Source organism: Bacillus sp. PPSBB_2 (assembly GCF_045291115.1).
GTDB lineage: Bacteria > Bacillota > Bacilli > Bacillales > Bacillaceae_G > Bacillus_A > Bacillus_A cereus.
On the sequence record NZ_CP147983.1, the window covers coordinates 196,921 to 252,827 of the forward strand.

Genomic DNA, 55,907 nt, shown 5'->3' on the forward strand with positions numbered 1-55,907 from the left:
GAGGGTGTTGCAAAACTCATAAATATCCAAAAATGAATGCATAAAGAAACCCGTTTTCCTGGAAGAATGATAGTATCCTAAAACTATCTCCAGAAAGGACGGATTTACTAGTATGATAACCAATTTTGATCAAAATCAATCCATTTTACAAATTTTATTTGCCTACGTAGACAGTTTAACCATTGGAGGCGTTCCGCCTATGACAGGCCGCCCACCCATCTGTAGAAAAGCTTTACTCAAATGTTTTTTTATAAAAACGGTATTCCAGATCAATTCATTACGTAAGTTAACTCGTTTTTTACATCAATATCCTTCATTTCGTGTATCTTGTGGCCTTTCGCTTGTTCCTCATATATCTACTTTTTCACGTGTAGGCACTTGGTTTCGCAACGAAGAAATTCCGTTGCTTCATAAACAAATTCTTCAAGAAAAGAATTTAGGGTTAATTCCGTGCGTTTTAATTGATAGTACAGCCTTACGGAGTAGTTTATATGATTCTCAAGCGAAATGGGGAAAATCTACTCGCTATGGTTGGTATAAGGGATATAAAACTCATGTCTGTTCTACACCAGAAGGTGTTATATTGTCGTATGCATTTACAACCGCAAATGTACATGATAGTAAAATAGCTCCTGCATTGCTTCGGGATATACAAAACCAAAATGTGTTATTTTCCGTTGCAGATGCCGCTTATGATAGTCAGCACATTCATGAAATTGCCGGAGCATGTGATATCTTTGCGATCAATCCAATTAACCCGCGTAATAGCGGACCAATCAAAAGTACACATCGTCGTGTAGTGTCTCATTTTCTACAAACTACCTTTGGCAAACAGTTGATGAAAGAGCGTGGAAAAATTGAACAACAGTTTAGTCATCTCAAAGATAAAGGGCTGGAACAGCCACGTTGGTATGGTCAAAATCGCTATCTATTGCATGTTCAGCTAGTTTTTCTGATTCATAACATTGCATATTTATTTTAGTTTTGCAACACCCTCTCTAATGTTATCTTTTCAGAACCAAGCTCTTGTTTAGCTTTTTTCCATAACTCTTGTGCAGATTTTGTATCAACTTTTGTTAAATCGCCGTTTGCAGTACGGAAGTCTTTTCCTTCAGGTCCTTTTGCAAAGTTTTTTGGAACGAGACCAAATGTTGGTGTAGAGCCATCATTTAATAACGTATTTACAAAGGATTTTCTATCAATTGTTTGATCAATTGCTTGGCGTGCAGAAACGTTTTGAAGTACTTTGTTTTGTTGATTCATACGTAAAAATTGTACGCCTACGTTTGGACGTTCTTTAAAGTTAGCATCCTTTTTATATTTATCGACGAAGTCAGATGTTAGTTTTATACGATCTAATTGTTTTGACTCGAATAAATTTACTTCTGTTGATTTTTCTTTTACGACATTAAAATTGATTTCTTCTAGTTTGACAGTATCTTTATCCCAATAGGTAGGGTTCTTCTTAAATTTAAAGCTTTGTTCGTGCTTCCAATCGCTTAGTGTAAAAGCTCCATTGTACAAGATTGTATTATCTTCTAAAGCGTACTTATCACCTTGTACTTTCAAGAATTCCTCATTAATTGGTAGAAATGTTGGGAACGCTGTTAAGCTAATAAAATAAGGAACAGGACGCTCTAATTCTACCTCAAACGTATGGTCATCAACTGCTTTTACACCAAGTTGGTCGGCTGGAAGTTCTTTGTTGTTAATTTTTGTTGCGTTTTTAATATCAAAGAATAAAAATGCATATTCAGAGGCTGTTGCTGGATCTACGGCACGTTGCCAAGCGAACACAAAATCTTTAGCTGTAACAGGAGTGCCGTTTGACCATTTTGAATCTCGCAAATGGAATGTGTATTTCGTTTTATCGCCACTTACTTCATGAGATTTTGCAACACCAGGAACAGGTTTGTTACCTTCACCAAGATTATACAAACCTTCAAATACGTTTCTCATTACTTGACCAGAATCAGTATCTGTAGCACGAGCCGTATCCATTGTTCGTATTTCAGTAGGTGAAGATAAGTTTAAAACCTGTTTACTAGGTGCCTCGTCTTTTGCATTTGCTCCGCTTGCTTCGTTTTTATAACTACCGCAACCAGTTAATAAAATACTTACTCCTACAACTGATGCAATACCGGGTACAAACTTCTTTTTCATTTGATTTTCCTCCTAAATAATTAAGTTTGGATGATGATGAGGGAAATGAAAAATAAAAAATCCCTCTTTTCATATTGAGAAAGAGGGATTTTTACGTACAAGTTATGCACCCGTATATAAACGAAGTCCCTCATTCTATCTTTCAAGCATAAAGCTTGCAGGAAGTGGCACAGTATTCAAAATGAACCTGTTGCCGAGGTTTCAAAGGGCCAGTCCCTCCACCTCTCTTGATACAATGAGTAAACGAATAAATTTTATTAATTTTTGTGTTTCTTTGATAATTCAAAATCTTACACCTTGAATAATGAAGTGTCAACTAAATGAAATATAGTTTAAATTTTCAGTTTTCTACTAGAAGTTAAAGTTATCTGGATCTGGACCAACGCGACGATCTTCATTTAAAGCTTGAATTGCTTTCATATCATCAGCACTTAATTCAAAGTCGAAGATGTTTGCATTTTCAATAATGCGATGTTCTTTAATTGATTTGGGAATTGTTACAACTTCGTTTTGTAAATCCCAACGTAAAATAATTTGCGCAGTTGATTTATTATATTTTGTCGCAATTTCTTGTAACGTTGGATTATCTAGTAGTTGTCCTTGCATTAATGGTGGCCAAGCTTCAAGCTGGATATTATGTTCTTTACAGAATGCATGTAACTCTTCTTGTGCTAAACGTGGGTGGTATTCCACTTGGCTGACCATTGGCTTAATTTCAGCAATTTCAAATACGTCTTGTAAGTGGTGAATGTGGAAATTACTCACACCGATAGCGCGAACACGGCCATCTTTATAAAGTGTTTCTAATGCTTTCCATGATTCAGTATATTTCCCTTTTACAGGCCAATGTACTAAATATAAATCTAAATATTCTAGACCTAATTTCTCTAATGTAGTTTCAAATGCTTGAAGTGTTGTTTCATATCCTTGATCGCTATTCCATACTTTTGAGGTAATAAATAATTCTTCACGTGAAACACCGGATTCACGAATCGCTTGCCCAACGCCTTCTTCATTTTGATAGATTGCTGCAGTATCGATGCTGCGGTAGCCATTTTTAATTGCTGCTTTTACAGAATCAATTACTTCTGAACCATCTTCTACTTTAAAAACACCTAAACCAAACCAAGGCATTTTTACACCGTTATGTAATGTTGTATAGTCTTTTAAACTTGTTAAAATCATATTATTTCCCCCTAGCTTTTTTGTTTGTTGCTTCTACTGCTTTTTGAATTGCCTCTGAAAAATTATATTCGTATAAAGTTTTGAGACCCTCAGCTGTGGAACCACCTGGCGTTGTTACTTGTTCGCGAAGGTTAGCTGGATTTTGCGTTTGTTCAAGCATAGAAGCAGAGCCAGAAATCATTTGAATGACAAGATGTTTTGCGGTTTCTTCATCAACTCCATAACTTTTTGTTGCTTCAATTAAGCTTTCAGCAAAGTAATAAAGGAAGGCTGGTGCACTTCCAGTAACTGCAGTAAGCTGATGAACTTCTTCCTCAGTACAAAGTTGCGAAGTACCAATACCTTTTAAAAGTAGTTGCAGGGTTTCTTGATGTATCTCGTTTACTGATTGTCCCATTGTATATAAGGAGATAGACTTTCCAATTTCAGCAGCTGTATTAGGCATAATCCAAGCAACAGGCGTGCCTTTTGGGAGTCTAGCTTCTAAATAAGATGGTCCAATGCCAGCTGCTACTGTTACGACTAGTTGATTTGATATTAACGGAGATAGCTCAGCTAATAACTCTTCATGAGCAGAAGGTGGCATTGCTAAAACAACCGTATCAACAGATGTAACATGCTGTTTCCAATCTGTTGTAGTGGACACATTATATCGATGTTGTAACTGTTTTAGCTTTTCTATGTTGCTTCGGTTAGAGACGATAATTTCTTCGATGTACTCTTTGCTTGTTTTAAGTAATCCGGAAAATATAGCTTCTGCCATACGACCGGCACCAATAAATAAAATTCGATGTTTAGTTAGCATATCCTTTATTCCTTTCCAGTAGAGATATGTTATAAAAAACGATAACATCTTTAAGAGAATTTTGTAAAAAGAAAAGACTTATCGTAGATGGAATGGATAATGAGAAGGCGGAAATTCATGCTAATATTAGCTGTTATTAATCTCTTTATATGTGTAGCTGGTTTGCTAGAGTGGAAGAGCAATTATAAGGGACAAGAACATACAAATAACTATATCTAGAAAATAATTAGAATTGAAAAACCCCTGAAGCACATATGCTCCAGGGGTTTACTAATAGAATATAAGATTATGCTTTTGTCATACCAAGTAATACAGCGCCGCCAATAATTAAAACACTACCTAGTGCAATAAAGATCAATTGACGTTTTGTTTTCTTTTCACCTAAGAATACAATCGCACCGAATGTTGAGATAACGATTCCAGTTTGAGATAATGGGAAGCTTGTTGCTACTCCGACACGTGGTAGTGAAAGAAGTAAGAATAAGTTTCCAGTTCCCCATAGTAAACCAGATAAAGCATTACGGATTGCATATTTGTTAAATGGTTTATGTTTAGATGTCAGTACAACCGCCCCAACAAACATACCAACTGCTTGTGGTAAAATAGCAGACCAACCATCGATATTATACCAACGAATAATAATTACATATACAAGATAGCCGAAAGTAGAAACAATTAAAGTAAGAAGTCCTTTTTTCAATTGTCCAGGTGGCTGAGCATTTTCTTTATCATCTAATGATGTGAATACAACACCAACTACGATTAATAGGATTGCAATCGTTCCCAGAATAATCGTTGTAGTAGTAGTCCACTCACGGAAAGCGATAACCCCAAAGATAGAAGTTGCAACAAGTTGCATACCAGTAGAAATCGTTACAGTAGTTGAAACACCTAGTTTTTCAACTGTTTTTAATTGGTTTACTTGTCCTAAAGCCCAGAATAAACCTGAAATAAAACCAACAATTAAGATTGTCATTGTTAAAGCTGGTTGAGTAAATACATACATAATTGTTGCGAAGAATAGAGCACCGATTGTCATACCTACCGTTTGGCTATATGCACCACCGCCCATTTTTACGCTTACTAATAAGATGTTTCCCCATGCAATTGCAGGAAGAAGCGCTAATAAAATGTCCATTACAAGACTCCCTTCGGTTTGCTATACCAATATAGTTACATATCGTTCTAACGATCGGTAATGCCCCACTAATAGAGTAGAAGATTACCGATCGCTAAAACAGGATGAAGAATTCACGATATAAATGCGTTTTCATTTCTTCATTTTTTGAAACACCTCCATATAATAACAGGAAATTGCCTATTTTAGAAAGTGAATTCAAATAAAATGTATATTTTAATAAGAGATAAAATTCAGTTATTTCCCGGTGGTATATTTTATTTCCTAAGAAATAAAGAAGCAGCTTTGAAAAAAGCTGCTTTAAGAGTTAGTAATTCTTTTATTAATAAGTTGAATACATAGTAGAAATACGAGTGACATACCGATAGTAATAACTACAAGTGTCCATGCGAGTTGCATATTACTTGCATCAATAGCCATGTAAATTGCAGTTGGGATTGTCTGTGTTTTACCAGGAATGTTCCCGGCAAACATAAGTGTAGCACCAAACTCACCGAGCGCGCGGACAAAGCTCAAAATCATCCCGCTTAGTAAGGCAGGAAATGCGAGCGGAAGTGTAACGTGCAGAAAAACTTGATATTCACTTGCGCCAAGGTCACGAGCACTTTCTTCAATTTGTACATTTGCGATAGAAAATCCCGTTTTCGCTGATTGGTACATAAGCGGAAATGCAACAACTGTAGAAGCAATAATCGCAGCAGTAGATGTGAACATAATAGACTGCTGAAATAATGATTCAACCCACTTTCCGATCGGGCTGTTGTTTCCAAAGATGATAATGAGAAAGAAGCCGATAACAGTTGGTGGAAGTACCATTGGTAATAAAAATATGGTTTCTAATAGTACTTTATATCGCCATGAGGAGCGAGCTAGTGCTCGCCCGACAATTGTCCCTAAAATTGTAACGAGAATAGTGGCGCATGCAGCTACTCTTAAAGATAGAAAGACAGGCGATAAAATAGCATCAATGCTCATAGTAATTACGACAGGACTGTAAATCCATATTTTTTAAAGATAGATTGTGCATCTTTTGACTGCAAATACTCATAAAATGAAGTCGCCTCTTTCTTATGTTTAGATTCCTTTATAACACCTAAAGGATAGTGGATTGGCTCATGAGAAGTAGCTGCTGCTGTCTCACCAATCTTTACTTTATCCGAAATGAGAGCATCTGTTTTGTATACGATACCAGCATCGACATTCCCTGTTTCTACATATGTTAACACTTGGCGAACATCTTTTGTAAATACGACTTTATTTTGAACATCATTCCAAAGGTTTTCGTGTGTTAGAGAAGCCTTTGCATATTTGCCAGCAGGTACAGATTCAGGTGTACCAAGTGCAATTTTTTTGATTTTCTCATCTTTTAAATCTTGAAATTTTGTAAGAGAACTATCTTTAGGGATGACTAGAACTAGTTCATTTCCAAGAAGATTTTTCCCTTCTTTTTCATTAATGAATCCTTTTTTTACAAGGGTTTGGAATTTATCTTCTGCTGCTGAGAAGAATAAATCAGCAGGTGCACCTTGTTCAATTTGTTGTTGAAGTGCTCCAGAAGCACCGAAGTTAAAAGAAAGTTTGATATTTGGCTCTTTTTCTTTATATTGTTTTTCGATTTCTTTTAATGCATCTTGTAAGCTTGCAGCAGCTGAGATAGTTAGTTCAACTGTTTTATCCTCTTTAGCAGCTGACTTTGTATGCTTTTCCCCATTTGTACAAGCAGCGCTAAATATAAGAAGGAAAGAAAGTATAAGTGCCCCGATGGAACGTAATATAAATTTATTCATAAAAAAATCCCCTTTCATTTTGATACATCTAATTATAACTAAATATAACTAATTATAACTGGTTATAATTGAATATAATTTGAACATATATCTATTTTTAAAAAATAGGAGAAATATTCTTTTCTTTGTTACAATGAAAGGAGAAAGTGAGGAATCGTCTATGGATCATCATTCCTACACAACGGAAGAAGTAGCAAAGCGATTAAAAGTATCAAAATTAACTGTATACGACTTAATTAAAAAAGGAGAACTTCCTTCTTATAGAGTTGGTAGACAGATGCGCATTGATGCAGCAGATTTAGATCAATATATAAAGCAAATGAAAACAGGAAAAGTACAAGTTAATCCTGTAAAAAACGATGGTAGTAGTATCTTGAACACGTGTATTATTAGTGGTCAAGAACTAACGTTAGATATGTTAGCTAAACGTATAGAAAATCGTTTGCCAAGTTCTAATGTTTTAAGAGCGTATCAAGGTAGCTTAACGAGTTTAGTGAAAATGTATCAAGGAGAAGGAAGTATCGTTAGTTTGCATTTGTTTGATGGTGAAACGGGTACATATAATATTCCTTACGTAAAACGTATTTTAGTAGGACAGCCATGTCTTATGATTAATTTATTGTCCAGAAATGTAGGGTTTTATGTTCAAAAAGGAAATCCGAAGAAAATAAAGACATGGGCTGACATATCCGGGTCCACTATAAAGTTTGTGAATCGAGAAAAGGGTTCTGGTATTAGAGTGTTAGTGGATGAACAATTACGAATCCAAAAATTAAATAAAGCTGATATTAGTGGATATGAATGGGAAGAATCGAATCATCTTGGTGTTGCCACGCAAGTTGCAAATGGAAAAGCTGATGTAGGAGTAGGTTCAGAAAAGTTTTCGCAAATTGTAAATGTGGACTTTATTCCAATCATGAAAGAACAGTATGATTTAGTAATTTTGAAGAATAAAGAAAATGAAGAGCTGATTGAAGTTGTGAAAGACATTCTGCAATCGGAAGAATTTCATAATGAATTAAATGCGATTGGCGGATATGATATTACGAAAACAGGTCAAATTGTATATGAAATAAAGTGAAACTTTAATCAGTGGGGGGTTCTTCATCCCCCACTGATTATTAGTTGAACCAATCGGACTTTAATGGGCAGCCCGACCCCTACCTAACTTCTTTGCTTTCGCTGAATTTTGAGGTGGGGGTCTTACTGCCCATTAAAGCGGGACAAACTAAAAAGCTGCTTGTCTATAAGACGAGCAGCTTTTTCTATATATAAAGGGGTTTGGGGAAACAAAGTGTTAAATAAGACCTTGAGCAAGTGTATAAATGAAAGCCGTAAGAAGAGTAGCTCCACTTGCAAGTCCGATAAAGTCTGATTTGTTGAAAGTAATGTTGTTCATTATAATCTCTCCTTATTTGTTTAATGTAGTTGCAACAGCTTTTGCATCGACAAGTGCGGATAGCACCATGCCCATTGTATTTAAAAATTTATTTGATTTCATATTGTTCATCATGCGTATCCGCTCCTTTTCGAGTTGTTGTTGCCCTGCTTATGTCTTAATTATAGGGAATATGGATACTTGCAACTATCGAATTAGCTTACGAAAGACTTACACTTTTGTAAGAAAAAAAGACATTCATGTAAGAATGTCTTTCACAGCATATTGATATGATGATGGTCTTCAATTGTTTTTAAAAAACTACGCATTGAATTCGTCATATAGCTATCTTTACGGCGTATGAAAACCGTTGAAATACTGCCGTATTTTTCAGGGATTGCATGACAATGTACCTTACCTGCTTTAGAAAGATGATGGACAGCAGACTGTGGTACGAGTGTAATTCCGAGACCGAGTGCAACACTGTTTAATATTGTCTCTAATATATTGAATTCCATAATTCTTTTTGGTAGCAAACCTTCATCTTTAAGCCAACGTTCTAGTTTGGAGCGGTATCCACATCCTTGGTTAAAAACGAGTAGAGGCGTTGTTGTAAATTCTTCTATATGAAAGGCTTTATTTTGTGTTATAAGCATTAATTTCTCTGTACTAACATCGTATTGTTCGATTAGTGGATGTTTAATAGGACCTGATATAAAGGCGCCATCTAATTGATGATCAAGTACTTCTCTAATTAATTCTTCTGTTAGACCTGCTTGTAATGATAAATCGACATTCGGATAACTTTTATAGTAAGAAGATAAAATGGTAGGCAGTGTACTTACTGTTTCGACTGTACCGATTTTTAATATACCAGAAGGTGTTTCGCTATCTAAAAATACTTGTTTTAGTTCGTCGACATCTTGCAAAATTTTACTAACATAAACGAGCATTTTTCTTCCTTCAGCTGTTAAAGTCATTCCTCGTTTATGGCGGTAAAAGAGTGGGGTTTTTAATTCGTTTTCTAGTTGTTTAATACGTGCAGTTACATTTGATTGTACATAATTTAATTCCTTTGCTGCGCTACTTACACTACCCTGATCGGCAACGCTTTTAAAGATTTGTAAGTCTCGTAATTCCATTTTGTAATCCCCCTTGATGTTAACTATCATTATAAATGATAGTTAACATCATTTTGAATCATTTTACGTGATATATTTTTTCTTTTACAATTCTCTTTGTGCAAATAGAAAGAAACGGGGGATTGCGGTGAGAAGAGGTCAAATGATAATAGGGGCTTTGGCGTGTTTAATTGCGAGTATGTCATGGGGAGCGATGTTTCCAGTTGCTGATCATGCACTAGAATACATAGATCCATTTTATTTTTCGCTTATTCGCTATGGAGCAGTGGCGATAATGCTGATTGTATTGTTGTTAGTGAAAGAAGGAAAACAGGCATTTTGTTTAGAGGGAAGAGGAAAGTTACTCGTCTTTTTTGGAACGATGGCATTTACAGTATATAATGTCCTCATATTTTTAGGGCAAATGTTAATGGGTAAGTCGGGTGTAATGGTAGCTTCCATTATGGAAGCACTTATGCCGATGATTTCTATTTGTATTTTATGGGGATATAAGCATATAAAACCGAAGAAGTATATGATAACGAGTATGGTTATTGCTTTTGTAGGAGCTGTGTTTGTTATTACAAAAGGTGACATGAGTTTCTTTGTAACATTGAAAGATAATATGTTCCCATTAGCGTTTATATTTATTGGTGTTGTAGGGTGGGTTATTTATACGATGGGTGGTCAAACTTGTAGTGATTGGTCAACATTACGTTATTCTACGTTGACGTGTGTATTCGGTACGACTGTTACAGCGATTATAACGGTAATTATTACGTCGCTTGGATATATTTCAGTTCCGAGTATGGGAACGATTTCTATTGTGAAATATGATTTGTTATTTATGATGACATTGCCAGGTATTGTAGCGCTACTTGCTTGGAACTATGGTGTGAAAATTTTATCATCCATTAATGGGATTTTATTTATTAATTTTGTACCAATTACGACTTTAGCTATTATGATGATGCAAGGGTATCAAATCACAATGTTTGATATTATAGGGACTGTACTTGTTATTGCAGCGCTTATTCGCAATAACGTTTGTCAGAGAAAAGAAGAAAATATAAATAAGAGAGTTTTACAAGAAGAACAATTACGTCAAGCTGTTTAATAGGCAAATGGAGGATTTCACATGTTAGAAAGTTTATTGTTTTTCTTCGCCGTCGGAGTTGCCTGTGAGCTTGCAGCAATTAATCGAAATGGTCGTAAAAAGATAAAACAACAAGCTGAGCTAATACAGCTTTTAAAAGAATTGAAAGAAAGAAAAAATTAAAAAGACGACCGGGCATAGACGGTCGTCTTTTTCTATATAAAGGGGAAAGGGGACACAAGGTTATACAAGCATAGCAGCATAAATAAAAGCAGTAAGAAGAGAGCCGCTAGCTAATCCTAAAAAGTCTAATTTGTTAAAAGTGATGTTATTCATAATGAGTTCTCCTTACTTGTTTAATGTAGAAGCAACAGCTTTTGCGTCGAAAAGAGCTGATAATATCATGCCCATTGTATGTAAGAAATTGTTCATTTTCATATTGTTCATCATATCAATCGACTCCTTTTCGAATAGTTGTTGCCCTGTTTCTGACTTAATTGTATGAAATATAGTGAGAAGTAACTATCGAATTAGCTTACAAGAAAATTACACTTTTGTAAGAATTGAAATTTAACAATTCATACTTAATTTTATTACCAACTCCTAAAACTTAGTGTTATAATCGTTATAAGAATATGATTATACTTCGGATGTTTAGAAAGGAACGAAACCAATGTATAAACCAATTACATTTTTGTTGAAATATATATTTAAAACAGCTGGGAAAGTAGAAGTGCAAGGAAGAGAAAAGTTACCGGAAGGTGGTCCGTATGTTGTTGCGTGTACACATACAAGTTTTATGGATGTATTAATGTTAGCTACAGGGATGTACCCAACTCAAATTCATTACATGGCAAAAAAAGAATTATTTGAAGGGAAATTCAAAAATTGGTTCTTTAAAAATGTAAATGCATTCCCTGTAGATCGCGCGAATCCGGGACCAAGTACACTTAAAATTCCATCACGTTTATTAAAAGAAGGAAAGGTAGTAGGGATTTTTCCGAGTGGAACGAGATCAGCGGAAGATGTTTCATTAAAAGCGGGTGCTGTGACAATTGCGATGCGTTCTAATGTACCTTTAGTGCCGGCAGCTTATGTTGGTCCATCAAGTGTAAAAGAATTAATAAAGGGGAAAAAGGCACAATTGATTTTTGGAGATCCGATTCAAATTGAGGCTGGAGAACAAATAGATCGAAAAACTGCTATGAAAATGATGACAGATCAATTAAATGAGAAGTTTGAGGAGTTAAAAGAAGCTTTGCAATCAAATCAAAAATAAGAAAAGACGACCGGGCATAGACGGTCGTCTTTTTCTATATAAAGGGGAAAGGGGACACAAAGTTATACAAGCGTAGCGGCGTAAATAAAAGCAGTAAGAAGAATCGAGCCACTAGCTAGTCCTAAAAAATCTAATTTGTTAAAAGTGATGTTATTCATAATACATTCTCCTTACTTGTTTAATGTAGAAGCAACAGCTTTTGCGTCGATAAGAGCGGAAAATACCATGCCCATTGTATGTAAGAAATTGTTCGTTTTTATTTTGTTCATCATATTAATCCGCTCCTTTTCGAATAGTTGTTACCTTGTTTCTGACTTAATTGTATGAAATGTTGCGGAAAGTCACTATCGAATTAGCTTACAGAAAAATTACACTTTTGTAAGAGAAACGAATGAAGGTGTAATGATAAGAAGATTTGACATATGTTCATGGGATTCATTAAGTTAAAGATAGAGGTGAGTGTATGACTAATATTAAAGATATCGCAAAGATGGCGGGAGTTTCAGTTACGACTGTTTCGAGAGTGTTGAATGATCACCCATATGTAAGTGAAGAAAAAAGAAAAGCGGTTATAGAGATAGTTGAGAAATTGAATTACTCGCAAAACGCAAATGCTGTTCATTTATCAAAAGGGAAGACGAATATTGTTGGTGTAATTCTACCTTACATTAATCACCCGAGCTTTGATGCAATGGTAGGGGGAATGATGGAGGGAGCGTTAACTCATAATTACAGGGTGCTACTTTGCCAAACGAATTATAATAAAAAAGAAGAAATGAAAAGTTTACATATGTTAAAAACAAAACAATTGGATGGTCTTATTATTTGTTCACGTGCAAATGATTGGGAAACGATAGAACCGTATGCTTCTTACGGCACAATAATTGCTTGTGAAGATAATAATGATATTTCAAACATCTCAAGTGTATATACGAATCATTCAGCGGCCTTTCAATTAGGAATGGATTATTTGATTGAGAAAGGTTATAAAAAAAATTGGTTATTGTACGGGAAGAAAATTAGGGCCGAGTAGTCAAAAGCGTTTTGATGTTTATAAACAGCAATTGCAATCTATAGACGAAGAGGTTAATGAAGAATGGATTTTTACAGAATGTTTTACACTAGAAGATGGTGTGAAAGTGGCTCATAAGTTAAAAGAGATGCAGGATCTTCCTGAAGCATTAATAGTAGCAGGCGATGAAGTTGCGATTGGGGTTATGACAGAGGTTGAAAAATTAGGGATTCAAGTTCCTGAGGATTTAGCGATTATTGGCTTTGATAATCAACCTATCTCGCAAGTGTTACAATTGACAACTATTGATCAAAATTTAAAGGAGATAGGGAAAACTGCTTTTGAAATGTTGCATAGAAAAGTGAATGAAGAGAGTTCTGAACAAGAAAAGCTGGAAATTCCATACGAACTTGTGGAACGCTCTACAGTTTAATTTTAACCCGTTATGTGTATAATCGCATAACGGATTATTTTTTTGAAATACCTTTGACAGGAAACGCGTTTCATACTTTATAAAGGAGTTAAACCGGTTTGTAACAATCCATGGATTCTTTTCAAGAATAGTATTTGGAGGGATATGCATGAATGAACTTTTATTAAGTGTGAACAAGTATATAGAGGATAACGAAAAAAATGTTAGCCTTTGTAGTAGGGATCTTTGAGAAGGATAATTTTATGTTATGTTACCAACATGGAATTTTTGTTGCCACTACTAGACGTCTCCTTTTTTACGGGAAATTTCCGTACTATCCTTCAACATTTAAAGAGTACCCATATTTGCATATAGATAGCATAGATTTTCATTCGTACTTTGAGTTTACTTATAATCATGAAACGGTTAGAGCTAAGCATATTCAGAAAGGGAATGTGGAGCGATTTGTCCATGTAGTTAGAGCAAATATGAATAATTAATCAACCCTCTGTTTAAACATAATATTTCAATTTTTAAGAGGGAAAATGCGGAATAAAAACCACTTCTAAACCTCTAGGAGATAGTGATACAATGTCAAATGGGGGGAGGGTATGAACTATGGTTAATCAACGTATAAAGGAAATAACACTAATTACAATTGGTTCATTATTATTCGCAATTGGTATTAATTACTTTGCAATTCCAAACCGTTTATCGGAAGGTGGAATTATTGGTTTAACGGTTGTTACGTACTACTTATTTGATTGGTCACCAGGGATTGTGAATTTTGCTATAAATGCAATTTTACTAGCTATTGGTTATAAATTTTTTGATAAGAAAACAATGATTTATACAATTTTAGGGATTGTAGAAACATCTTTGTTTTTATACGTTACAGAACATATTGAGTATCATGTAAATAGTGATACATTATTAGCAGCTTTATTTGCTGGTTTATTTGTGGGTATTGGATTAGGCTGTATGTTCAAAGCCGGAGGTACATCGGGAGGATCAGCAATCTTAGCTCAGTTAGCAAATCAATATTTAGGTTGGAGTGTGGGTAAAGGTGTACTAATTATTGATATTGTTGTAATTGCTGGTTCTGTATTTATAATAGGGCAAGAAAAGGCAATGTATACACTTGTAGCTGTGTTCATTGGAGCGAAGGTGATTGATTTCATTGTAGAAGGAATGGACACAAAAACGGCTGTTACGATTATTTCGAATCAACCAGACTTAATTCGTGAAGCTATTACGAAAAATATGACACGCGGTGTTACTGTATTAGAAGGGCGCGGCGGATATACTGGTAAAAATAAAGAAGTTTTATATGTTGTTATTAATAAACAAGAGCTTGTTAAGTTAAAACAAGTTATTAGTCGGGTAGATGAAGATTCTTTCGTTGTTATACATGATGTACGTGATGTACTTGGCGGTGGCTTTAAAGCAAGCTAAAAGGTGAACGAGCAAATTCGTTCACCTTTTTTAATTCTTACAAAAATGTAAGTGTAATGTAATGAGATTCAATAGTAGATTTTATTCCCCCTTTTTAAAATGGATGTATATATATCCTGCAGAGGAGGAATGTTTACTATGAAGAAAAAAATGATCACTACTATAATAGCGATGATAGTGATAGTAGTAATGTTACTGCCTACGAAACTTGGACCGGTTATCGATAAATATAATCCATTTTATAAGACGAAAGAATACTATACGGTTGTGAATACAATTGGTCAGCATATTGGTGATGAGTGGTATGAATATGAATTTATTGCATTCGATGAACGTGGTAGAGAGCAGAAAATAAAGAAAACGGTTAAGCATATGTTAAAGAGAGATGAAGCATTAAAGGTTTTTGCAAAAGGACGTTACGGTGAATCGATTGAAGAGATTGAGGTTGCAAATATTCCTATAAATGCGAAGAGCAAACTTTTAACGATGAGATAGTAAAATATACCCCCAGCTATTTTTTGTCGAAAATAAAAATACTGGGTAAGGGTATTTTTAAGATTAACAAAAAAGCCTTAGTCCATATAGACTAAGGCTTTTTTATTATATAAAGAGGAAGGGGGTACATTGTAGTAGCATGGGTGAAAGGTATAAGAAGAGTAGCTACTAGCAATGTAATTTGGTTATGTGAGTGTTCTTCTTATTTGGCTTACTTCCTAACTTTATTGTACGAAATATAAGTAAGGGGAACTATCGAATTACATTACACATAACTTACAAACATGTAAGCCTTCTGTAATGTAATTCGATAGTTAAAAGATAGTAATTTTCATATAGTGTAACTAGAAAGTCTCAATGTATTACTTTCTGTTTGTAATGAAGAATGAAAAACCAACTAATTTTTAATAATCCTCATCTGAATAAAGATGGGGATCCTTTTTTAAACCTTACAACATTGTAAGGTTTACGTAAGTTAATTCGATAGTAAATTTGTCATATTTTTTGCATAATAGATACAGATAGAAAAATAATTAGGGATCTAGTAAGAAGGGAGAAGAATGGGATGCGTAAAGAAGAAGTAGTGAAGTTACCAATTAAAGATTTCTGTAGCTACTTTACTGTTGCCGTAGTGTGTATTGGATTATTTGATATCATAACAAACTTAATTGTTAAATAATATAGATGCTAAAACAAGAAAGGAAGTCCTTTCTTGTTTTTTTTATGGGGGCATAAAGATGAAATGGATTGATAGTCATATACATGTTGATCAATATAAGGATGAAGAGAAGAGCAGATTACTGAAAGAGGTGGAAAATAGTAATGAAATAAAGGGGCTTATTGCAGTATCTATGAATTATCAATCTTGTAAGGAAACGTTATCTTTAGCGAAGAAGTATCCCTTTATATATCCAGCGATAGGGTTTCATCCAGAGCAACAGATTCATAAAGAAGAGTGTGAACAGATTTATCAACTTATTGAACAGAACGCAGAGGAAATTGTTGCGATTGGTGAAGTAGGTTTGCCCTATTATTTGAGAAAAGAAGATGAAAGAATTGCTGCAGATCCATACATAGCTGTATTGAAAAAATTTATAGAACTAGCTAGTAAGTATAATTTGCCGATTGTATTACACGCAGTTTATGAAGATGCTGACATTGTATGTGATTTGCTAGAGAAATATAAAGTTTCACGTGCACACTTCCATTGGTTTAAAGGAAGCGATGAAACAATGAAACGGATGATGAGAAATGGTTATTATATTTCGATTACACCGGATGTTTTACATAAGGAGAAGATTAGAAAAATCGTTTCGTATTATCCGCTTGAATATATGATGGTAGAAACAGATGGACCGTGGGAATTTCAAGAGGGTGTTATAACGCATCCAAGAATGATTCGAGAGGTATTAAAGGAAATTAGTTCTATAAAAAACATATCCATTGATAAGGTCGCAGAAACAATATATGAAAATACAAGTCGATTTTATTTGAAAGGATAGGAGAATTATAATTTTCATAATGTAACGGAAAAAGTAAAAGTTGAATTTATTTAATAAAATGCCACGGTTTGATATATGAAAAAAACCACCGAGCGTTCCGCTCGGTGGTTTTGTATTAGGATTCTAATTTTTTCGCACGTTTTAATAATAAAAGAAAGACAATGATAACGAACCCCAGTATAAGGAAGAAGCCATATTGCTTTATATAATCAATTATGTCATTCGCACTGGTTGGTTTTTCAACGTGAATGCCGTCTTTATTCGTCGTAATATGAATATCTTTCATTTTTACTTCATTCTTTTCCTTTTGTAAATCAATCCATTCTATATTTGGAATACTTTCTAGATCCTTTAATACTTCTTTTAATGGTTTCACACCTAAGTAAGGATGATAGAATGCACCAATAACTCCATCTGATAATTTAGAAACAGATAGAGCACGTTCTTTCATTTTAGCAATAGTTTGTGGCGTATCTTCTTCAATAAATCCGACTGTTTCAGGCAATAGTTTCATTCCATGTAAAAATGACGGAGTACTTGTATAATATGGTGAGTGCATGGATTTCCAAGTTGTATCATTTAACTGTAGTTGTCCTACATAAGTTGAAAAGTACCTTGATAATATTTCATATCCTTTTTGAGACATCGTGTAATGAGGTGCTTCAAAGGCAACAGGATATAGTTTAGCATCTACAAGTTCTTGAATTCCTTTTTCGATATGATCTTTCGTATATTTTTCCTCGAATTCTTCCCCTTTTTTTACATATTGGTTATATGCCTCTATATTTGGAAAGTCATCTTTTGTCTTCGGTTTTTCATGCTTCGGTTGGCGAATTGGTTGATCTGTTTTTACATCCCAAAATTCAAAGCCCTCACCTGTTTCACTGTCATAAAATTGGTGAGTATAACCATGCATAATAATTGCTGCACCATCATCTTGCATAGAGCGTAAAAGATCAACTAGTTCTGGTCTATCTTTTAAATGTATTATCTTTCCTGTATCTGGATCTTTATATACCGGAATAACAGTAATCATGTAAGGCATCTTTTTCTCTTTTAGTAATTCAGCAATTTCTTTCAATTGATTTATATCTGCTGCTGGGTGAACATCCTCAAGGCGTAAATAAGCTTCAACTTTATTTTTCGTTGGTTTTTGGCCGAAATAAGAAAATAACATTTCACCGACGTAATGAGACATCCAGTCAAAGAGGTTAGGTGTTGCAACATAATAAGATGTTTCATGCTGAACAATTAGTGGATTAGTGTTATTTGAGCTTAAGGCGTTAGCAAGCACAGTTCCATTCGTATCAAATGATTGAATTAATCGTTCCTCTTCTAAGGTATTTTTTAGCTTCTTGTCTGGATATTCAATTTTATTAACTCGTATATCATCACTCTTCAAAGTAATGAAAGAAAAACGCTTAGATAATTGTTCAACATTTTGTCCTAATACTAATATAGGGCCGGAGAAGTTTTCTAGAAATTGTTTCGTTTCATCAGAAAACGCTTCTTTTGTTTCACCGATATAAACAATATGTGTATAGGAGGATACGTTATTAATTGAAGTTGCTTCTTTTAATTTTTTTACGGTTATATCATTTGTAAAATGTCCTAATTGAGTATTAAGGATTTGGACATTATTTGAAACTTTATCGTCTTGTGTACTATACAAAACAAGTACTTTTGGTTTTGATGATGTTTGTGCAGAGGTGTAGGTAGGGATGAGTAGTAAAATGCTGAACAAGAGTGTTAGGCATTTTTTCATTTTGTACGCTCCTATTCTATATATAGAGTTCAGTTTACAATTATATACAATAAATGCGTTATAGTCTATGAAAGTTACATTTTTGCCCGTATTTACCAGCTGTTTTTTCACAAAATCGGTCTAAAGCATGATGATAATATGTATAGTTATTTGCTATGATAAAAGAGTAATAGAATGTAGGTAATTGTAAAGGGAAGGCTGAAAGGGGACAAATTTCAGCGGAGAAAGAGGTAGAGGTAGTGAAGAAATTCTTTGTAGGATTTTTAGTTGTTCTTGGAGTATATTTATATTTCCAAGGAAAGTCTGAAGGAATGGATAAGCTAGTGAATGGAACAAGCTATGTTGATTCAGAAGAAGCAAAACAGATGAAACAAATCATTATAGAGGAAGCGAAGAAAGTAAATCTTCCAGAATGGATACCTCTTGCAATTGCCGAGCATGAAAGTCGATTAAATCCAAGAAGTGTTGGAGATAATGGAACTTCATTCGGATTGTTTCAACTACACCGCGGCGGCGGGCTTGCACCAGAACATTTAACTGATGATGAGCTGAAAGATCCACGTACAAATGCGCAAATTGCAATGCCGCATTTAATGAAAGGATATAAGCGTGGGGTGCAAAAAGGTTTGACTGATTTTGCATTACTGAAATATATAGCGAATACATCTGGATGGCCAGGGAATTTAGGGCCAGAGTGGACGGATAATAACATGAAGTATAACATCGGATTAGAAGATGTGTACTATCGAAATAAAGGTGTAATAAAAGAGTAGGTTTTCTATACCTACTCTGTTTTTTTATGAATAATTTCATCCTTTTCTTTCGTGAAATACTGCGTGAGTTGTATTTTCACCTCTTCTAGTTTTGTAGAAACTTGCGGTATTTTATATCCTACATACAATGGTGAAACGACAAATGTAGGTACAACTTTACAAATAATTTTTCCATTTAAGTAATAGAAGAATAAGTTATAACTACTGCATCCTTTATGGAAATCTGTCAGTATGTAACGTACAGTTTGCTGAATGTAATTTGCCATTTCATCTATATATGAAATATTATCAATGATTATATTGAATTCAGTGAAGCCAATAATGGGACGCTCTGAAATATTAAGCTCAATGCGTTCATTTTTTTGAACAATTAACCCTTGGAAATTTTCTTCTTCAATATTTTCAAGATAATCTACATATTTCATTCCGATAATTTGCATGTGTGCATGATGCAAACTTCCACCTGAAAATGGACCGTGATTTTTATATAAAATCACAGATGCGAACTCTTCGTTCTTCTGTAAGTGTAACCAATGTTGAATAGAAAATTGCAGTAATTTTCTCATATGTTCTTTTGTATATGTTGCGATATGATCTTCGCAATTATCGGTTTCGATTAACACTGTTTGAAATGTATCTTGTAATGTAGGAAATTTATTTTTTAACCAAATAATAGAACCATCAGTTGCTAAAATATCCGTTAATTGTTCTTTATCGCAAAATGGACATGCAGCGCTTCTATTCCGAATACTTTCTGGTTTTTGTTTACCGATATCGTTTAAAAAATATAGTTGTTGTGTATCCATTTGTATATATGCCCCTTTAAAATATGTGTAAAAATCCCGCTTAATACATTCGGGAAAAGGAGAAGGAAATCCTCTAAAGGAATAGGGGAAAAATAAAAGACAAGATATCCTCATTACGATAGGGTACCTTGTCTTTTATTTTTTCTCTAATAGCGTGTATGGATAATATAGAACATTTTCATTATTTTTCTTTTTTCTCTTTTTTATTGTGTATAAGGTAATTGCTGTGCTTGCAATTATAATAATGGCTTTCTTCATATTCATATACCCCTCGTAGAATATAGTTTAGATCAGTATTTCTGCTTTCTAATTACCCTGATTTTAAAAAAAATAGATAACAAGATTCCTTACGGAATTTGTTTCGATATTATTGAATTTCCCAGATACAATGGATGTATGGAAAGGATCCATCGGGAATTTGCTCATTTCCCCTGTAGCTCTGTCTACGATAAAAAGTCTGTTACCCGAGCCATTGCTATCACTACCAACACACTAGCTGTTTCGATAACTGATTGGGCTTTTGGATAGTAGTTCAAAAGGTAGCCCCCAAAAGTTGTCATTGTATTCTCGTAGGCGAGGTTGTGGTTACGCAATGAGCTTCTGGGNCTGAAAATACGCCCTTAACCAAACAAGGCAATCGTTATCTTCGCTATTACTTAGTTGAGGCTGCCAATTCAGTAAGAAGATATTTGCCTGAATATCAAGCATTTTATCAAAAGAAATACAAAGAAACACCCAAACATCAACACAAAAGAGCCATCGTCTTAACCGCAAGAAAATTTGTGCGTCTGGTGGATACGCTACTACGTAACCATCAACTCTACACGCCACCAAGGAGCGTGATAGAAAAATAACACTTTGTTATTGACGCAATCTTGGAAACGGCCCGAAAAAATTTCATTTTTGGTCGGGTCTATTTCCGTATGCTGAAAAAATCGCACCTAGAAAAAATCAGTCTTGTTTTACTCTTGACTTATTACCACTAGACTTTTTATTGTTGGTTTAATTCTTGGCTAACTGCTTTTGCATCGACTAAAGCGTGTAAAATCATTTTCACCATGTTCATCATATTTCTTCACTCCTTTTTATAGTTCATTTAGTTCTTTTACAACTGCTTGTCCGTTCACTAATACCTCAAAGATTGCTTTTACGATTTCTTTTATCATGTTTGTTTCCTCCTTTTGTTTGTCTCGCTTGTTTACATCTTTATTGTATAGGGAGGCATCTTTTCGTACTATCGCTTTCCATTACGTGAACATAACAGTTTTGTAAGATTTGATGTCACTTATTGAAATGTTTAGTCTATCTTCATTATTTTCAGAAAAATGACTATTCAAACATGAAATTGGAAAGTATAATAAAGAAGTAAGCATTAAATTCCGTACGAAAGGGGTGAATGAGATGAAACGTTCTTTAGCTGCGCGTGCCAAATTTTTAGATTTTATCTATTTTTGTCGTGCGATTTTTCATGATGTAGTTGTTAACGGGATACGTATGCCCTTTTTTAACAATTGCATAGTGACTATTGAACGATAGAAATCTCTTCACCCATTTTTAATAAACGTGTGAAAAGGGAGCTATTTGGCTTCCTTTTTCTATGCCGAAAACCATGGGGAATGTTTCTTTCTCATGGTTTTTTATATTGAAAGGAGTACGGAAAATGACTATTTGTAGTGTAAATAATGTAACGAAATCTTTTGGTGGAAACATCATATTTGAAAATATATCGCTTGAAATAAAGAATGGTGAACGTGTTGGGTTAGTTGGTCGTAACGGTAGTGGGAAGACAACAATCTTTGGGCTTCTGACGGGAATGGAGAGTTTGGATGCAGGAGCCATCCATATGAAGAAAGGTACACGTATTGGTCATGTCGCACAAATTCCGAAGTTTGATGAGTTCATGACTGTATATGATGTATTGAGTTCCGCTTTTAAAGTAGAAAAGGAATTAGAAAAAGAAATGCATGCTCTAGAAAAAAATATGGCGGAGGAGCAGGAACAATCTTCTTTGCAAAAGCTAATGGAGAGGTACGGAATAATTCAAGAAAAATTTGCATTTCTCGGTGGTTATGAAATAGAGGCAAATATAATGAAGGTAGCAAATGGCTTACAAGTAACAGACTTATTTCCAAGAGTATTTACGGAATTAAGTGGAGGAGAACAGACGAAAGTAAGCCTTGCATATATGCTATTGCAGAAACCAGATTTACTTCTATTAGATGAACCAACAAATCATTTAGATTTGTTTGCAGTTGAATGGTTAGAGAAATTTTTAAAAGAATATAATGGAACAGTTATGGTTATTTCACACGATCGCTATTTCCTTGATGAAGTTGTAACGAAAATTTTTGATCTGGAAGATGGAGAGATTCACGTGTACCATACGAATTATTCTCAGTTCGTTGAGGAGAAGGAAGAAAGATTACTTCAAGAGTTTCAAGCTTATCAAGAGCAGCAAAAGAAAATAAAGAAAATGAAAGAAGCAATTAAGCGCCTACGTGAATGGGCAAATCAAGCGAATCCTCCGAATGAAGGATTGCATAAAAGAGCGAGGAATATGGAACGTGCGTTAGAGCGTATAGAGAAATTAAAGAGGCCGATTTTAGAAAGAAAACAGATGGGTCTTCAGTTTGAAGGGCAAGAGAGAAGCGGAAAAGATGTTGTTGTAATGAAAGAAGTGAGTAAAGGTTTTGCTGGCCGATCTTTATTTGAACAAGCGAATTTACATGTTCGTTTTCAAGAGCGTGCTGCTATCGTTGGTCGTAATGGTACAGGAAAGACTACATTATTAAAACTACTATTAGAAGAAATAAATCCAGACGTTGGTGAAATTCGAATTGGTAGTAGTGTCAAAATTGGTTATTTATCACAACATGCATATGAAAATATGAAGAGTAATGTATTGGAAGCATTCAGAGAGAATGTGGCTGTAACAGAGGGAGAAGCAAGACATATATTAGCTAAGTTTTTGTTTTATGGTCCAGCAGTATTTAAGAAAGTAACGCAACTTAGTGGTGGAGAAAAAATGAGATTAAGACTTGCGCAACTTATGTATCAAGACATCAATTTTCTAATTTTAGATGAGCCGACAAACCATCTTGATATTGAATCAAGGGAAGTTTTAGAGGAAGCCCTTGAGCAATATAACGGAACGATTTTAGCTGTTTCACACGATCGCTATTTTTTAAATAAGTTATTTGAAAAGACGTACTGGATTGATAGATGCAAATTATTTGAGTTTGCAGGAAACTATGCATGGGCTCGTCAAAAGTGGGAAGAAAAGCTTGAGGAGGAAGTAATAAAGCATAAGCACCATGGAAGAAAAAGTGTTGAAGCAATCTCTATAAAAAAGAAAGATTCTAGAAGTTTTGCGGAGATTGAAAACGAGTTAATGCATATAGAAGAAGATATATATGCATTAGAAAGTGAAATGGAATATGTAGCTGATGTTGAAAGACTTGAAAAATTATATGAGGAAAAAACGAAGAAAGAGTTGTTACGAGCAGATTTATATAATGAATTAGAGAATATGGTGGAGTAATGAGTAGAAAGCCACTTCCTTTCAGTTTTGCTGGAGGAAGTGGCTTTTTTCATAATGATATTTTGCTTTAAAGGTTAAATGAAGCGATGTGTTTCACGTGAAACAGTAACTTAGATAAATCCATTTTCCTTAATTTGCATAGTTTGTGAAACATATGAAAATGATAAGCTGAAAAATAAATGTCATTAGTGGTTTTTCGATAGGAGTAATTACAAAAACAAAGGCTAATTATTTCCCGAGAGATAAAGTGAAACTTTAATCAGAGGGGGTCTTACTGCCCGGCAAATAGCGGAATAAATATGTGTAACAGAGACTAGTGAATGAAAACAAAAAGAGAGCAAAGTTACAGCTTTACGCGCTGAACTCTGCTCTCTTTTTGCGTGGCATCTTCTCTCGTTGAAATTATAATAGCGATCCCGAGCATGATAAAAAAAGCTAAAAAGAGGACGAACTTTGGGAAGAACGGGAATAGTAATAGCGCTCCGACTATCATAATTGTTAATAATACGTAGTGCAGGACGTATTGGAATAGGTTGTCCATATTTTCGCCCCCTTTTTTGTAATTGGTTATTAGTATTCTATGTTTCATGCTGAAGGAATAGAAGTAGATTTTTAAGTTTTAATACGAATTATAGCTGAGTTTTCTTAAAGTATAAATGTAGAGTGATAATTTTGGAAAAATTCTCAAAATATTTATTTAGAAAGAATTGACAAAACATAATGAACGATATAAGCTAATAACCATAAAGTCTACCGGAAAGGTCGGAATAAGATTGTTACCCCTCAAAAACATCTATTTTTTTACGATTAAAACCGACTTTTCCGATTGGCTATAAATGTTGCTGTGGGAGGCATACATAAGGTAATTCGTTCAGAGGGTATAATCATAAAAAGTTAGGGTGGGGACAATGAAGAAAAAGACAAAAAAATGGGCTGGTGTATTTTCGGTATTAATAAGTAGTTCGCTTGTGTTGTCTGCTTGTGGGGGACAGGAGGACGCGGCTTCTACAGAGCCGGTTAAACAGCAGGATTTAAAAAATGTGAAAATTGAAAAGATCGCTGCGACAGATAAAACGAAAGTGCCAGACAAAGCGAAGAATAGAAAAGATACGTTAGTAGTTGGTATTAGTAAGCCAGGCGGCGTATTTTTGCCATACTTCCAACAAAATGGTTGGGATGGAAACGTAACTTCAGTTATTTTTGCATCTCTCGTATCAACCGATAAACAAGGGAAACCAATTCCAGAATTAGCTGAGAAGTGGGACGTTTCTTCTGATCAGTTAACATATACATTCCATTTACGTAAAGATTTGAAATTTAGTGATGGATCGCCATTAACGGCGGATGATGTAGCTTTCACATTGACGCTTTTACATGATAAGGCATATGAAGGTGAAGTAGATATCTCTCAATATGCGGTTAAAGGTGGTAAAGAATATAAAGAAGGGAAAGCAACTTCAATTGAAGGTATTCAAGTTGTTGATCCACAAACAATTAAAATTACAACTGAAAAAGTGAATTCACAAGCTATATTTGTTTTAGGAGGTACAGTACTATCAAAAGCTTATTATGGAAAAGATTATAAGCAAAATACAAGCTTAGATTACTTAAAAGATTTATATGGAAAGCCATTAGCTGCGGGTCCATATAAATTTGAAAAGTATATTCCAGGTCAAGAAGTCCGTTTTGTAGCAAACGAAAATTATTATGCGGGTAAACCAAAAATTCAAAACTTCATTTATAAAATTACTTCTGGTGATACGAAGCTTCAGTTATTCCAAACAGGAGAAGTTGACCATACTGGCTTAGGTACTGGTGATGAGGTTCTTGAACAGGCTAAGGCTTTAGAATTCGCAAATATCCAAATTGAAACAGCACCGTCATTTAGTTATATTTATATGAATAATAATAAGCCTTACTTAAAGGATAAAAAGGTTCGCCAAGCACTTATTTACGGATTAGACCGCAAAAAATATGTTGATACAGCGTTAAAAGGATACGGTACAGTAGCCAATGTACCAATTCATCCAACTTCTTGGGCTTATACGGAAGAAGGAGTTAATAAATACGAATACGATAAAGAAAAAGCGAAAAAATTATTAGATGAAGCAGGGTGGAAAGTTGGTTCGGATGGAATTCGTGAAAAAGATGGTCAAAAATTAAAACTTTCTTATTTCGGTCCAAGTTCGGCTAAAGATAGTGATTTATTAATTCCGATTGCGAAAGAGAATTATAAAGAAATAGGTGTAGAGTTTAATCCTGAATTTATGGACTTTAATACGATGCTTTCTAAGGTAAACAAAGGGGATTATGATTTAGCTTCTGTTTCGACACCGATTACAAGTGATCCGAGTGAAACAGCTGGTGAATATTTGTCTACTGCAAATGAAACTAGTCTTGGTTATAAGAATGCAAAAGTAGATGAGCTAATTCAAAAAGGTATTGAAACTGTAGATATCGAAAAGCGTAAACCTATTTATAAAGAATTGTATAAAGAATTAAGTGATGATCCACCAGTAATTCTATTAAACTACCGTAGAACAATTACTGGTTATAACGGGAATATAAAAGGAATTGATCCTGAAAAGTACAACAGTATTAGTGCAAACTTACCAGTATTATCATTTGAAAAATAACGATAAGAATGTATAAGTAGAAGACATTTTTTCATTCGGTTAGTAATGTGCCGCTTTGAAAAAATGTTCTTCTATTTTAAGCATAAGATTGGAGAGAAAAAGGGTGAAAACATATATTGTTCGTAGGTTGTTACAAATGATTCCTACACTGCTTGGTACATCAATTATTATCTTCGTCCTGTTCGCACTTCTTCCTGGGGATTATATTGATTCAAACCCGAAAATTACACCGGAAAGAGCAGCTGAACTGAGGGAGCTATATGGGTTGAACAAACCAATTGTTGAGCGTTATTTTCATTGGTTAGGTAATGCATTGCAAGGGGACTTTGGCTTTTCGCTTCAATATCAAGAGCCTGTAACGTCATTATTAAATAAATTTATTTGGAATTCTTTTAGTGTAGCAATTATTGCATTGTTTTTTATTTGGCTAATTGCACTTATTATCGGTGTATTCTCGGCGACGAAGCAACATTCTTTATTCGATAAACTTGTAACAATCGGTGTTTTTGCAGCAATGTCATTCCCTTCATTCTTTATCGGTTTGTTTTTAATTAAGGTGTTTGCGGTTGACTTTAAGTTATTACCGATAGGTGGAATGATTGATGTTGGCAGTAATTCAACAGGATTTGCTTACGTGATAGAAGTTGCAAAACATATGATTTTACCAGTATTTATTTTGACACTTCTTGGGGTCGGCTCGCTAACTCGTTATTTTAGAACAAGTATGTTAGAGGTTGTAAGACAAGATTACATACGAACAGCAAGAGCGAAAGGTTTGAAGGAGAAGACGGTTATTTATAAGCATGCATTAAAAAATGCAATTTTACCGGCAATTACGTTATTAGCATTTGAATTACCTGGATTGTTTTCTGGGGCAATTATTATTGAACAAATTTTTAACTGGCCAGGGATTGGTAATATTCAATTAGAAGCATTAAATTTCCGTGACTATACAGTATTGATGGCATTTACGATGTTTCTTTCTTGTTTAACAATCGTTTCAAACTTTTTAGCAGATATCGTATATGCAGTTGTTGATCCAAGAATTCGGTTGAAGTAAGGGGGGAAAGAAATGGAGACTGTTACAGTAATTACAGAAAAAAAAGAAAAAAAGAGAAGAAATGAATCATCACCATGGCGACAAGCTTTTAAAAAGATAAAGAAAAATAAGATGGCACTTGTAGGGTTTTATGCATTAATTTTTATGTTTTTATTTTGTTTTATCGGTCCGTTCTTTTCTCCATATGCATCAGGAAAAATACAAGTTGCGCTCATTAACAAACCACCTAGTTTTTCTCATTGGCTTGGTACAGATCAATTAGGAAGAGATATTTTAACAAGGCTTATGCAAGCGGGACGTATTTCATTAACCATTGGTTTAGCTTCAATGGTTTTATCGGTTATACTTGGAGCTTTATTAGGAGCGATTGCAGGTTTTTATCGTGGTATTGTGGACAATATTATTATGCGACTTGCAGATATTTTAATGTCGATGCCAGGATTACCGTTACTTATTATAATGGGTGCGATTTTATCAGAGTGGAAAGTACCGTCTGATTATCGTTTGTATGTCATTATGATTATTTTAAGTTTAGTAGGTTGGCCAGGGCTTGCACGCCTTGTAAGAGGGCAAATTTTATCACTTAGGGAGCAAGCATTTATGCAAGCTGCGGATGTGTTAGGAATAAAAGATTACCGGAAAATTATATATCACTTAATACCTAATGTTTTACCCATTTTAATTGTCGTATCTACATTAGGTGTTGCAGGTTCTATTTTGGGAGAATCCGCACTAAGTTACTTAGGTCTCGGAGTCGTTCCACCTACACCATCATGGGGGAACATGATTAGCGCAGCTAACTCATTAATCGATTTCCAAAAGCGTCCATGGTTATGGATTCCGCCTGGTTTTGCAATCTTTATAACAGTTGTATCAATTAATTTACTTGGTGATGCACTTCGTGATGCATTAGATCCAAAGATGAGACGGTAGGTGAGGAGATATGAGTAAAGCGGTAGTAGAGCTGAAAGATTTACAAACACACTTTCAGACAGAAGAAGGGACAGTAAAAGCTGTGAATCATGTTAGTTTTTCTGTTCGAGAAGGTGAAACTGTTTGTGTTGTAGGTGAATCTGGTTGTGGAAAAAGTGTAACGGCGTTATCTATTATGGGACTTATTGCTGAATCAGGCAGTGTAGTAGGTGGAGATATTTTATATGAAGGAAAAAGTCTTTTAGGAATGAAAGAGAAAGAGCTTCGTAGTTTACGAGGGAATGATATTGCGATGATTTTCCAAGAACCGATGACATCGCTAAACCCCGTCTTCACTGTAGGAGAGCAAATTGTAGAAACGTTAAGGGAGCATGAATTACTTAGTAAAAATGAAGCATATAAGAAGGCAATTGAGTTAATTCGTAAAGTTGGCATAGCCCGCGCTGATGAAATCGTCCATTCTTATCCGCATGAACTGAGCGGCGGGATGTTACAACGTATTATGATTGCTGTTGCACTTAGTTGTAATCCTAAGTTATTAATTGCGGATGAACCAACAACAGCTCTTGATGTTACTATTCAGGCTCAAATATTGGATCTACTAAGACAAGTGAAAGAAGAATTTAAAACGTCGATTTTATTAATTACACATGACTTAGGTGTCGTAGCGGAAATGGCTGATTATGTTGTCGTTATGTATGGCGGGAAAGTTATTGAAGAAGCCCCAGTACTAGAGATATTCCAAAATCCAAAACATCCTTATACGAAAGGATTATTGAAATCAAAACCAGTAATGGGAAAACGAATAGATAAACTATATTCTATTCCAGGGCAAGTTCCGAATTTAGTTGGTTTAGGTGAGTTTTGCTACTTTAGTGGGCGTTGTGAGCATTGTATGGAAATATGTGAAAAAGAAGCCCCAAATCTAAATGTAAATGATGAAAATCATAAAGTAGCTTGCTGGCTATATGAGGAGCGTGCGGAACAATGAGTGAACCATTATTAGAGGTGAAAAATCTAAAGACATATTTTCCAATTAAGGGTGGCGTATTTAGTAGAACAATTGGGCATGTAAAAGCGGTTGATGGAGTAAGTTTTACTATTAATAAAGGTGAAGTGTTTGGTCTCGTTGGCGAATCAGGGAGCGGAAAAACAACAATAGGAAAAACAATTTTACGCCTCGTTCAAAAAACGGAGGGAGAAGTGAAGTTTAAAGGGAAAGATGTTCATTCTTTATCCAAGGATGAATTAAGAAAACATCGCCCTAATATGCAGCTCGTTTTCCAAGATCCATTTAGCTCATTAAATCCGAGAATGAGAATTGGAGAAGCGCTTGGAGAGCCAATGTTGGCCCACGGATTAGCGACGAAAGAAAATGTTCGTGAAAAGGTAATTGAAGTATTGGAGTTATGTGGGTTAGCTCCTTATCATATTGACCGGTATCCCCATGAATTTTCTGGTGGACAACGTCAGCGTATCGTAATCGCAAGAGCTATGGTATTAAATCCGGAATTTATTGTAGCTGATGAACCTGTGGCGGCACTAGATGTATCTATCCAAGCACAAATTATTAATTTATTTAGTGAGTTACAAGAGAAAAAGGGATTATCTTATTTATTCATTTCGCATGATTTAAGTGTAGTAGAACATTTATGTACGAAAATCGGAATTATGTATTTAGGTACGATTGTGGAGACAGCACCGCGTGATGAGTTATTTACCAATCCGCTACATCCTTATACGAAAGCATTGTTATCAGCTGTTCCAATACCAGATCCAACAGTGAAGCGAGAGCGAATTATACTAGAAGGGGATATTCCAAGTCCAGCAAATCCACCTTCGGGCTGTCGTTTTCATACACGTTGCCCATTTGCGACGGATGTTTGTAAAAAAATAGTACCAGAATTCCGTAATGTTGGTGCAGAGCATTTTGTTGCTTGTCATCACGTATAAAAAAGGACTCTTTCAAATTGAAAGAGTCCTTTTTTATTTACTAGATGAAGTTTGTTTCAATACAAATTGCTCGATTGCGTGAGCAACACCATGTTCATTGTTTGTTAGTGTTACAACATCACATAGCTTTTTTACATCTTCTTCAGCGTTGCCCATTGCAACAGATAAGCCTGCTACTTCTAACATCGGTACATCATTAAAATTATCACCAATAGCAACTGTATCTTCAATAGGGATATTAAAATGAGCTGCCATCTGCTGTATCCCGTTTCCTTTATGTCCATTCTTATCCATAATTTCTAAGTTAGTAGGAGCTGATGCTGTAACCATAATATCAGCATCTTCTTGTAATATACTTAATAGTTGTGCGCGATGCGCTGCATTAAACGTTAAAATGAAGAATTTAGATATTTCTAGTTCTTGGTTATTTACAACATCTTCTATTTTTTTGAAATCAGTAATTAGGTTCGATTTCTTTTGCTTTTCTGTAATTCGTTCAAGTTCCTCTAATGTAACATCAAGCGCATGCTTATTTTCTTCGAATGCTTGCATCATTTGATCTTGCCATGTATATGGAGAATAAACTCCTTTATTCGTATATAGCTTATATGGGAAACCTTCAGATTCTAGTAATTTTGCAAGTTTGTACACTTTGTCGTTTTGTATACAACGCGAGTTAATTACTTTTCCATCCACATAAACAATAGCCCCATTGCTCGCTCCGACTGGAAGAGATAATTTATATTCTTCCAATAGCTTTAAAGCATCCTCTTTCGCACGACCAGAACAGATCATTACAATATGACCAGCTTCTTGTGCAGTTTGGATTGCTTGTAGGTTTTCTTTGGAGATTTCAAGATTAGATGATAGTAGTGTACCATCCATATCTAATGCGATTAATTTCAAAATGACCACCTCTTTGTTTTTATTATACATAGTTATATAGAGGAAACATATAAACTTATCTTGGAAAGACGGTATTTTATCTCATATTAAAAGTAAGAGGGTGTTGCAAAACTCATAAATATCCAAAAATGAATGCATAAAGAAACCCGTTTTCCTGGAAGAATGATAGTATCCTAAAACTATCTCCAGAAAGGACGGATTTACTAGTATGATAACCAATTTTGATCAAAATCAATCCATTTTACAAATTTTATTTGCCTACGTAGACAGTTTAACCATTGGAGGCGTTCCGCCTATGACAGGCCGCCCACCCATCTGTAGAAAAGCTTTACTCAAATGTTTTTTTATAAAAACGGTATTCCAGATCAATTCATTACGTAAGTTAACTCGTTTTTTACATCAATATCCTTCATTTCGTGTATCTTGTGGCCTTTCGCTTGTTCCTCATATATCTACTTTTTCACGTGTAGGCACTTGGTTTCGCAACGAAGAAATTCCGTTGCTTCATAAACAAATTCTTCAAGAAAAGAATTTAGGGTTAATTCCGTGCGTTTTAATTGATAGTACAGCCTTACGGAGTAGTTTATATGATTCTCAAGCGAAATGGGGAAAATCTACTCGCTATGGTTGGTATAAGGGATATAAAACTCATGTCTGTTCTACACCAGAAGGTGTTATATTGTCGTATGCATTTACAACCGCAAATGTACATGATAGTAAAATAGCTCCTGCATTGCTTCGGGATATACAAAACCAAAATGTGTTATTTTCCGTTGCAGATGCCGCTTATGATAGTCAGCACATTCATGAAATTGCCGGAGCATGTGATATCTTTGCGATCAATCCAATTAACCCGCGTAATAGCGGACCAATCAAAAGTACACATCGTCGTGTAGTGTCTCATTTTCTACAAACTACCTTTGGCAAACAGTTGATGAAAGAGCGTGGAAAAATTGAACAACAGTTTAGTCATCTCAAAGATAAAGGGCTGGAACAGCCACGTTGGTATGGTCAAAATCGCTATCTATTGCATGTTCAGCTAGTTTTTCTGATTCATAACATTGCATATTTATTTTAGTTTTGCAACACCCTCAGTAAGTAAAGATTAGATAGGTTTAGTGTCACTAAATAAACGATTTGTAACAAAAATAGAGAGGAATATGAATACATTTCACTTTATGACTGTAATGTTACACGAATGTTACAAACTTGAACTTAGTGAAAAACGCATTAAATAAAGGTTTTTGAGGGTTATTATAAAAAAACGTAAAAAAAGTGTAATAAATTTTACGTAATTATATTGCAACGTAATAATAGTTATGTTACATTAATGTTACAAACGTTACGTTATCGAAATTAATGTAACGTTAACATAAAAACTATGAAATAAACATTTCTTAGAAATTACATATAGATAACTTATAAAAAGGGAGGATAAATGATATGAAAGAGCAAGTATTACAAGTAACAAAAGGTGATTTCGTAGGATCAGCAAGTGGAGCGGTAGTATTAACAGCATTAATCGTATTTCTATCAAGCGTATTAGTATAATAGAAGTTTTGTAACAAAAGAAAAAGAAGGGAGAATGAAAGATATGAAAGAGCAAGTATTACAAGTAACAAAAGGTGACTTCGTAGGATCAGCAAGTGGAGCGGTAGTATTAACAGCATTAATCGTATTTTTATCAAGTGTATTAGTATAATAGAAGTTTTAAATCAAACAAAAAAGGAAGGAGAATGAGGGATATGAACAGTGAACAAGTGTTTCAAGTAACAAAAACAGATTTATTAGGATCCTTAGGTGGAGCAGTAATATTAACATCATTTATTCTATTCCTTGCAAATGTATTAGTATGAGATATATAAATACAATCATTCAAAAAAAATAAAGACTCTAACGTATTAGTAAGTAGTTAATATGTTGGAGTCTTTTTTATATTCTTCTTATATCCCCTCAAGTATTAAAGTTACCTCATTATCCAGCATTCATGGCTAATTAAACGCTGCGGTTGAAACTTGATTCAACGAATAATCAAAAATCCACTGAATAAAATCCCGCTTTATTTCAAAGAGAAAAAAGTCGAATTTTATATGTAAGAAAAAAAGAGGAATTTGACAGAAAAGATAGAAAATTTTAAAGGTCAGAATTTGTTAGCTTGCTAACTAATTTCTATTAATTAATGTTGGAAGCGTTTTCGGTTGGTTTTAAGTATGGACCATTTAATCTATTTACAGGGGGATGAAGATATTATGAAACAAAAATCTATGGATACGCTAGCTGCACAAATGGAGGACTTTTTTCCAGTACGTGATGTAGATCATTTGGAATTTTACGTAGGGAATGCAAAGCAATCGAGTTATTATCTTGCGAGAGCGTTCGGATTCAAAATTGTGGCTTACTCTGGATTAGAAACTGGAAACCGTGAAAAGGTCTCTTATGTTCTTGTGCAAAAAAATATGCGTTTCGTTGTGTCTGGAGCTTTAAGTAGTGAAAATCGTATTGCAGAGTTTGTAAAGACTCATGGTGATGGCGTGAAGGATGTGGCACTACTTGTTGATGATGTTGATAAAGCATACTCAGAAGCAGTGAAACGTGGTGCCGTCGCAATTGCTCCACCGCAGGAATTAACAGATGAGGACGGTACATTGAAAAAAGCAGTTATTGGTACGTATGGTGATACAATTCATACGCTTGTAGAGCGTAAAAATTATAAAGGGGCATTTATGCCAGGATTCCAAAAGGTAGAATTTAATATTCCATTTGAAGAGTCTGGTTTAATTGCTGTTGATCATGTAGTTGGTAATGTTGAAAAAATGGAAGAGTGGGTTAGTTATTACGAGAATGTTATGGGCTTTAAACAAATGATTCATTTTGATGATGACGATATTAGTACAGAGTATTCGGCGTTAATGTCGAAAGTTATGACGAATGGAAGTCGTATTAAGTTTCCTATTAACGAACCAGCAGATGGAAAGAGAAAGTCACAAATTCAAGAGTATCTAGAATTCTATAATGGAGCTGGTGTACAACATCTTGCTTTATTAACAAGTGATATTGTTAAAACAGTTGAAGCGCTTCGTGCAAATGGGGTGGAGTTTTTAGATACACCTGATACTTATTATGATGAGTTAACTGCACGAGTTGGAAAAATCGATGAAGAAATTGATAAGTTAAAAGAATTAAAGATCTTAGTAGATCGTGATGATGAAGGTTACTTACTACAAATCTTTACGAAACCAATTGTAGATCGCCCGACTTTATTTATTGAAATCATTCAACGTAAAGGTTCTCGTGGATTTGGTGAAGGAAACTTTAAAGCGTTATTCGAATCAATTGAAAGAGAACAAGAGCGTCGCGGAAACTTATAAGATTTGTATCCACCAGCAAAAGTCCCTTTGCTGGTGGAAATTTCATTTTTATAAGGAGGAATCAGGATGAAATTTGTTACATTTCGTCTTCCTTCAAAAGAACTACGGGCTGGATGGCTTGAAGGTGACAAAGTAATAGATATGAATCTTGCTAGTGAAGGGAAAATCCCTTCTTCTATGATTGCTTTTTTAGAGAAAGCGGATGAGTATGTAGAAGTAGTGCGGAATATTAAGAATCCAAATAAGGGTATATATGCTTTAGAAGAAGTACAATTGACAGCTGCTCTTCCTAATCCGAGTAGTATTCGAGATTTTTACGCATTTGAACAACATGTAAAAACAGCTCGCGGACGAAGAGGATTAGATGTTGTGCCTGAATGGTATGATATTCCGGTTTTTTATTTTACTAATCATCGTGCTGTAATTGGTTCCAGTGATTTTGTAATTGGTCCGAAAAAGTCTAAAAAGCTTGATTATGAGTTGGAAATTGCTTGCGTAATAGGAAGAGAAGGGCGAAATATTTCTCGTGAGCAAGCAGAGGAATATATTTTTGGTTATTGTATTATGAACGACTGGAGTGCGAGAGACTTACAAGCAACAGAAATGAAAGTAGGTCTCGGTCCAGCGAAAGGAAAAGACTTTGCAACTTCTTTAGGAGCACATCTTGTTACGAAAGAGGAATTAGACGTTTATCGTAATGGTGATCGATATAATTTAGAAATGACTGCTCATGTAAATGGAAAACTATTATCAAAAGGAAACTTCCAAGATATTTACTATACATTTGCTGAAATGATTGAACGTGCTTCAGAGGACGTTACGTTATATCCAGGAGATGTGATTGGTTCTGGGACAGTAGGAACAGGATGTATTTTAGAACTGGGTACAGAAGAGTGGCTACAAGATGGAGATGTTGTAGAACTGTCGATTACTGGTTTAGGTACACTACGTAATACGATCAAAAAAGAAAAGGAAGCGGGTGATGGGCATGTTTTATCGTCACATGGGAGAACTACCTCATAAACGACATGTACAATTTCGTAAAAAAGATGGATCGCTTTATCGTGAACAGGTAATGGGAACAAAAGGTTTTTCTGGTACGCAGTCTATTTTGTATCATCATTATATGCCGACAGAAGTAGGTCATTCTGCATTATCGCATTCTTGTCAGTTGCAGTATGAAGAGGATGTTGCTCTTTCTCATCGCCACTTTCGAACGAAAGAAAGTAAAAAAAGTGGTGATGCAATAAGTGGACGGAATTTCATACTTGGAAATGAAGATTTATTAATTGGAGTAGTGAGTCCAACAGAAAAAATGGATTATTTCTATCGTAATGGTGATGGCGACGAAATGTTATTTGTTCATTATGGAACAGGAAAAATTGAAACGATGTTTGGAACGATTCACTATAGAAAAGGCGACTATGTAACGATTCCAATTGGAACGATTTATCGTGTTATTCCAGATGAAGGAGAGACTAAGTTTCTTGTTGTAGAGGCGAATAGCCAAATTACAACGCCGCGTCGTTATCGAAATGAATACGGACAATTGTTAGAGCATAGTCCGTTTTGTGAAAGAGATCTTCGTGGTCCAGAAAAATTAGAGACATATGATGAAAAAGGCGAGTTTGTCGTAATGACAAAATCAAGAGGCTATATGCATAAACATGTTTTAGGACACCACCCGTTAGATGTTGTGGGATGGGATGGCTATTTATATCCGTGGGTATTTAATGTAGAGGATTTTGAACCAATTACAGGGCGCATTCATCAGCCACCGCCAGTACATCAAACATTTGAAGGACATAATTTTGTTATTTGTTCTTTCGTACCACGTTTATACGATTATCATCCAGAGTCAATTCCGGCACCATATTATCATAGTAATGTTAATAGTGATGAAGTTCTTTACTATGTAGAAGGAAACTTTATGAGTCGCAAAGGTGTGGAAGAAGGTTCTATTACACTTCATCCGAGCGGGATTCCCCATGGGCCGCATCCGGGGAAAACAGAGGCAAGTATAGGGAAGAAAGAGACGCTTGAATTAGCTGTTATGATAGACACATTCCGTCCGCTTCGTATTGTAAAACAAGCACATGAAACAGAAGATGAAAAGTATATGTATAGCTGGATTGAACAAGGTTCATATACTGTGAAATAAGTAAAAAAGGCATGCTCTCAATAAGGGGGCATGCCTTTTTCACGGAATCGACATGTATAATAATACCAAAAAAATAATGGAAAGATATATAGAAAGAATAATAAGGGGCGTGCATATTCAGAAGAATTTCTACTTGTTTCGACAAAAGTATTGACTAGGAAAAGCGTAATGAGTAAAATTAAAAAGCGAATTAAAAATTTTCAGAAAATTTAAAACTTGGAGGAGTGAAAGATGAAGCAAATTTTTCAAAAGAAGCCAATTGCAAAGTTAATGCAAGAAAGTAAGCAAAAAACGTTAGCAAGAACATTGGGCGCGCTAGATTTAACTATGCTTGGAATCGGAGCAATTGTTGGAACTGGTATTTTTGTTCTAACGGGTGTTGTGGCAGCGAAACATTCTGGGCCAGCTATTATATTATCATTTGCGATTGCCGCTCTAGCTTGTGCCTTTGCTGCATTTTGTTATGCTGAATTTGCTTCTTCAGTTCCTGTCTCGGGCAGTGTGTATACGTATACATACGCGACGATGGGGGAAGTATTCGCATTTTTAATTGGCTGGGACTTAATGCTGGAATATTTACTTGCTACATCTGCTGTAGCGAACGGTTGGTCTGCATATTTTCAATCTTTATTAAAGGGGTTTGGAATTCATATTCCGACTATTTTCTCCTCGGCTCCTGGTACAGGTAAGGGTGGAATAATTGATCTACCTGCAGTTCTAATTATTTTAGTGATGACAGTTCTTTTATCTAGGGGTGTTCGTGAAAGTGCACGAGTAAATAACATTATGGTATTTATTAAAATAGCAGTTGTTCTTATTTTTATCTTTGCTGGTTTTAATTATGTGAAACCTGAAAACTGGACGCCTTTTATGCCATTTGGTTTAGATGGTGTAATGGCTGGAGCGGCTACAGTATTCTTCGCATTTATAGGATTTGATGCAGTTTCAACAGCGGCAGAAGAAGTGAAACGTCCGCAACGTGATTTACCAATTGGTATTATTGCATCGTTATTAATTTGTACAGTTCTTTATATCGTTGTTTCGCTTATTTTGACAGGAATTGTTCCATACGGACAGCTAAATATATCAGATCCAGTTGCTTTTGCACTTCAATTTATTGGACAAGATGGTTTAGCGGGGGTAATTTCGGTAGGAGCAATTACAGGAATTACAACAGTAATGCTAGTTATGATGTATGGGCAAGTTCGTGTTTCTTATGCGATGAGCCGAGATGGTTTACTGCCGAAACGTCTTGCTAAAGTTCATCCGAAATTTAAAACGCCATTTTTAAATACATGGACAACGGGAATTATTGCGGCACTGATTTCAGGATTAATAGATTTAAATGTTTTAGCACATCTTGTAAATATGGGGACATTGTCAGCATTTGCACTCGTAGCTGTTGCGGTAATCGTAATGAGAAGAACACATCCAGACTTACCAAGGGCATTTAAGGCTCCGCTTGTACCATTTTTACCAGCATTAACAGTGATCTTCTGTTTATACTTAATGCTTCAATTATCGGGGACAGCATGGATTAGTTTTGGGATATGGATGGTTATTGGTATAGCGGTTTACTTCTTATATAGCCGAAAACATAGTGCTTTAAATAATAGTAAAAAAGAAGAAGATGTTGCAAATTTATAAGTGAAAAAATCCATTCTAATTCTGTTAGAATGGATTTTTTATTTGAAAATTTACATTTTTCTGAACTTATTATAAGATAATTGTTGGCTAACTAAAGGGGTGAAATGATGAAAAATACGTGGCGTGAGTTAAGGGAGATGGACCGTAACGTATGGATTCGATTTATTGGAGAGACGTTAAATGGAATTGCAATGATGATGTTAATGCCTTTTTTTGCATTATATTTAAAAGATAAGGTGGATTCGTTGTTGGAAGTTGGGGTTATTATGGCGCTTTCTCCAATTGCTGCAAGTTTTGGATCACTTATAGGAGGGAGAATTGCTGACATATATGGAAGAAAGCCTATTATGATATTTTCTATGGCAAGTAATGCATTATTAATGCTCGGTTTTCTATTTATAGAAGGATTTATTCCATATGCAATTTTATCTATTTTTTTAGGGTTGAGTAATTCTTTATTTCATCCAGCTGCATCAGCTATGGTCGCGGATGTAACGGCACCAGAAAAAAGAACAGAGGCATATGGTTTATTACGAATGGGACACAATATAGGTGCTGCGATTGGTCCGATAATGGGAGCATCAGTAGTTGTGTTGTCAAAGAACCTTGTGTTTATTATTGCCTCTTCTACAATGCTATTTTATGCGTTACTTGTATTACTTCTTATTCAAGAGACGATGCCAAAAAGGACAGATAAGGAAGAACATAAAGAAAAGGAAGCTGGGGCAGTTTGGAAAATTGTAATGCGAGATAAGGTATTAATGATTTACTTATTAGCAGGCATTATCATTTCGATGGGGTTTTCTCAAACGGAAGGCATGTTGCCACTACATTTTGATAATGAAATGAAGCATATTTTTGGAACGAATAATCCATATCCATATTTAATGGCGTTAAACGGACTATTAGTTGTTTTATTCCAGTTTCAAATTTCAAAATGGGCTACGGATAAACCGGTCGGGAAGACGATGTTATATGGTGCATGTTTATTCGGGATTGGATTATTTTTTATAGGGTGGTTACCGAAGTGGTTTGGAGAATTTAATACAAATGCTACAATTATTTTAATAATATTACTGTTCGTTTATGCTATATATACGTTAGGTGAGATGATTATGTCGCCTGTACAGATGACATTTGTAGCAAATTTGGCCCCTGAGCATTTGAGAGGGACTTATATGGGAGCTGCAAGTTTGCAGTGGATTACAGGAAGCGCATTTGGTCCACTTTTGGGCGGTTTTTTATTAGATCGATTACTTGGTCACTTTCTATTTACAATTTTAGCTGTAGGATGTGTAGTTGCAGGTATTGTATATGTTTCTTTAGATCGCCTTGTGGAGCAAAGGCAAAAAGACACACTAACCAAACAATCTTCTTAGTGAATAGGTGACATACACAAAAAAGGGGATTTCTACATATTTTAGGTACATAACTAGATTAGATTGCCATTTTATTTTGTGTAGCTATATAGAAAATGAAATGAAAAACCAATAAGTGATGTTATTTAATTATTTATGGAAGTTACATTTTATTTCAAATAGGAACTACCTATTTTCATAAAAAGTGCTAAAATAGAAAAATGAAAACAATTGGTTAGGGTGATTTCATTGACGAAAATTAAATTAGGTTTATTATATGGTGGAAAATCAGCTGAGCATCAAGTTTCGCTACAGACGGCTCTTGCTGCTATTAAAGCGTTAAATCAAGATAAATTCGAGATTCATCCAATTTATATTACAGAACAAGGTCAATGGGTACGCGGTGAGCGTATTGAAGGCGAAGTAACAGATGTTGAAGCTTTAAAAATGAGCGGTGCAGAAAATGCGATTTCTCCGTTATCATTAAGTACAGAAATTATCCCATCTGCAGCTTCTGAGGAGAACGCTATTGACGTTATTTTCCCATTACTACATGGACCAAACGGTGAAGATGGAACGGTTCAAGGACTATTAGAATTAATGAATATCCCTTATGTAGGAAATGGTGTTCTAGCATCATCTGCTGGTATGGATAAAGTTGTTATGAAAAACATCTTTGCAGAGGCTGGTTTAAAACAAGCAAAATATGCATCCTTCATTCGTAGTGCATGGGAAAAAAATTGTGAGGAAGCTTATTCTAAAGTAGAAGATAAGTTAGGATATCCTTGCTTCGTAAAACCAGCGAACCTTGGTTCAAGTGTTGGTATTAATAAGTGTAAAAATCGTGAAGAACTTGAGGATGCATTTGTAGAGGCATTCCAATTTGATCGCAAAATTATTGTAGAAGAAAATATTGTAGGTCGTGAAGTAGAAGTTGGGGTACTAGGTAATGATGAGCCGAAATGTTCAGTTGTAGGTGAAATCGTTCCGAAAAAGGACTTCTATGATTATAAGTCGAAATATATCGATGGTGATACGGCGCTAATTATTCCAGCTGAAATGACAGAAGAAGAATCTAATGTAATTAAGCGTGATGCGATTATTGCATTCCAATCATTAGACGGTGCAGGTTTAACGCGAGCTGATTTCTTCTTAACGAAAGATGGAGAAGTGTATATTAACGAAGTAAACACAATGCCAGGATTTACACCGTTCAGTATGTTCCCTCTATTATGGCAACATACTGGGTTACCGTATCCAGAATTAATCGAAGAGCTAATTCGTTTAGCGATTGAACGTCACGAAGAAAAACAAAAAATTAAATATACAATCTAACAAAAAAGGAGGAAGCACTATTCATAGGAATAGTGCTTCCTCTATGTAAGGAGCGTTTCTATATGATAAAGCGAATGTTAAAGCAAGTGGAACAGATGGTAAATGGTACTGAATTAGCAGAGCAATATGAGGGAATTACTATTCAAGGCGTGTCTATTGATACGAGAAAAATTGAAAAAGGAAACTTGTATGTTCCGATTCAAGGGGAGCGCTTCGATGGACATGCTTTTGTAGATAAAGCTGTTGAAAATGGAGCTGTGGCTACATTATGGATGAAAGATGTAGCGAATCCACCTGAGAATCTTCCGGTTATTTTTGTAGAAGACACGCTATCGGCATTGCAAATGTTAGCGAAAAACTATCGCGATCAATTGGATGTTAAAGTTGTAGGTGTAACGGGTAGTAACGGTAAAACATCTACGAAAGATATTGTAACAAGTCTTCTTGCGACTAAATTCAAAGTGCAAAAAACAGAAGGGAACTTCAATAACCATATCGGATTACCTCTTACCATTTTAAACTTAGAAGAAAATACAGAAGTAGCAGTATTAGAGATGGGTATGTCAAGCCGAGGCGAAATTGAATTCTTATCTAAGTTAGCTCGTCCTAATGCAGCTATCATTACAAATATTGGTGAGGCACATTTAATGGATTTAGGATCTCGTGAGGCAATTGCTGAAGCGAAATTAGAAATTGTTACAGGATTACAAGAAGGTGGCGTGTTCGTATATAACGGAGATGAGCCTTTATTAACGAATCGTGTTCCTGGAATGAATTTAGCAGCAGAAACGGTTACGTTTGGTGATGCAAGAGCAAACGATTATTATCCAACGACTGTAACATTACAAGCAACTGGGACACATTTCAAAATGAATAGAGATGAAAATATTTCATTCTACTTACCGGTGTTAGGAAAACATAATGTGTATAATACACTTGCTTCAATGGCAATTGCGAAACATTTTGGTGTAACGTGGGAAGAGATGAAAGAAGGTTTAGTAACACTTCAAATGACGGGCATGCGTATGGAAATTGTGAAAACAAATAGTGGTTTAACAATTATCAATGATGCTTATAATGCAAGTCCGACGGCTATGGAAGCAGCATTCCATTTAATGAATGGTTTAGATGGTTTTGCTAAAAAAATCGTTGTGCTCGGTGATATGTTAGAACTTGGAGATCAAGAAGTACAGTTCCATTATGAGGTAGGAAAATTAATCGATCCAGCAAAAATCTCACATGTATTCACATACGGTAGATTAGGGGCTCAAATTGCTGAAGGAGCGCAAATTAATTTCCCTAATGAACGTGTAAAGGCGTATGATAATAAAGAAGAGTTAGTAAAAGATTTACAAGCAGTAGTCGATGTGAAAGATGTTGTATTAATAAAAGCGTCTCGCGGTATGAAATTAGAAGAAGTAATTACGATGTTGAAATAATTGGTGTATATAAATAGGGATGATAGTTACGAAAATAGAAGAAACTTATAATAAGCGCTTACAGTAAATATAAAAAAATAAAAGTGAAGAAAAAAACTCTGAATATGAAAATAAGGTAACAGTTGGGTTTGCTTTTTACACATACAAAACTTATAATTGATAAAGTGTAATAACGTTTAGAAGTATTTTCGTGAAGAATATACGCCCGTTTATATACGTGAGCATTCAGGAAAAGGGCTTTTCCGCAAATTCGGAAAACGCCTTTTTTTAAATGATAAGTATAGGATAGAAAAGGAGAAGTAACATTGACAACATTTCGAGAATTAGGATTAAGTGATTCTTTACTGCAATCTGTTGAAAGTATGGGCTTTGAAGAGGCTACACCAATTCAAGCTGAAACAATTCCACATGCATTGCAAGGTAAAGATATTATTGGGCAAGCGCAAACAGGTACAGGGAAAACAGCAGCATTCGGATTACCACTATTAGATAAAGTGGATACACATAAAGAATCGGTTCAAGGTATTGTTATCGCGCCAACGCGTGAATTAGCAATTCAAGTTGGAGAAGAATTATACAAAATTGGTAAGCATAAACGCGTTCGTATTTTACCAATTTATGGTGGTCAAGATATTAACCGCCAAATTCGTGCTCTAAAAAAACACCCACACATTATTGTTGGTACGCCGGGTCGTATTTTAGATCATATTAACCGTAAAACACTTCGTCTGCAAAACGTAGAGACAGTTGTTCTTGACGAAGCGGATGAAATGTTAAACATGGGCTTCATTGAAGACATTGAAGCAATTTTAACAGATGTGCCAGAAACACATCAAACATTACTATTCTCAGCGACAATGCCGGATCCAATCCGCCGTATTGCTGAGCGTTTCATGACTGAGCCTCAACACATTAAAGTAAAAGCAAAAGAAGTAACAATGCCAAACATTCAGCAGTTCTATTTAGAAGTGCAAGAAAAGAAAAAGTTTGACGTGTTAACACGCTTATTAGATATTCAATCTCCAGAGCTTGCAATCGTATTCGGTCGTACAAAGCGTCGTGTTGATGAATTATCAGAAGCATTAAACTTACGTGGTTATGCTGCAGAAGGTATTCACGGTGATTTAACTCAGGCGAAACGTATGTCTGTATTACGTAAATTTAAAGAAGGTTCTATTGAAGTTCTTGTTGCAACAGACGTTGCTGCACGTGGTCTTGATATTTCAGGCGTAACGCACGTATATAACTTCGATATTCCACAAGATCCAGAATCATACGTTCACCGTATCGGTCGTACTGGTCGTGCAGGTAAAAAAGGTATTGCAATGCTATTTGTAACACCACGTGAATCAGGACAATTAAAAAATATCGAGCGTACAACAAAACGTAAAATGGACCGTATGGATGCACCGACACTTGACGAGGCATTAGAAGGTCAACAACGTTTAATCGCTGAAAAGCTTCAAAGCACAATTGAAAATGAAAACTTAGCATACTACAAGCGTATTGCAGAAGAAATGTTAGAAGAAAATGACTCTGTAACAGTAGTAGCTGCTGCTTTAAAAATGATGACTAAAGAGCCGGATACAACTCCGATCGCTTTAACATCAGAACCACCTGTTGTTTCAAGAGGCGGCGGTTCTAAAAAACGCGGCGGTAACGGAGGCGGATACCGTGATGGTAACCGTAATCGTAGTCGTGATGCACGCGGCGGTGGCGATGGACGTAATCGTGACCGTAACCGTGATCGCAATCGTGATGGTGGTAGTCGTGGTCGTAGAGGTGAAGGCCAAGGTCGCCCTGGTTCTTCAAATGGACGCGGCGAAAGAAAACATCATAGCCGTCCACAAGCTTAATAAAAAAGAGAATGCCCTTTGCGGGCATTCTCTTTTTTTATTTCTATAATTGTGCATACTACATAATAGTTATGATAGAAAAGGGGCTGTTATATGCTTGTAAGGCTTGGTTACGTTGCGATGAGTGTACATTTGAAGAATGCATCTCCATCTCAAACGATGACGTATGCACAGTTTCAGAAATTAGATGATCGTGATGCTGCAATTCGTAAGCTTGAAAGAATTGCTAATTCCAATTTAGAAAATTGTTTACGTTTATTAAAGCATAATAAAGGACATGACATATCTTTCTTTCGGCTCAGTTCAAAGCTCATTCCTTTAGCGAATCATGAGGAATTGCTAGAGTGGAACTATATTCGTCCGTTAAAAGAAAATTTAAAAAAACTAGGTGAATATGCAGTTCATATGAATATGAGAATTGATTTCCATCCAGATCATTTTGTTGTACTAAATTCACCTGAGGAGAGTGTTTTTAAACAATCTGTAAAAACATTGCAGATGCACAAAAAATTATTAAAAGGCATGGGGATTGAACATAAGCAACGATGTGTACTGCATGTTGGAGGAGGATATAAAGATAAAGAACTTGCATTAGAGCGCTTTATAGAGAATTGGTCGAATGTCCCAAGGGGTATTCAAGAAATGATTATATTAGAAAATGATGATACAACCTTTACGTTAGAGGAAACATTATATTTAGGAGAAAAATTAGATATTCCCGTCGTATTTGACTTGCATCACCATATGATGAATAATGAGCAAGAAGATTGGTATGAAGATTGGGCACGTGTTGTTCATACGTGGGAAACGTCTTTGTTGCCGATTAAAATGCATATCTCTAGCCCTAGAGAGGGAAAAGATCCAAGAGCTCATGCAGATTATATTAATGTAGACGCATTTTTATCTTTTTTAAGAAGGATAAAGGGAAGTGTTCCGCAAATTGATTGTATGATTGAGGCGAAGATGAAGGATGAGTCTTTATTTCAATTAATGAGAGATTTAAGTGAACAAGTAGATGTAGAAATTATCGATGGTGCAAGCTTTTATATTAAATAAGCTTTGCACCATCGTTTTTTTTTGTTAAAAAAGGGGTTAAAATGCCACCGGTTATTAAACCTGTTAAATGACTGATCGGATTGGCAGAAGGGTTAAAGAAAGTAAATAGCAGTAATAGAAGTATCATAATTGAGAAAATGGCAATTTCTTTTGGTTTTGAAGAGCGGTATCGATTGTACAATAAAAATAACTGTGCACCTAATAGTCCGAAAATACCACCTGATGCACCTGCGTGAATATATTCAAGCGGCATAATAATATAAGAAGAAATATTTCCAGAAATTCCAGAGAGAAAAAATAGAATAAAAAAAGAAAAGTGTCCGAGTTGCTTTTCGATAGAAGAACCAAGAGCAAACAAAAAAATACTATTAGAAAGAAAATGTTGTAAGTCTACGTGTACGAGAAGAGAAGTTATGACACGCCACCATTCTCCTTTCGCGATATATTCATTAGAGGCTGCCAGTGGTAAGAGAAAAAAGTCGCCTAATATCATCATGACTAAATGAATAAGCAGTAAGGTAAGAATAGTCGGTTGTAAAGAAATATGAGTGGATCTTATTAGCATACGGTTACTATCACCCCTTTTGCATCAGAAAGATTCTCTGTTATTCTTATCAATATGAAAGAAGAAAGTTAAATAGAAGAAGGGGATTTCGAAATGATTATAGGGATTGGTATCGATATTATTGAATTAAATCGTATTGAAAAAATGCTAGATGGAAAGCTTAAATTTATGGAACGTATTTTAACGGAAAATGAACGTAATGTTGCTATGGAGCTGAAAGGAAGTCGCCTTACAGAGTTTGTAGCTGGAAGGTTTGCAGCGAAAGAGGCGTATTCAAAAGCTGTAGGTACTGGTATCGGAAAAGAAGTGAGTTTTTTAGATATTGAAGTGAAAAATGATGAAAGAGGTAAGCCAATTCTGATTACAAGTACAGAGCATATTGTTCATTTATCAATTAGTCATAGTAAGGAATTTGCTGTTGCTCAAGTTGTTTTAGAAAGCTCGTCACGCTAGTCTGCATATTTTATATCTTTGTCTCATATATTTGAGGTAGCGATAAGGAAGGTACATCTTCCATTCATTTATAGGGGCAAAGGGGCTGAATTGATGAAAAGGCGTCTGTTTTTAGTTCTTGTCGGTTTGTTGACCGTTTTTGTGTTGGCGGGTTGTATGGAAAAGAAGCAAGATGATGTCGTGAGAGATTTAGAATCAAAAGTAAAAGGGATGAAAAGTTATCAAGCTGAGGCAAAATTATCTATTAAAACAGGCAATGAGCCTCAAGAGTATAACGTAGAGATTTGGCATAAGGAACCGTCTTTTTATCGTGTGAATTTAAAAAATGCAAAAAAAGATCAGAGCCAAATTATTTTGAGAAATGAAGAAGGTGTATTTGTATTAACGCCAGCACTTAATAAGAGCTTCCGTTTTCAAAGTGATTGGCCGCAAAATAGTAGCCAGGCTTATTTATATGAATCACTTGTAAGAGATATTTTGCAGGACAAGAAAAACCTTACTTTTGAGAAAACAGATAAGTATTATATTTTTAAAACAAAAACAAACTATCAACATCAAAATATGTTGCCGAGACAAGAGATTACATTGAATAAGAGCGACTTGACTCCAGTTTCAGTGAAGTTAATGGATAATGATCAAAATGTTCTTGTGAAAGTAGATTTCTCTAAAGTGAAATTCGATGCGAAATTTGATAAAGGTGCATTTGATACGAAACAAAATATGTCTAGAGCGCAGGTAGATGTTCAAACAACAGCGAAAGAAGATAAACCGTTTGCTATTTTGTATCCACTTGATACACCACAAGGTATGACTCTGCAAGATGAAAAAGAGTTGAAGACAGACAGTGGCAAGCGTGCGATACTCACATACACTGGAAATAAGAAATCCTTTACTTTAATACAAGAAAAGGCAAAAGTTGCAGAGGCATCATCAGCGGTAAGTGTAAGTGGAGAACCAGTTGATCTTGGGTTTACGATTGGTGCATTAACAAAAGACTCTGTAACGTGGTCGCATAACGGAGTAGAATATATGCTCGTGTCTAAAGGTTTAGAGCCGAAGGAGCTGTTAATGGTTGCTCGTTCAGTTACAGCGAAGCAGGTGAAGTAAACTTCTTAGACGTGGTGATATATGTGCACCACGTCTTTTCTTAGTTTGAAGGTAGATTTCATAAAAGAAGCATATAAAAGAATAAGCTTCGCATATCGTGTATAAGGAAGTGTATTTATGGAAGAAGCACCATTTTACCGTGACACTTGGGTGGAAGTGGATTTAGATGCCATTTATAACAACGTTACACATATTAAAGAGTTCATCCCAAGTAATGTAGAGATTTTTGCTGTAGTTAAAGCAAACGCATATGGGCACGATTATGTACCGGTGGCTAAAACGGCATTAGAAGCAGGTGCAACAAGGTTAGCTGTTGCTTTTTTAGATGAGGCTTTAGTGCTTCGGAGGGCTGGTATTACTGAGCCGATTTTAGTGTTAGGTCCCTCGCCGCCGCGTGATGTAAATGTAGCTGCTGAAAATGATGTAGCGCTAACTGTTTTTCAAAAAGAATGGGTGGACGAAGCAATTAAACTTTGGGATGGTTCATCTGTAATGAAATTCCATATTAACTTTGATAGTGGTATGGGGAGAATTGGAATACGTGAAAGAAAAGAGCTAAAAGAATTTTTAAAGAGTTTAGAGGGTGCACCGTTTTTAGAGTTAGAAGGAGTATACACGCATTTTGCAACGGCAGATGAGGTTGAGACTTCGTATTTTGATAAGCAATATAACACGTTCTTAGAGCAGTTAAGTTGGTTGAAAGAATTCGGAGTGGATCCTAAGTTTGTTCATACAGCTAATAGTGCTGCGACGTTACGTTTTCAAGGGATTACATTTAATGCAGTGCGAATTGGGATTGCAATGTATGGATTATCTCCTTCTGTAGAAATACGTCCTTTTTTACCATTTGAATTAGAACCGGCGCTATCACTTCATACGAAAGTCGCTCATATTAAACAGGTAATTAAAGGTGATGGAATTAGTTATAATGTCACCTACCGAACGAAAACTGAAGAATGGATTGCGACTGTAGCGATTGGCTATGCAGATGGGTGGCTTAGAAGGTTACAAGGATTTGAAGTGCTTATAAATGGTAAAAGGGTACCGATTGTAGGGCGAGTAACAATGGATCAGTTCATGATTCATCTTCCTTGTGAAGTGCCACTTGGTACGAAAGTTACGCTTATTGGAAGGCAAGGAGATGAGTATATTAGCGCTACAGAGGTTGCGGAATACTCAGGGACTATTAATTATGAAATTATTGCAACGATCAGTTTCCGTGTGCCAAGAATATTTATACGGAATGGTAAGGTTGTAGAGATAATTAATTACTTGAACAATATATAGAAGGTAGTATGATTGCTTCTTGTCATTGGGGTGACTGTTCATTGCTGGATAATAAGCTCTTTTTGATGAGAAGCTTTTTACTTATAATCATTTTTTATATAAGTTGCACGTAAGTTTTGAAGAGGAGTTCTATTGTTTTTAGTGAGTTATGAGATAAAAAATTTAAGAAGATGAATGTTTTGTTTGTGAATTGGAAAACATAAGCAAGGAATAAGGAAGTCTTTGCAACAGGCTCCATACAATGGTATTATTACAATAGGTGTCATATATATATTTGGGTGTGTAGTTGACGGTGGAGGTGTATTTTTGTGTCCGAATCAAGTGTAACTACTGAAATCGTGGTTCGGTTGCCAAAGCAAATGGTAACGGAATTGGACGGAATTGGAAAACAAGAGAATAAGAATCGCCATGAACTAATTTGCCAGGCAACACAATTGTTATTGCGTCAACATAAGACGAAGAAACGCTACCAACATGAATCAATGCGACGTGGGTACATTGAAATGGGAAAAATTAATCTTGGTATTGCATCTGAAGCTTTCTTAGCAGAGTATGAAGCAGCTCATACAGTAGAACGCTTAGTTAGCGGGGGGTAATATTTTGATTGTAAAACGCGGCGACGTGTATTTTGCAGACCTTTCCCCAGTTGTTGGTTCTGAGCAAGGAGGCGTTCGTCCGGTTCTTGTCATTCAAAATGACATCGGAAATCGTTTTAGTCCAACGGTGATTGTAGCGGCTATTACTGCACAGATTCAAAAAGCGAAATTACCCACTCATGTGGAAATTGATGCGAAAAAGTATGGTTTTGAGAGAGATTCTGTTATTTTACTTGAGCAGATTCGAACAATCGATAAGCAACGCTTAACGGACAAAATCACTCATTTGGATGAAGTGATGATGAGTCGTGTAGATGAAGCGTTACAAATTAGTTTAGGACTAATAGATTTTTAAATCGGCAGTTTAAGTTGCTCTCTTTGAAGGGCAACTTTTTTTATTATAGAGGAGGTTACGGTTGTATATGGAAATGGTAGATAATCGACAAGCGTTAATGAAAATGTTAGTGAAAGAATTAGGCTTTACCGAAAAGCAAGTTCGTCATGTTATTCAATTAACAGAAGAAGGTAACACAGTTCCATTTATTGCTCGTTACCGAAAAGAATGGACAGGCTCTTTAGATGAGGTGCAAATTCGTACGATTTTAGAGAGATGGCAATATATGATGCAACTTGAAGATAGGAAGGAAGAAGTTCTTCGTCTTATTGATGAGAAGGGGAAACTGACAGAAGAGCTACGACAGCAAATTGTTAAAGCTACAAAGTTGCAAGAAGTAGAAGATCTATATCGTCCATATAAAGAGAAAAGAAGAACGAAAGCGACAATTGCTAAAGAAAAAGGATTAGAACCATTAGCTGAATGGTTATTGTTATATAAGAAAGAAGATCCGGCTAAAAAGGCAGTGGAATTTATTAATGTAGAGAAAGAAGTGCAATCTGCAGAAGAAGCTTTACAAGGTGCACAAGACATTATTGCAGAAATGGTTTCAGATGAAGCTGCGTATCGTAGTTGGATTCGAAATGTTACTTTTAGAAAAGGTGTTATGTCTTCGTCCGTGAAAGATGAAGAAAAAGATGAAAAGAATATATATGAAATGTATTACAGTTATGAAGAACCATTGCAAAAAGTAGTACCACATCGTGTATTAGCAATGAATCGTGGCGAGAAAGAAGATATATTGAGAGTTGCTGTTGTTCCGCCAGTAGATGAGATAGTAACTTTCTTAAATAAGAAAGTAATTCGTGATAACGATTCGAAAAGTGCACATTATGTACAATTAGCGATTGAAGATGGTTATAAACGATTAATTCAATCTTCAATCGAAAGAGAGATTCGTAAAGAATTAACAGAAACAGCTGAAGAACAAGCAATACATATTTTCTCTGAGAACTTACGTAACTTATTATTACAACCTCCGATGAAAGGGAAAGTCGTGCTAGCGGTAGATCCGGCATATAGAACTGGTTGTAAATTATCTGTAGTAGATGATACGGGGAAAGTACTACATATCGATGTTATTTATCCGCATCCACCTGTTCGTAAATATGATGATGCAAAAACGAAAGTTCTTTCTATTATAGATAAATATCAAGTTGAAATGATTGCAATTGGTAATGGGACAGCATCTAGAGAAACAGAAGAGTTTATAGTAGATGTATTACAAAGTGTGAACCGAGATGTCTTTTATATTATTGTAAATGAAGCGGGTGCTAGTGTATATTCAGCTTCTGATTTAGCCCGTGAGGAATTCCCAAATTTACAAGTTGAAGAGAGAAGTGCCGTTTCTATTGGGAGACGTCTGCAAGATCCACTTGCTGAACTTGTGAAAATTGATCCTAAATCAGTTGGGGTTGGACAATACCAACATGATGTATCTCAAAAGAGACTGAATGAATCATTAACATTTGTAGTAGAAACAGCTGTTAACCAAGTTGGGGTTAATGTAAATACGGCTTCGGTTGCATTGTTACAATATGTTTCAGGTTTATCGAAAACTGTTGCGAAAAATATTGTGGCAAAGAGAGAAGAAGATGGGAAATTCACGAAGCGCACGGAATTAAAGAAAATCCCACGTTTAGGTGCAAAGACGTATGAACAATGTATAGGTTTCTTACGTATACTAGAAGGAGCGAATCCATTAGATCGAACAGGTATTCATCCAGAGCAATATAAAAATGTTGAATTATTATTGAAGAGTCTAGGGTTATCGATAGATGACGTAGGACAACCGCAATTACAAAAGAGATTGGAAGAAGTAGAGATTTCTAAGTTATCTCAAGAAACAGGAGTTGGGGAGCCGACGTTAGTTGATATTATAGATGCGCTTATTAGTCCAGAACGCGATATGAGGGATGAGTTGCCTAAACCACTTCTGAAAAAAGGGATTTTGAAATTAGAAGATTTAAAACGTGGTATGGAATTAGAAGGAACAGTTCGTAACGTTGTTGATTTTGGTGCTTTTGTTGATGTTGGCGTAAAGCAAGATGGTTTAGTACATATTTCTAAACTTAGCAAACAGTTTGTAAAGCATCCGTTAGATGTTGTATCAGTAGGGCAAATTGTAAAAGTATGGGTAGATGATATTGATACAAAAAAAGGACGCGTTGCACTATCTATGTTGCCGATTGAATAGTAAGAGAAGAGAGCAGATGAAACTGCTCTTTTTTTATGGAATAAAAAGTGTAATGGATTATGAGCTTTGATGTATTTTGCTATAATAAAACCAGCATTCATTTAATAACTTAATTTGATACCGGTTTTTTTCGAAATATGCACGTTGCATTTGTTTTTTTAGCCACGTAGGCATAGGAATCCCTCCTTGTTTAATCCTGCTCTCAAAAATCTAAAATGCTATTGATGAGAGGTTGGTGAGTGGATTTCTATTCATGTTTTGTTTTTAGAAACCACGCTTCTTACATGAGGATGGGTATATGTACTATTTAATATATGTATAAGAAGGGAGAAAAGTGTAAAAATATTTTTTTGTTTAGGAGGAATGAGAGTGGATGAGCAAGAAATTCAGCGACTAGTGGAAGAAGTGTCACTACAATACTTTGAGATGCCGTTCTTACATAAAGCAGTGTTTAATAATAGATTACGTACAACTGGTGGGCGTTATTTATTGAAGAGTCATAATATCGAATTGAATTATCGATATTACGAAGTGTATGGTGAAGAAGAGTTAGTCGGGATTATTAAACATGAGCTTTGTCATTATCACTTACATATTGCAGGAAGAGGGTATAAGCACAGGGACAGGGATTTTCGTGAGTTGTTAAAGAAAGTTGATGCACCACGTTTTTGTAAACGAATGATTAATGAAGAGAAGGAAAAAAAGATTTATAAGTATGAATGTATGGAGTGTTCACTTCAATATGTAAGAAGGCGTCAAATAAATACAAAAAGATATGTCTGTGGAAAGTGTAAAGGGAAACTCAAACCGATATCGAAAACATCTTGACAGTAAAAACGCAATCCAGTATATTATAAACATGTCACGTTTGAACAAGATGTTGTTAAAAACTTCTTGACTTACAGAGAGAATTTTTATAAGATACAAATTTTCTTCATTATTCCGCAGTAGCTCAGTGGTAGAGCTATCGGCTGTTAACCGATCGGTCGTAGGTTCGAGTCCTACCTGCGGAGCCATACAGAGAAGTACCCAAGTGGCTCAAGGGGCTCCCCTGCTAAGGGAGTAGATCGCTAACGCGGTGCGAGGGTTCGAATCCCTTCTTCTCTGCCATACATATTGGCCCGTTGGTCAAGTGGTTAAGACACCGCCCTTTCACGGCGGTAACACGGGTTCGAATCCCGTACGGGTCACCACTTCGGAGGATTAGCTCAGCTGGGAGAGCACCTGCCTTACAAGCAGGGGGTCGGCGGTTCGATCCCGTCATCCTCCACCATATAATTTTATATGAATAGTATTGTCGCGGGGTGGAGCAGCACGGTAGCTCGTCGGGCTCATAACCCGAAGGTCGCAGGTTCAAATCCTGTCCCCGCAACCAAATGGTCCCGTGGTGTAGTGGTTAACATGCCTGCCTGTCACGCAGGAGATCGCCGGTTCGACCCCGGTCGGGACCGCCATTTTAACTTCTGCTATATAGCAGTTGTTTTTTATTGGATATTATGTTACAATAACATTTGTCTTTGAAAAGAAGATAATTATTTCGATGGGCTATAGCCAAGCGGTAAGGCAACGGACTTTGACTCCGTCATGCGCTGGTTCGAATCCAGCTAGCCCAGCCATTTACGAGCCATTAGCTCAGTTGGTAGAGCATCTGACTTTTAATCAGAGGGTCGAAGGTTCGAGTCCTTCATGGCTCACTTTTGTTTTTTCCGCGCGGTCGTGGCGGAACGGCAGACGCGCTAGGTTGAGGGCCTAGTGGGGGAAACCCCGTGGAGGTTCAAGTCCTCTCGGCCGCATCAAAAAAATCTTAAAAAAGTACTTGCATTTGAAAATGTAGTATGATAAGATAATTGAGTCGCCAAATTACAACGACGAAAAAACATCATGAATAAGCGCCCGTAGCTCAATTGGATAGAGCGTTTGACTACGGATCAAGAGGTTAGGGGTTCGACTCCTCTCGGGCGCGCCAATTACGGGAAGTGGCTCAGCTTGGTAGAGCACCTGGTTTGGGACCAGGGGGTCGCAGGTTCAAATCCTGTCTTCCCGACCACGCGGGTGTAGTTTAGTGGTAAAACAAGAGCCTTCCAAGCTCTGGTCGAGAGTTCGATTCTCTTCACCCGCTTTTAGTTCTTTGAAAACTGAACGAAACAAACAACGTGAAACGTCAATTTTTATTTTAGATGCTAGACAAACTAACTTTATTGGAGAGTTTGATCCTGGCTCAGGATGAACGCTGGCGGCGTGCCTAATACATGCAAGTCGAGCGAATGGATTAAGAGCTTGCTCTTATGAAGTTAGCGGCGGACGGGTGAGTAACACGTGGGTAACCTGCCCATAAGACTGGGATAACTCCGGGAAACCGGGGCTAATACCGGATAACATTTTGAACCGCATGGTTCGAAATTGAAAGGCGGCTTCGGCTGTCACTTATGGATGGACCCGCGTCGCATTAGCTAGTTGGTGAGGTAACGGCTCACCAAGGCAACGATGCGTAGCCGACCTGAGAGGGTGATCGGCCACACTGGGACTGAGACACGGCCCAGACTCCTACGGGAGGCAGCAGTAGGGAATCTTCCGCAATGGACGAAAGTCTGACGGAGCAACGCCGCGTGAGTGATGAAGGCTTTCGGGTCGTAAAACTCTGTTGTTAGGGAAGAACAAGTGCTAGTTGAATAAGCTGGCACCTTGACGGTACCTAACCAGAAAGCCACGGCTAACTACGTGCCAGCAGCCGCGGTAATACGTAGGTGGCAAGCGTTATCCGGAATTATTGGGCGTAAAGCGCGCGCAGGTGGTTTCTTAAGTCTGATGTGAAAGCCCACGGCTCAACCGTGGAGGGTCATTGGAAACTGGGAGACTTGAGTGCAGAAGAGGAAAGTGGAATTCCATGTGTAGCGGTGAAATGCGTAGAGATATGGAGGAACACCAGTGGCGAAGGCGACTTTCTGGTCTGTAACTGACACTGAGGCGCGAAAGCGTGGGGAGCAAACAGGATTAGATACCCTGGTAGTCCACGCCGTAAACGATGAGTGCTAAGTGTTAGAGGGTTTCCGCCCTTTAGTGCTGAAGTTAACGCATTAAGCACTCCGCCTGGGGAGTACGGCCGCAAGGCTGAAACTCAAAGGAATTGACGGGGGCCCGCACAAGCGGTGGAGCATGTGGTTTAATTCGAAGCAACGCGAAGAACCTTACCAGGTCTTGACATCCTCTGAAAACCCTAGAGATAGGGCTTCTCCTTCGGGAGCAGAGTGACAGGTGGTGCATGGTTGTCGTCAGCTCGTGTCGTGAGATGTTGGGTTAAGTCCCGCAACGAGCGCAACCCTTGATCTTAGTTGCCATCATTAAGTTGGGCACTCTAAGGTGACTGCCGGTGACAAACCGGAGGAAGGTGGGGATGACGTCAAATCATCATGCCCCTTATGACCTGGGCTACACACGTGCTACAATGGACGGTACAAAGAGCTGCAAGACCGCGAGGTGGAGCTAATCTCATAAAACCGTTCTCAGTTCGGATTGTAGGCTGCAACTCGCCTACATGAAGCTGGAATCGCTAGTAATCGCGGATCAGCATGCCGCGGTGAATACGTTCCCGGGCCTTGTACACACCGCCCGTCACACCACGAGAGTTTGTAACACCCGAAGTCGGTGGGGTAACCTTTTTGGAGCCAGCCGCCTAAGGTGGGACAGATGATTGGGGTGAAGTCGTAACAAGGTAGCCGTATCGGAAGGTGCGGCTGGATCACCTCCTTTCTATGGAGAATTGATGAACGCTGTTCATCAATATAAGTTTCCGTGTTTCGTTTTGTTCAGTTTTGAGAGAACTATCTCTCATATATAAATGTATGTTCTTTGAAAACTAGATAACAGTGTAGCTCATATTTTTTAATTTT

The 55,907-nt window shown here is 36.1% G+C and carries 52 protein-coding genes, 12 tRNA genes, 1 rRNA gene, 4 pseudogenes and 1 riboswitch; of the genes and pseudogenes, 52 read left to right on the forward strand and 17 right to left on the reverse strand.

Annotation, left to right across the window (positions count from 1 at the left end):
- Positions 1 to 112 precede the first annotated feature (112 nt).
- On the forward strand, positions 113 to 982 hold the full coding sequence (locus tag V6946_RS01050; RefSeq protein WP_023520903.1) for an ISNCY family transposase: 870 nt from the start codon (positions 113 to 115) through the stop codon (positions 980 to 982).
- A 14-nt stretch (positions 983 to 996) separates the two neighbouring features.
- On the opposite strand, the pseudogene V6946_RS01055 reads toward V6946_RS01050, so the two are convergent.
- The 6 genes and pseudogenes from V6946_RS01055 to modA form a co-directional block, all read right to left on the reverse strand.
- Positions 997 to 2,163: pseudogene (locus V6946_RS01055) on the reverse strand (peptide ABC transporter substrate-binding protein); the annotation flags it as partial.
- A gap of 132 nt (positions 2,164 to 2,295) precedes the next feature.
- A riboswitch (SAM riboswitch) is annotated at positions 2,296 to 2,400 on the reverse strand.
- Positions 2,401 to 2,514: 114 nt separating this feature from the next.
- Positions 2,515 to 3,348 (reverse strand): aldo/keto reductase, encoded by an 834-nt coding sequence (locus V6946_RS01060; protein ID WP_006919697.1) that lies wholly within the window; start codon positions 3,346 to 3,348, stop codon positions 2,515 to 2,517.
- A 1-nt stretch (position 3,349) separates the two neighbouring features.
- The gene (gene proC, locus V6946_RS01065) at positions 3,350 to 4,153 is read right to left on the reverse strand and encodes a pyrroline-5-carboxylate reductase (protein ID WP_000956253.1); all 804 of its coding nucleotides are present in this window, start codon (positions 4,151 to 4,153) and stop codon (positions 3,350 to 3,352) included.
- A gap of 286 nt (positions 4,154 to 4,439) precedes the next feature.
- Positions 4,440 to 5,291: a GRP family sugar transporter gene (locus V6946_RS01070; protein ID WP_000353544.1), complete on the reverse strand. Its 852-nt coding sequence runs from the start codon at positions 5,289 to 5,291 to the stop codon at positions 4,440 to 4,442.
- 300 nt (positions 5,292 to 5,591) lie between these two features.
- Positions 5,592 to 6,266 (reverse strand): molybdate ABC transporter permease subunit, encoded by a 675-nt coding sequence (gene modB, locus V6946_RS01075; protein WP_000020526.1) that lies wholly within the window; start codon positions 6,264 to 6,266, stop codon positions 5,592 to 5,594.
- 5 nt (positions 6,267 to 6,271) lie between these two features.
- Positions 6,272 to 7,078, reverse strand: coding sequence for a molybdate ABC transporter substrate-binding protein (gene modA, locus V6946_RS01080; RefSeq protein WP_006919711.1), 807 nt, complete (start codon positions 7,076 to 7,078; stop codon positions 6,272 to 6,274).
- A gap of 160 nt (positions 7,079 to 7,238) precedes the next feature.
- On the opposite strand from modA, the gene V6946_RS01085 reads away from it, so the two are divergent.
- Positions 7,239 to 8,159, forward strand: a complete 921-nt coding sequence (locus tag V6946_RS01085) for a substrate-binding domain-containing protein (protein WP_006919713.1) — start codon at positions 7,239 to 7,241, stop codon at positions 8,157 to 8,159.
- A 216-nt stretch (positions 8,160 to 8,375) separates the two neighbouring features.
- On the opposite strand, the gene V6946_RS01090 is transcribed toward V6946_RS01085, so the two are convergent.
- Both V6946_RS01090 and V6946_RS01095 read right to left on the reverse strand, forming a co-directional pair.
- On the reverse strand, positions 8,376 to 8,477 hold the full coding sequence (locus V6946_RS01090; protein ID WP_001060017.1) for a DUF3948 family protein: 102 nt from the start codon (positions 8,475 to 8,477) through the stop codon (positions 8,376 to 8,378).
- 254 nt (positions 8,478 to 8,731) lie between these two features.
- A complete protein-coding gene (locus V6946_RS01095) occupies positions 8,732 to 9,598 on the reverse strand; it encodes a LysR family transcriptional regulator (RefSeq protein WP_000423031.1) in 867 nt (288 codons plus the stop codon).
- A gap of 127 nt (positions 9,599 to 9,725) precedes the next feature.
- Here V6946_RS01095 and V6946_RS01100 point away from each other — a divergent pair, with 127 nt between their 5' ends.
- Positions 9,726 to 10,694, forward strand: a complete 969-nt coding sequence (locus tag V6946_RS01100) for a DMT family transporter (RefSeq protein WP_002180311.1) — start codon at positions 9,726 to 9,728, stop codon at positions 10,692 to 10,694.
- A gap of 21 nt (positions 10,695 to 10,715) precedes the next feature.
- Positions 10,716 to 10,856 carry a YrzO family protein gene (locus V6946_RS01105; protein WP_000894065.1) on the forward strand — a complete coding sequence of 47 codons (141 nt, stop codon included), beginning with the start codon at positions 10,716 to 10,718 and terminating at the stop codon, positions 10,854 to 10,856.
- 60 nt (positions 10,857 to 10,916) lie between these two features.
- On the opposite strand, the gene V6946_RS01110 is transcribed toward V6946_RS01105, so the two are convergent.
- Positions 10,917 to 11,009 (reverse strand): DUF3948 family protein, encoded by a 93-nt coding sequence (locus tag V6946_RS01110; protein WP_081631312.1) that lies wholly within the window; start codon positions 11,007 to 11,009, stop codon positions 10,917 to 10,919.
- Positions 11,010 to 11,346: 337 nt separating this feature from the next.
- On the opposite strand from V6946_RS01110, the gene V6946_RS01115 reads away from it, so the two are divergent.
- Positions 11,347 to 11,952, forward strand: a complete 606-nt coding sequence (locus V6946_RS01115) for a 1-acyl-sn-glycerol-3-phosphate acyltransferase (RefSeq protein WP_000277778.1) — start codon at positions 11,347 to 11,349, stop codon at positions 11,950 to 11,952.
- 62 nt (positions 11,953 to 12,014) lie between these two features.
- On the opposite strand, the gene V6946_RS01120 is transcribed toward V6946_RS01115, so the two are convergent.
- Positions 12,015 to 12,110, reverse strand: a complete 96-nt coding sequence (locus tag V6946_RS01120) for a DUF3948 family protein (protein ID WP_001059999.1) — start codon at positions 12,108 to 12,110, stop codon at positions 12,015 to 12,017.
- A gap of 305 nt (positions 12,111 to 12,415) precedes the next feature.
- Here V6946_RS01120 and V6946_RS01125 point away from each other — a divergent pair.
- The 5 genes and pseudogenes from V6946_RS01125 to V6946_RS01145 all read left to right on the forward strand — a co-directional run bounded on the left by V6946_RS01125 (position 12,416) and on the right by V6946_RS01145 (position 16,828).
- Positions 12,416 to 13,397, forward strand: a pseudogene (locus V6946_RS01125) (LacI family DNA-binding transcriptional regulator).
- Between the two features lie 148 nt (positions 13,398 to 13,545).
- Positions 13,546 to 13,876, forward strand: a pseudogene (locus V6946_RS01130) (PH domain-containing protein).
- 118 nt (positions 13,877 to 13,994) lie between these two features.
- Positions 13,995 to 14,831: a YitT family protein gene (locus V6946_RS01135; protein WP_000248038.1), complete on the forward strand. Its 837-nt coding sequence runs from the start codon at positions 13,995 to 13,997 to the stop codon at positions 14,829 to 14,831.
- Between the two features lie 138 nt (positions 14,832 to 14,969).
- Positions 14,970 to 15,326: a YxeA family protein gene (locus V6946_RS01140; protein ID WP_000728422.1), complete on the forward strand. Its 357-nt coding sequence runs from the start codon at positions 14,970 to 14,972 to the stop codon at positions 15,324 to 15,326.
- Positions 15,327 to 16,063: 737 nt separating this feature from the next.
- A complete protein-coding gene (locus V6946_RS01145; RefSeq protein WP_016124200.1) occupies positions 16,064 to 16,828 on the forward strand; it encodes a TatD family hydrolase in 765 nt (254 codons plus the stop codon).
- Positions 16,829 to 16,943: 115 nt separating this feature from the next.
- Here V6946_RS01145 and V6946_RS01150 read toward each other — a convergent pair whose 3' ends face one another.
- On the reverse strand, positions 16,944 to 18,593 hold the full coding sequence (locus V6946_RS01150) for a DUF2334 domain-containing protein (RefSeq protein WP_006919726.1): 1,650 nt from the start codon (positions 18,591 to 18,593) through the stop codon (positions 16,944 to 16,946).
- A 239-nt stretch (positions 18,594 to 18,832) separates the two neighbouring features.
- Here V6946_RS01150 and V6946_RS01155 point away from each other — a divergent pair, with 239 nt between their 5' ends.
- Positions 18,833 to 19,366: a transglycosylase SLT domain-containing protein gene (locus V6946_RS01155; protein WP_000713249.1), complete on the forward strand. Its 534-nt coding sequence runs from the start codon at positions 18,833 to 18,835 to the stop codon at positions 19,364 to 19,366.
- An 11-nt stretch (positions 19,367 to 19,377) separates the two neighbouring features.
- Here V6946_RS01155 and V6946_RS01160 read toward each other — a convergent pair whose 3' ends face one another.
- Positions 19,378 to 20,172 (reverse strand): DUF4931 domain-containing protein, encoded by a 795-nt coding sequence (locus V6946_RS01160; protein ID WP_366982196.1) that lies wholly within the window; start codon positions 20,170 to 20,172, stop codon positions 19,378 to 19,380.
- Positions 20,173 to 20,307: 135 nt separating this feature from the next.
- Complete coding sequence (locus V6946_RS01165) at positions 20,308 to 20,436, reverse strand: hypothetical protein (RefSeq protein WP_002023099.1); 129 nt, start codon at positions 20,434 to 20,436, stop codon at positions 20,308 to 20,310.
- Positions 20,437 to 20,780: 344 nt separating this feature from the next.
- Between V6946_RS01165 and V6946_RS01170 the strand changes: the two are divergent.
- From V6946_RS01170 to abc-f, 3 genes and pseudogenes are all read left to right on the forward strand, one after another.
- Positions 20,781 to 21,026 (forward strand): annotated as a pseudogene (locus V6946_RS01170) (IS110 family transposase); the annotation flags it as partial.
- Between the two features lie 547 nt (positions 21,027 to 21,573).
- Complete coding sequence (locus V6946_RS01175) at positions 21,574 to 21,708, forward strand: RAxF-45 family protein (RefSeq protein WP_000830643.1); 135 nt, start codon at positions 21,574 to 21,576, stop codon at positions 21,706 to 21,708.
- A gap of 124 nt (positions 21,709 to 21,832) precedes the next feature.
- Positions 21,833 to 23,713: a ribosomal protection-like ABC-F family protein gene (gene abc-f / locus V6946_RS01180; RefSeq protein WP_000150889.1), complete on the forward strand. Its 1,881-nt coding sequence runs from the start codon at positions 21,833 to 21,835 to the stop codon at positions 23,711 to 23,713.
- A 343-nt stretch (positions 23,714 to 24,056) separates the two neighbouring features.
- Here the strand turns inward: abc-f and V6946_RS01185 are convergent, their stop codons facing one another.
- Complete coding sequence (locus V6946_RS01185; RefSeq protein WP_000369254.1) at positions 24,057 to 24,254, reverse strand: hypothetical protein; 198 nt, start codon at positions 24,252 to 24,254, stop codon at positions 24,057 to 24,059.
- Positions 24,255 to 24,621: 367 nt separating this feature from the next.
- On the opposite strand from V6946_RS01185, the gene V6946_RS01190 reads away from it, so the two are divergent.
- The 5 genes from V6946_RS01190 to V6946_RS01210 all read left to right on the forward strand — a co-directional run bounded on the left by V6946_RS01190 (position 24,622) and on the right by V6946_RS01210 (position 30,295).
- Positions 24,622 to 26,349 carry an ABC transporter substrate-binding protein gene (locus V6946_RS01190; protein WP_000730656.1) on the forward strand — a complete coding sequence of 576 codons (1,728 nt, stop codon included), beginning with the start codon at positions 24,622 to 24,624 and terminating at the stop codon, positions 26,347 to 26,349.
- A 103-nt stretch (positions 26,350 to 26,452) separates the two neighbouring features.
- A complete protein-coding gene (locus V6946_RS01195) occupies positions 26,453 to 27,409 on the forward strand; it encodes an ABC transporter permease (RefSeq protein ID WP_000860748.1) in 957 nt (318 codons plus the stop codon).
- A gap of 12 nt (positions 27,410 to 27,421) precedes the next feature.
- Positions 27,422 to 28,342 carry an oligopeptide ABC transporter permease gene (opp4C, locus tag V6946_RS01200; RefSeq protein ID WP_000451077.1) on the forward strand — a complete coding sequence of 307 codons (921 nt, stop codon included), beginning with the start codon at positions 27,422 to 27,424 and terminating at the stop codon, positions 28,340 to 28,342.
- A 10-nt stretch (positions 28,343 to 28,352) separates the two neighbouring features.
- Positions 28,353 to 29,333 carry an ABC transporter ATP-binding protein gene (locus V6946_RS01205; protein ID WP_000030789.1) on the forward strand — a complete coding sequence of 327 codons (981 nt, stop codon included), beginning with the start codon at positions 28,353 to 28,355 and terminating at the stop codon, positions 29,331 to 29,333.
- Complete coding sequence (locus V6946_RS01210; protein ID WP_001294518.1) at positions 29,330 to 30,295, forward strand: ABC transporter ATP-binding protein; 966 nt, start codon at positions 29,330 to 29,332, stop codon at positions 30,293 to 30,295. The genes V6946_RS01205 and V6946_RS01210 overlap by 4 nt, the downstream gene beginning before the upstream one ends.
- A gap of 33 nt (positions 30,296 to 30,328) precedes the next feature.
- On the opposite strand, the gene V6946_RS01215 is transcribed toward V6946_RS01210, so the two are convergent.
- The gene (locus V6946_RS01215; RefSeq protein WP_366982024.1) at positions 30,329 to 31,201 is read right to left on the reverse strand and encodes a Cof-type HAD-IIB family hydrolase; all 873 of its coding nucleotides are present in this window, start codon (positions 31,199 to 31,201) and stop codon (positions 30,329 to 30,331) included.
- A 208-nt stretch (positions 31,202 to 31,409) separates the two neighbouring features.
- On the opposite strand from V6946_RS01215, the gene V6946_RS01220 reads away from it, so the two are divergent.
- From V6946_RS01220 to uvsE, 13 genes are all read left to right on the forward strand, one after another.
- Positions 31,410 to 32,279 (forward strand): ISNCY family transposase, encoded by an 870-nt coding sequence (locus V6946_RS01220; protein WP_023520903.1) that lies wholly within the window; start codon positions 31,410 to 31,412, stop codon positions 32,277 to 32,279.
- Positions 32,280 to 32,644: 365 nt separating this feature from the next.
- Positions 32,645 to 32,752, forward strand: a complete 108-nt coding sequence (locus V6946_RS01225; protein WP_000664237.1) for a DUF3948 family protein — start codon at positions 32,645 to 32,647, stop codon at positions 32,750 to 32,752.
- Between the two features lie 34 nt (positions 32,753 to 32,786).
- Positions 32,787 to 32,903 (forward strand): DUF3948 family protein, encoded by a 117-nt coding sequence (locus tag V6946_RS01230; protein ID WP_000654250.1) that lies wholly within the window; start codon positions 32,787 to 32,789, stop codon positions 32,901 to 32,903.
- 43 nt (positions 32,904 to 32,946) lie between these two features.
- Positions 32,947 to 33,057: a DUF3948 family protein gene (locus tag V6946_RS01235; RefSeq protein WP_001083690.1), complete on the forward strand. Its 111-nt coding sequence runs from the start codon at positions 32,947 to 32,949 to the stop codon at positions 33,055 to 33,057.
- 393 nt (positions 33,058 to 33,450) lie between these two features.
- Positions 33,451 to 34,569, forward strand: a complete 1,119-nt coding sequence (hppD, locus tag V6946_RS01240; RefSeq protein WP_000810922.1) for a 4-hydroxyphenylpyruvate dioxygenase — start codon at positions 33,451 to 33,453, stop codon at positions 34,567 to 34,569.
- 66 nt (positions 34,570 to 34,635) lie between these two features.
- Complete coding sequence (locus tag V6946_RS01245; RefSeq protein WP_000674004.1) at positions 34,636 to 35,592, forward strand: fumarylacetoacetate hydrolase family protein; 957 nt, start codon at positions 34,636 to 34,638, stop codon at positions 35,590 to 35,592.
- Positions 35,558 to 36,730 carry a homogentisate 1,2-dioxygenase gene (locus tag V6946_RS01250; protein ID WP_013141710.1) on the forward strand — a complete coding sequence of 391 codons (1,173 nt, stop codon included), beginning with the start codon at positions 35,558 to 35,560 and terminating at the stop codon, positions 36,728 to 36,730. Before V6946_RS01245 ends, V6946_RS01250 begins: the two co-directional genes overlap by 35 nt.
- Positions 36,731 to 36,961: 231 nt before the next feature.
- On the forward strand, positions 36,962 to 38,377 hold the full coding sequence (locus V6946_RS01255; protein ID WP_366982023.1) for an amino acid permease: 1,416 nt from the start codon (positions 36,962 to 36,964) through the stop codon (positions 38,375 to 38,377).
- Between the two features lie 107 nt (positions 38,378 to 38,484).
- Positions 38,485 to 39,756, forward strand: a complete 1,272-nt coding sequence (locus V6946_RS01260; RefSeq protein ID WP_000799716.1) for an MFS transporter — start codon at positions 38,485 to 38,487, stop codon at positions 39,754 to 39,756.
- A gap of 228 nt (positions 39,757 to 39,984) precedes the next feature.
- Positions 39,985 to 41,070 carry a D-alanine--D-alanine ligase gene (locus tag V6946_RS01265; protein WP_366982022.1) on the forward strand — a complete coding sequence of 362 codons (1,086 nt, stop codon included), beginning with the start codon at positions 39,985 to 39,987 and terminating at the stop codon, positions 41,068 to 41,070.
- 62 nt (positions 41,071 to 41,132) lie between these two features.
- On the forward strand, positions 41,133 to 42,509 hold the full coding sequence (murF, locus tag V6946_RS01270) for a UDP-N-acetylmuramoyl-tripeptide--D-alanyl-D-alanine ligase (protein ID WP_366982021.1): 1,377 nt from the start codon (positions 41,133 to 41,135) through the stop codon (positions 42,507 to 42,509).
- 305 nt (positions 42,510 to 42,814) lie between these two features.
- A complete protein-coding gene (locus V6946_RS01275) occupies positions 42,815 to 44,365 on the forward strand; it encodes a DEAD/DEAH box helicase (protein ID WP_366982020.1) in 1,551 nt (516 codons plus the stop codon).
- A gap of 93 nt (positions 44,366 to 44,458) precedes the next feature.
- Positions 44,459 to 45,421 (forward strand): UV DNA damage repair endonuclease UvsE, encoded by a 963-nt coding sequence (uvsE, locus tag V6946_RS01280; protein ID WP_000961166.1) that lies wholly within the window; start codon positions 44,459 to 44,461, stop codon positions 45,419 to 45,421.
- Here uvsE and V6946_RS01285 read toward each other — a convergent pair.
- Positions 45,414 to 45,986, reverse strand: a complete 573-nt coding sequence (locus V6946_RS01285) for a rhomboid family intramembrane serine protease (protein WP_000908523.1) — start codon at positions 45,984 to 45,986, stop codon at positions 45,414 to 45,416. The genes uvsE and V6946_RS01285 overlap by 8 nt on opposite strands.
- Before the next feature lie 93 nt (positions 45,987 to 46,079).
- Between V6946_RS01285 and acpS the strand changes: the two genes are divergently transcribed.
- From acpS to V6946_RS01315, 6 genes are all read left to right on the forward strand, one after another.
- Positions 46,080 to 46,439: a holo-ACP synthase gene (gene acpS / locus V6946_RS01290; RefSeq protein WP_000583415.1), complete on the forward strand. Its 360-nt coding sequence runs from the start codon at positions 46,080 to 46,082 to the stop codon at positions 46,437 to 46,439.
- Between the two features lie 156 nt (positions 46,440 to 46,595).
- Entirely contained in the window at positions 46,596 to 47,546 is a 951-nt protein-coding gene (locus V6946_RS01295; RefSeq protein WP_002004297.1) for an outer membrane lipoprotein carrier protein LolA, read from the forward strand.
- A 117-nt stretch (positions 47,547 to 47,663) separates the two neighbouring features.
- Complete coding sequence (gene alr, locus V6946_RS01300) at positions 47,664 to 48,833, forward strand: alanine racemase (protein ID WP_000390615.1); 1,170 nt, start codon at positions 47,664 to 47,666, stop codon at positions 48,831 to 48,833.
- A 308-nt stretch (positions 48,834 to 49,141) separates the two neighbouring features.
- The gene (locus V6946_RS01305; RefSeq protein ID WP_000004570.1) at positions 49,142 to 49,429 is read left to right on the forward strand and encodes an antitoxin EndoAI; all 288 of its coding nucleotides are present in this window, start codon (positions 49,142 to 49,144) and stop codon (positions 49,427 to 49,429) included.
- A 4-nt stretch (positions 49,430 to 49,433) separates the two neighbouring features.
- Positions 49,434 to 49,784, forward strand: coding sequence for a type II toxin-antitoxin system endoribonuclease NdoA (gene ndoA, locus V6946_RS01310; protein ID WP_000635965.1), 351 nt, complete (start codon positions 49,434 to 49,436; stop codon positions 49,782 to 49,784).
- Positions 49,785 to 49,851: 67 nt separating this feature from the next.
- On the forward strand, positions 49,852 to 52,020 hold the full coding sequence (locus tag V6946_RS01315; RefSeq protein WP_000426236.1) for a Tex family protein: 2,169 nt from the start codon (positions 49,852 to 49,854) through the stop codon (positions 52,018 to 52,020).
- A 57-nt stretch (positions 52,021 to 52,077) separates the two neighbouring features.
- On the opposite strand, the gene cmpA is transcribed toward V6946_RS01315, so the two are convergent.
- Positions 52,078 to 52,194 (reverse strand): cortex morphogenetic protein CmpA, encoded by a 117-nt coding sequence (gene cmpA, locus V6946_RS01320; RefSeq protein ID WP_001143642.1) that lies wholly within the window; start codon positions 52,192 to 52,194, stop codon positions 52,078 to 52,080.
- A gap of 195 nt (positions 52,195 to 52,389) precedes the next feature.
- Here cmpA and V6946_RS01325 point away from each other — a divergent pair, with 195 nt between their 5' ends.
- From V6946_RS01325 to V6946_RS01390, 14 genes are all read left to right on the forward strand, one after another.
- Entirely contained in the window at positions 52,390 to 52,848 is a 459-nt protein-coding gene (locus V6946_RS01325) for a SprT family protein (protein ID WP_000344237.1), read from the forward strand.
- Positions 52,849 to 52,961: 113 nt separating this feature from the next.
- A tRNA-Asn gene (locus V6946_RS01330) sits at positions 52,962 to 53,036 on the forward strand.
- 3 nt (positions 53,037 to 53,039) lie between these two features.
- A tRNA-Ser gene (locus V6946_RS01335) sits at positions 53,040 to 53,130 on the forward strand.
- Positions 53,131 to 53,138: 8 nt separating this feature from the next.
- Positions 53,139 to 53,213: transfer RNA gene (locus tag V6946_RS01340), tRNA-Glu, on the forward strand.
- A 4-nt stretch (positions 53,214 to 53,217) separates the two neighbouring features.
- A tRNA-Val gene (locus V6946_RS01345) sits at positions 53,218 to 53,293 on the forward strand.
- Positions 53,294 to 53,318: 25 nt separating this feature from the next.
- Positions 53,319 to 53,395 (forward strand) — tRNA-Met (locus V6946_RS01350).
- 3 nt (positions 53,396 to 53,398) lie between these two features.
- A tRNA-Asp gene (locus V6946_RS01355) sits at positions 53,399 to 53,474 on the forward strand.
- Positions 53,475 to 53,561: 87 nt separating this feature from the next.
- A tRNA-Gln gene (locus tag V6946_RS01360) sits at positions 53,562 to 53,636 on the forward strand.
- 5 nt (positions 53,637 to 53,641) lie between these two features.
- Positions 53,642 to 53,714 (forward strand) — tRNA-Lys (locus tag V6946_RS01365).
- Between the two features lie 16 nt (positions 53,715 to 53,730).
- Positions 53,731 to 53,813 (forward strand) — tRNA-Leu (locus tag V6946_RS01370).
- A 96-nt stretch (positions 53,814 to 53,909) separates the two neighbouring features.
- Positions 53,910 to 53,986: transfer RNA gene (locus tag V6946_RS01375), tRNA-Arg, on the forward strand.
- 4 nt (positions 53,987 to 53,990) lie between these two features.
- Positions 53,991 to 54,067: transfer RNA gene (locus V6946_RS01380), tRNA-Pro, on the forward strand.
- A 1-nt stretch (position 54,068) separates the two neighbouring features.
- A tRNA-Gly gene (locus tag V6946_RS01385) sits at positions 54,069 to 54,139 on the forward strand.
- A gap of 76 nt (positions 54,140 to 54,215) precedes the next feature.
- Positions 54,216 to 55,767, forward strand: a 16S ribosomal RNA gene (locus V6946_RS01390).
- The last annotated feature ends 140 nt before the right edge of the window (positions 55,768 to 55,907 follow it).

What these genes read in the sequence shown, in the direction of transcription:
- V6946_RS01050 (WP_023520903.1), top strand. Translation starts at nt 113, where the DNA reads ATGATAACCAATTTTGATCAAAATCAATCCATTTTACAAATTTTATTT.
- V6946_RS01060 (WP_006919697.1), bottom strand. Translation starts at nt 3,348, where the DNA reads ATGATTTTAACAAGTTTAAAAGACTATACAACATTACATAACGGTGTA.
- proC (WP_000956253.1), bottom strand. Translation starts at nt 4,153, where the DNA reads ATGCTAACTAAACATCGAATTTTATTTATTGGTGCCGGTCGTATGGCA.
- V6946_RS01070 (WP_000353544.1), bottom strand. Translation starts at nt 5,291, where the DNA reads ATGGACATTTTATTAGCGCTTCTTCCTGCAATTGCATGGGGAAACATC.
- modB (WP_000020526.1), bottom strand. Translation starts at nt 6,266, where the DNA reads ATGAGCATTGATGCTATTTTATCGCCTGTCTTTCTATCTTTAAGAGTA.
- modA (WP_006919711.1), bottom strand. Translation starts at nt 7,078, where the DNA reads ATGAATAAATTTATATTACGTTCCATCGGGGCACTTATACTTTCTTTC.
- V6946_RS01085 (WP_006919713.1), top strand. Translation starts at nt 7,239, where the DNA reads ATGGATCATCATTCCTACACAACGGAAGAAGTAGCAAAGCGATTAAAA.
- V6946_RS01090 (WP_001060017.1), bottom strand. Translation starts at nt 8,477, where the DNA reads ATGAACAACATTACTTTCAACAAATCAGACTTTATCGGACTTGCAAGT.
- V6946_RS01095 (WP_000423031.1), bottom strand. Translation starts at nt 9,598, where the DNA reads ATGGAATTACGAGACTTACAAATCTTTAAAAGCGTTGCCGATCAGGGT.
- V6946_RS01105 (WP_000894065.1), top strand. Translation starts at nt 10,716, where the DNA reads ATGTTAGAAAGTTTATTGTTTTTCTTCGCCGTCGGAGTTGCCTGTGAG.
- V6946_RS01110 (WP_081631312.1), bottom strand. Translation starts at nt 11,009, where the DNA reads ATGAATAACATCACTTTTAACAAATTAGACTTTTTAGGATTAGCTAGC.
- V6946_RS01115 (WP_000277778.1), top strand. Translation starts at nt 11,347, where the DNA reads ATGTATAAACCAATTACATTTTTGTTGAAATATATATTTAAAACAGCT.
- V6946_RS01120 (WP_001059999.1), bottom strand. Translation starts at nt 12,110, where the DNA reads ATGAATAACATCACTTTTAACAAATTAGATTTTTTAGGACTAGCTAGT.
- V6946_RS01135 (WP_000248038.1), top strand. Translation starts at nt 13,995, where the DNA reads ATGGTTAATCAACGTATAAAGGAAATAACACTAATTACAATTGGTTCA.
- V6946_RS01140 (WP_000728422.1), top strand. Translation starts at nt 14,970, where the DNA reads ATGAAGAAAAAAATGATCACTACTATAATAGCGATGATAGTGATAGTA.
- V6946_RS01145 (WP_016124200.1), top strand. Translation starts at nt 16,064, where the DNA reads ATGAAATGGATTGATAGTCATATACATGTTGATCAATATAAGGATGAA.
- V6946_RS01150 (WP_006919726.1), bottom strand. Translation starts at nt 18,593, where the DNA reads ATGAAAAAATGCCTAACACTCTTGTTCAGCATTTTACTACTCATCCCT.
- V6946_RS01160 (WP_366982196.1), bottom strand. Translation starts at nt 20,172, where the DNA reads ATGGATACACAACAACTATATTTTTTAAACGATATCGGTAAACAAAAA.
- V6946_RS01165 (WP_002023099.1), bottom strand. Translation starts at nt 20,436, where the DNA reads ATGAATATGAAGAAAGCCATTATTATAATTGCAAGCACAGCAATTACC.
- V6946_RS01175 (WP_000830643.1), top strand. Translation starts at nt 21,574, where the DNA reads ATGAAACGTTCTTTAGCTGCGCGTGCCAAATTTTTAGATTTTATCTAT.
- abc-f (WP_000150889.1), top strand. Translation starts at nt 21,833, where the DNA reads ATGACTATTTGTAGTGTAAATAATGTAACGAAATCTTTTGGTGGAAAC.
- V6946_RS01185 (WP_000369254.1), bottom strand. Translation starts at nt 24,254, where the DNA reads ATGGACAACCTATTCCAATACGTCCTGCACTACGTATTATTAACAATT.
- V6946_RS01190 (WP_000730656.1), top strand. Translation starts at nt 24,622, where the DNA reads ATGAAGAAAAAGACAAAAAAATGGGCTGGTGTATTTTCGGTATTAATA.
- opp4C (WP_000451077.1), top strand. Translation starts at nt 27,422, where the DNA reads ATGGAGACTGTTACAGTAATTACAGAAAAAAAAGAAAAAAAGAGAAGA.
- V6946_RS01205 (WP_000030789.1), top strand. Translation starts at nt 28,353, where the DNA reads ATGAGTAAAGCGGTAGTAGAGCTGAAAGATTTACAAACACACTTTCAG.
- V6946_RS01210 (WP_001294518.1), top strand. Translation starts at nt 29,330, where the DNA reads ATGAGTGAACCATTATTAGAGGTGAAAAATCTAAAGACATATTTTCCA.
- V6946_RS01220 (WP_023520903.1), top strand. Translation starts at nt 31,410, where the DNA reads ATGATAACCAATTTTGATCAAAATCAATCCATTTTACAAATTTTATTT.
- V6946_RS01225 (WP_000664237.1), top strand. Translation starts at nt 32,645, where the DNA reads ATGAAAGAGCAAGTATTACAAGTAACAAAAGGTGATTTCGTAGGATCA.
- V6946_RS01230 (WP_000654250.1), top strand. Translation starts at nt 32,787, where the DNA reads ATGAAAGATATGAAAGAGCAAGTATTACAAGTAACAAAAGGTGACTTC.
- V6946_RS01235 (WP_001083690.1), top strand. Translation starts at nt 32,947, where the DNA reads ATGAACAGTGAACAAGTGTTTCAAGTAACAAAAACAGATTTATTAGGA.
- hppD (WP_000810922.1), top strand. Translation starts at nt 33,451, where the DNA reads ATGAAACAAAAATCTATGGATACGCTAGCTGCACAAATGGAGGACTTT.
- V6946_RS01245 (WP_000674004.1), top strand. Translation starts at nt 34,636, where the DNA reads ATGAAATTTGTTACATTTCGTCTTCCTTCAAAAGAACTACGGGCTGGA.
- V6946_RS01250 (WP_013141710.1), top strand. Translation starts at nt 35,558, where the DNA reads ATGTTTTATCGTCACATGGGAGAACTACCTCATAAACGACATGTACAA.
- V6946_RS01255 (WP_366982023.1), top strand. Translation starts at nt 36,962, where the DNA reads ATGAAGCAAATTTTTCAAAAGAAGCCAATTGCAAAGTTAATGCAAGAA.
- V6946_RS01260 (WP_000799716.1), top strand. Translation starts at nt 38,485, where the DNA reads ATGAAAAATACGTGGCGTGAGTTAAGGGAGATGGACCGTAACGTATGG.
- murF (WP_366982021.1), top strand. Translation starts at nt 41,133, where the DNA reads ATGATAAAGCGAATGTTAAAGCAAGTGGAACAGATGGTAAATGGTACT.
- uvsE (WP_000961166.1), top strand. Translation starts at nt 44,459, where the DNA reads ATGCTTGTAAGGCTTGGTTACGTTGCGATGAGTGTACATTTGAAGAAT.
- V6946_RS01285 (WP_000908523.1), bottom strand. Translation starts at nt 45,986, where the DNA reads ATGCTAATAAGATCCACTCATATTTCTTTACAACCGACTATTCTTACC.
- acpS (WP_000583415.1), top strand. Translation starts at nt 46,080, where the DNA reads ATGATTATAGGGATTGGTATCGATATTATTGAATTAAATCGTATTGAA.
- V6946_RS01295 (WP_002004297.1), top strand. Translation starts at nt 46,596, where the DNA reads ATGGAAAAGAAGCAAGATGATGTCGTGAGAGATTTAGAATCAAAAGTA.
- alr (WP_000390615.1), top strand. Translation starts at nt 47,664, where the DNA reads ATGGAAGAAGCACCATTTTACCGTGACACTTGGGTGGAAGTGGATTTA.
- V6946_RS01315 (WP_000426236.1), top strand. Translation starts at nt 49,852, where the DNA reads ATGGAAATGGTAGATAATCGACAAGCGTTAATGAAAATGTTAGTGAAA.
- cmpA (WP_001143642.1), bottom strand. Translation starts at nt 52,194, where the DNA reads ATGCCTACGTGGCTAAAAAAACAAATGCAACGTGCATATTTCGAAAAA.